The 57,671-nt window shown below is 54.4% G+C and carries 50 protein-coding genes, 2 tRNA genes and 1 riboswitch (2 of these 53 cut by a window edge); of the genes, 8 read left to right on the forward strand and 44 right to left on the reverse strand.

What is annotated here, in order from left to right:
• From HMPREF2756_RS00290 to rpsB, 29 genes are all read right to left on the reverse strand, one after another.
• A protein-coding gene (locus HMPREF2756_RS00290) for a M16 family metallopeptidase (protein WP_048778701.1) crosses the window boundary here: on the reverse strand, positions 1-878 show its 5' portion. The gene continues 454 nt to the left of window position 1, outside the view; the window shows 878 of its 1,332 coding nt (coding positions 1-878); its start codon is at positions 876-878; its stop codon lies beyond the left edge, outside the window.
• Positions 879-1,052: 174 nt separating this feature from the next.
• The gene (locus HMPREF2756_RS00295) at positions 1,053-3,272 is read right to left on the reverse strand and encodes a polyribonucleotide nucleotidyltransferase (RefSeq protein WP_048778700.1); all 2,220 of its coding nucleotides are present in this window, start codon (positions 3,270-3,272) and stop codon (positions 1,053-1,055) included.
• Positions 3,273-3,552: 280 nt separating this feature from the next.
• A complete protein-coding gene (rpsO, locus tag HMPREF2756_RS00300; protein WP_004006251.1) occupies positions 3,553-3,822 on the reverse strand; it encodes a 30S ribosomal protein S15 in 270 nt (89 codons plus the stop codon).
• A 203-nt stretch (positions 3,823-4,025) separates the two neighbouring features.
• The gene (locus tag HMPREF2756_RS00305; RefSeq protein ID WP_070617130.1) at positions 4,026-5,468 is read right to left on the reverse strand and encodes an amino acid permease; all 1,443 of its coding nucleotides are present in this window, start codon (positions 5,466-5,468) and stop codon (positions 4,026-4,028) included.
• Between the two features lie 229 nt (positions 5,469-5,697).
• On the reverse strand, positions 5,698-6,003 hold the full coding sequence (locus tag HMPREF2756_RS00310; protein ID WP_013398741.1) for a hypothetical protein: 306 nt from the start codon (positions 6,001-6,003) through the stop codon (positions 5,698-5,700).
• Between the two features lie 166 nt (positions 6,004-6,169).
• Positions 6,170-7,087 (reverse strand): 5'-methylthioadenosine/S-adenosylhomocysteine nucleosidase, encoded by a 918-nt coding sequence (gene mtnN, locus HMPREF2756_RS00315; RefSeq protein WP_210393474.1) that lies wholly within the window; start codon positions 7,085-7,087, stop codon positions 6,170-6,172.
• Positions 7,084-7,545, reverse strand: a complete 462-nt coding sequence (locus HMPREF2756_RS00320) for an S-ribosylhomocysteine lyase (RefSeq protein ID WP_070553654.1) — start codon at positions 7,543-7,545, stop codon at positions 7,084-7,086. The genes mtnN and HMPREF2756_RS00320 overlap by 4 nt, the downstream gene beginning before the upstream one ends.
• Positions 7,546-7,785: 240 nt before the next feature.
• Entirely contained in the window at positions 7,786-8,727 is a 942-nt protein-coding gene (locus HMPREF2756_RS00325; protein ID WP_246825761.1) for a hypothetical protein, read from the reverse strand.
• A 386-nt stretch (positions 8,728-9,113) separates the two neighbouring features.
• Positions 9,114-10,079, reverse strand: coding sequence for a bifunctional riboflavin kinase/FAD synthetase (locus HMPREF2756_RS00330; RefSeq protein ID WP_070617132.1), 966 nt, complete (start codon positions 10,077-10,079; stop codon positions 9,114-9,116).
• 105 nt (positions 10,080-10,184) lie between these two features.
• Positions 10,185-10,880, reverse strand: coding sequence for a DUF4345 domain-containing protein (locus tag HMPREF2756_RS00335; protein ID WP_048778693.1), 696 nt, complete (start codon positions 10,878-10,880; stop codon positions 10,185-10,187).
• A gap of 28 nt (positions 10,881-10,908) precedes the next feature.
• Positions 10,909-11,394, reverse strand: coding sequence for a hypothetical protein (locus tag HMPREF2756_RS00340; RefSeq protein WP_095343012.1), 486 nt, complete (start codon positions 11,392-11,394; stop codon positions 10,909-10,911).
• Positions 11,395-11,500: 106 nt separating this feature from the next.
• Entirely contained in the window at positions 11,501-11,872 is a 372-nt protein-coding gene (locus tag HMPREF2756_RS00345) for a hypothetical protein (protein ID WP_070617137.1), read from the reverse strand.
• Entirely contained in the window at positions 11,869-12,951 is a 1,083-nt protein-coding gene (truB, locus tag HMPREF2756_RS00350) for a tRNA pseudouridine(55) synthase TruB (RefSeq protein ID WP_070617140.1), read from the reverse strand. Before truB ends, HMPREF2756_RS00345 begins: the two co-directional genes overlap by 4 nt.
• 4 nt (positions 12,952-12,955) lie before the next feature.
• Positions 12,956-13,396, reverse strand: a complete 441-nt coding sequence (gene rbfA, locus HMPREF2756_RS00355) for a 30S ribosome-binding factor RbfA (RefSeq protein WP_210393477.1) — start codon at positions 13,394-13,396, stop codon at positions 12,956-12,958.
• Between the two features lie 116 nt (positions 13,397-13,512).
• Positions 13,513-16,311: a translation initiation factor IF-2 gene (infB, locus tag HMPREF2756_RS00360; RefSeq protein ID WP_070617145.1), complete on the reverse strand. Its 2,799-nt coding sequence runs from the start codon at positions 16,309-16,311 to the stop codon at positions 13,513-13,515.
• A gap of 230 nt (positions 16,312-16,541) precedes the next feature.
• Entirely contained in the window at positions 16,542-16,835 is a 294-nt protein-coding gene (locus tag HMPREF2756_RS00365; protein WP_080556871.1) for a YlxR family protein, read from the reverse strand.
• A gap of 176 nt (positions 16,836-17,011) precedes the next feature.
• Entirely contained in the window at positions 17,012-18,049 is a 1,038-nt protein-coding gene (nusA, locus tag HMPREF2756_RS00370; protein WP_004006237.1) for a transcription termination factor NusA, read from the reverse strand.
• Between the two features lie 130 nt (positions 18,050-18,179).
• Positions 18,180-18,845 carry a ribosome maturation factor RimP gene (gene rimP / locus HMPREF2756_RS00375; protein WP_070617147.1) on the reverse strand — a complete coding sequence of 222 codons (666 nt, stop codon included), beginning with the start codon at positions 18,843-18,845 and terminating at the stop codon, positions 18,180-18,182.
• Between the two features lie 65 nt (positions 18,846-18,910).
• On the reverse strand, positions 18,911-20,728 hold the full coding sequence (locus HMPREF2756_RS00380; RefSeq protein ID WP_070617149.1) for a proline--tRNA ligase: 1,818 nt from the start codon (positions 20,726-20,728) through the stop codon (positions 18,911-18,913).
• 163 nt (positions 20,729-20,891) lie between these two features.
• Positions 20,892-21,878: a GNAT family N-acetyltransferase gene (locus HMPREF2756_RS00385; protein ID WP_070617151.1), complete on the reverse strand. Its 987-nt coding sequence runs from the start codon at positions 21,876-21,878 to the stop codon at positions 20,892-20,894.
• A gap of 143 nt (positions 21,879-22,021) precedes the next feature.
• Positions 22,022-23,164 carry a flavodoxin-dependent (E)-4-hydroxy-3-methylbut-2-enyl-diphosphate synthase gene (ispG, locus tag HMPREF2756_RS00390; protein ID WP_080972543.1) on the reverse strand — a complete coding sequence of 381 codons (1,143 nt, stop codon included), beginning with the start codon at positions 23,162-23,164 and terminating at the stop codon, positions 22,022-22,024.
• Positions 23,165-23,389: 225 nt separating this feature from the next.
• The gene (locus tag HMPREF2756_RS00395; protein WP_070617153.1) at positions 23,390-24,823 is read right to left on the reverse strand and encodes a M50 family metallopeptidase; all 1,434 of its coding nucleotides are present in this window, start codon (positions 24,821-24,823) and stop codon (positions 23,390-23,392) included.
• 136 nt (positions 24,824-24,959) lie between these two features.
• Positions 24,960-26,288 carry a 1-deoxy-D-xylulose-5-phosphate reductoisomerase gene (gene dxr / locus HMPREF2756_RS00400; RefSeq protein ID WP_070617155.1) on the reverse strand — a complete coding sequence of 443 codons (1,329 nt, stop codon included), beginning with the start codon at positions 26,286-26,288 and terminating at the stop codon, positions 24,960-24,962.
• Between the two features lie 62 nt (positions 26,289-26,350).
• Complete coding sequence (locus HMPREF2756_RS00405; protein ID WP_004006230.1) at positions 26,351-26,944, reverse strand: DivIVA domain-containing protein; 594 nt, start codon at positions 26,942-26,944, stop codon at positions 26,351-26,353.
• Between the two features lie 90 nt (positions 26,945-27,034).
• Positions 27,035-27,913 (reverse strand): phosphatidate cytidylyltransferase, encoded by an 879-nt coding sequence (locus HMPREF2756_RS00410; protein WP_070617156.1) that lies wholly within the window; start codon positions 27,911-27,913, stop codon positions 27,035-27,037.
• Between the two features lie 9 nt (positions 27,914-27,922).
• A complete protein-coding gene (gene frr / locus HMPREF2756_RS00415) occupies positions 27,923-28,480 on the reverse strand; it encodes a ribosome recycling factor (RefSeq protein ID WP_070617158.1) in 558 nt (185 codons plus the stop codon).
• 201 nt (positions 28,481-28,681) lie between these two features.
• Positions 28,682-29,425: a UMP kinase gene (pyrH, locus tag HMPREF2756_RS00420; RefSeq protein WP_004006227.1), complete on the reverse strand. Its 744-nt coding sequence runs from the start codon at positions 29,423-29,425 to the stop codon at positions 28,682-28,684.
• Between the two features lie 377 nt (positions 29,426-29,802).
• Positions 29,803-30,633, reverse strand: coding sequence for a translation elongation factor Ts (tsf, locus tag HMPREF2756_RS00425; protein WP_004006226.1), 831 nt, complete (start codon positions 30,631-30,633; stop codon positions 29,803-29,805).
• A 131-nt stretch (positions 30,634-30,764) separates the two neighbouring features.
• Positions 30,765-31,559, reverse strand: a complete 795-nt coding sequence (gene rpsB / locus HMPREF2756_RS00430) for a 30S ribosomal protein S2 (protein WP_004006225.1) — start codon at positions 31,557-31,559, stop codon at positions 30,765-30,767.
• Positions 31,560-32,376: 817 nt separating this feature from the next.
• On the opposite strand from rpsB, the gene HMPREF2756_RS11375 reads away from it, so the two are divergent.
• On the forward strand, positions 32,377-32,853 hold the full coding sequence (locus HMPREF2756_RS11375; protein ID WP_238382269.1) for a M23 family metallopeptidase: 477 nt from the start codon (positions 32,377-32,379) through the stop codon (positions 32,851-32,853).
• Between the two features lie 102 nt (positions 32,854-32,955).
• On the opposite strand, the gene HMPREF2756_RS00440 is transcribed toward HMPREF2756_RS11375, so the two are convergent.
• The 12 genes from HMPREF2756_RS00440 to HMPREF2756_RS00495 form a co-directional block, all read right to left on the reverse strand.
• A complete protein-coding gene (locus HMPREF2756_RS00440) occupies positions 32,956-35,028 on the reverse strand; it encodes a hypothetical protein (protein WP_070617160.1) in 2,073 nt (690 codons plus the stop codon).
• 12 nt (positions 35,029-35,040) lie between these two features.
• The gene (locus HMPREF2756_RS00445) at positions 35,041-36,039 is read right to left on the reverse strand and encodes a Yip1 family protein (protein ID WP_246825763.1); all 999 of its coding nucleotides are present in this window, start codon (positions 36,037-36,039) and stop codon (positions 35,041-35,043) included.
• Between the two features lie 247 nt (positions 36,040-36,286).
• Positions 36,287-37,642, reverse strand: a complete 1,356-nt coding sequence (locus tag HMPREF2756_RS00450; RefSeq protein WP_004006221.1) for a hypothetical protein — start codon at positions 37,640-37,642, stop codon at positions 36,287-36,289.
• Positions 37,643-37,859: 217 nt separating this feature from the next.
• Positions 37,860-37,933: transfer RNA gene (locus HMPREF2756_RS00455), tRNA-Ile, on the reverse strand.
• 72 nt (positions 37,934-38,005) lie between these two features.
• Positions 38,006-39,217 carry a glycosyltransferase gene (locus tag HMPREF2756_RS00460; protein ID WP_004006220.1) on the reverse strand — a complete coding sequence of 404 codons (1,212 nt, stop codon included), beginning with the start codon at positions 39,215-39,217 and terminating at the stop codon, positions 38,006-38,008.
• 191 nt (positions 39,218-39,408) lie between these two features.
• Complete coding sequence (locus tag HMPREF2756_RS00465; RefSeq protein ID WP_070617162.1) at positions 39,409-40,272, reverse strand: phage holin family protein; 864 nt, start codon at positions 40,270-40,272, stop codon at positions 39,409-39,411.
• A gap of 545 nt (positions 40,273-40,817) precedes the next feature.
• Positions 40,818-40,890, reverse strand: a tRNA-Asn gene (locus tag HMPREF2756_RS00470).
• A gap of 89 nt (positions 40,891-40,979) precedes the next feature.
• Entirely contained in the window at positions 40,980-43,010 is a 2,031-nt protein-coding gene (gene dnaG, locus HMPREF2756_RS00475; RefSeq protein WP_070617164.1) for a DNA primase, read from the reverse strand.
• A 106-nt stretch (positions 43,011-43,116) separates the two neighbouring features.
• Positions 43,117-44,478, reverse strand: a complete 1,362-nt coding sequence (locus tag HMPREF2756_RS00480; protein ID WP_070617166.1) for a deoxyguanosinetriphosphate triphosphohydrolase — start codon at positions 44,476-44,478, stop codon at positions 43,117-43,119.
• A gap of 109 nt (positions 44,479-44,587) precedes the next feature.
• Positions 44,588-45,799, reverse strand: coding sequence for a tRNA dihydrouridine synthase DusB (gene dusB / locus HMPREF2756_RS00485; RefSeq protein ID WP_246825769.1), 1,212 nt, complete (start codon positions 45,797-45,799; stop codon positions 44,588-44,590).
• Positions 45,800-45,894: 95 nt separating this feature from the next.
• Complete coding sequence (locus HMPREF2756_RS00490) at positions 45,895-46,875, reverse strand: GNAT family N-acetyltransferase (RefSeq protein WP_210393479.1); 981 nt, start codon at positions 46,873-46,875, stop codon at positions 45,895-45,897.
• Positions 46,876-47,074: 199 nt separating this feature from the next.
• Positions 47,075-48,454 carry a glycine--tRNA ligase gene (locus HMPREF2756_RS00495; protein ID WP_070617173.1) on the reverse strand — a complete coding sequence of 460 codons (1,380 nt, stop codon included), beginning with the start codon at positions 48,452-48,454 and terminating at the stop codon, positions 47,075-47,077.
• Between the two features lie 213 nt (positions 48,455-48,667).
• Here HMPREF2756_RS00495 and HMPREF2756_RS00500 point away from each other — a divergent pair, with 213 nt between their 5' ends.
• Positions 48,668-48,910, forward strand: coding sequence for an RNA-binding S4 domain-containing protein (locus tag HMPREF2756_RS00500; RefSeq protein ID WP_246825764.1), 243 nt, complete (start codon positions 48,668-48,670; stop codon positions 48,908-48,910).
• A 98-nt stretch (positions 48,911-49,008) separates the two neighbouring features.
• Here the strand turns inward: HMPREF2756_RS00500 and HMPREF2756_RS00505 are convergent, their stop codons facing one another.
• Positions 49,009-49,773, reverse strand: a complete 765-nt coding sequence (locus tag HMPREF2756_RS00505) for an alpha/beta hydrolase (RefSeq protein ID WP_070617175.1) — start codon at positions 49,771-49,773, stop codon at positions 49,009-49,011.
• 95 nt (positions 49,774-49,868) lie between these two features.
• Here HMPREF2756_RS00505 and HMPREF2756_RS00510 point away from each other — a divergent pair, with 95 nt between their 5' ends.
• Complete coding sequence (locus HMPREF2756_RS00510; RefSeq protein WP_070617177.1) at positions 49,869-50,684, forward strand: MerR family transcriptional regulator; 816 nt, start codon at positions 49,869-49,871, stop codon at positions 50,682-50,684.
• 125 nt (positions 50,685-50,809) lie between these two features.
• Here HMPREF2756_RS00510 and HMPREF2756_RS00515 read toward each other — a convergent pair whose 3' ends face one another.
• Positions 50,810-52,093 (reverse strand): homoserine O-acetyltransferase MetX, encoded by a 1,284-nt coding sequence (locus tag HMPREF2756_RS00515; protein ID WP_070617179.1) that lies wholly within the window; start codon positions 52,091-52,093, stop codon positions 50,810-50,812.
• Positions 52,094-52,188: 95 nt separating this feature from the next.
• Positions 52,189-53,535: a bifunctional o-acetylhomoserine/o-acetylserine sulfhydrylase gene (locus tag HMPREF2756_RS00520; protein ID WP_070617181.1), complete on the reverse strand. Its 1,347-nt coding sequence runs from the start codon at positions 53,533-53,535 to the stop codon at positions 52,189-52,191.
• A 109-nt stretch (positions 53,536-53,644) separates the two neighbouring features.
• A riboswitch (SAM riboswitch) is annotated at positions 53,645-53,758 on the reverse strand.
• A gap of 580 nt (positions 53,759-54,338) precedes the next feature.
• Between HMPREF2756_RS00520 and HMPREF2756_RS00525 the strand changes: the two genes are divergently transcribed.
• The 5 genes from HMPREF2756_RS00525 to HMPREF2756_RS00545 form a co-directional block, all read left to right on the forward strand.
• On the forward strand, positions 54,339-55,340 hold the full coding sequence (locus tag HMPREF2756_RS00525; protein WP_070617183.1) for an ABC transporter ATP-binding protein: 1,002 nt from the start codon (positions 54,339-54,341) through the stop codon (positions 55,338-55,340).
• Positions 55,337-56,107, forward strand: a complete 771-nt coding sequence (locus HMPREF2756_RS00530) for a hypothetical protein (RefSeq protein WP_070617185.1) — start codon at positions 55,337-55,339, stop codon at positions 56,105-56,107. Before HMPREF2756_RS00525 ends, HMPREF2756_RS00530 begins: the two co-directional genes overlap by 4 nt.
• 9 nt (positions 56,108-56,116) lie before the next feature.
• Positions 56,117-56,911, forward strand: a complete 795-nt coding sequence (locus tag HMPREF2756_RS00535) for an ABC transporter (protein ID WP_070617187.1) — start codon at positions 56,117-56,119, stop codon at positions 56,909-56,911.
• Positions 56,912-57,052: 141 nt separating this feature from the next.
• Entirely contained in the window at positions 57,053-57,373 is a 321-nt protein-coding gene (locus HMPREF2756_RS00540) for an ArsR/SmtB family transcription factor (RefSeq protein WP_006888256.1), read from the forward strand.
• Positions 57,370-57,671, forward strand: the 5' portion of a protein-coding gene (locus HMPREF2756_RS00545) for an SRPBCC domain-containing protein (RefSeq protein ID WP_070617189.1). The gene runs 169 nt beyond the window's last position; only the first 302 of its 471 coding nucleotides appear in the window; it begins with the start codon at positions 57,370-57,372; the stop codon falls past the right edge of the window. The genes HMPREF2756_RS00540 and HMPREF2756_RS00545 overlap by 4 nt, the downstream gene beginning before the upstream one ends.

A 57,671-nucleotide genomic window follows, 5' to 3' on the forward strand; every position in this document is an offset into this window, starting at 1 on the left:
TAGCGACGCTCATCCCCAGCGATAATACTCGGGCACCCCATCACAATATTGGTCTGTTCAAAGCCCTTCTGCACCTCGTGCAGTTTGGAAAACGGGACAATACCGCTCTCCGTGCGCACACGGCGCGGTACCGGAGCCACTCCCTCAAGAAGGTTCCAGCCGAAGCGGGTGAGCGCATCCAACACAAGGTTTACGATGTGCGAATGCTCCAGCGACCCAGCCGCCGAGATAACAAGACGATCCGGCGTGTAATACTGCTTGTAATGTTCCCACACAGCATCCCGCGAAACCTGCATAATCTCCTGCGGAGTACCACCGATCGGGCGACCCAGCGGGTTCTGGCCCATAAGCTGTTCTACAAAATTCTCGAAGGCAACGTCCGTAGGATCATCCTGGTCCATGGCAATCTCTTCCAGAATCACCCCGCGCTCCTGCTCCAGATGTTCTGGATCGAGCAAAGCGTTACTCACCATATCAGCCAGAACATCAACCGCCATCGGGGTATCATCGTCAAGTACACGCGCATAATAGCAGGTATGTTCCTTCGCAGTGAGGGCGTTTGATTCGCCTCCCACCGCATCGAATGCCTGGGCAATATCAAAAGCAGTTCGAGACGGAGTTCCTTTAAAGAGCAGATGCTCCAAAAAGTGGGTAGACCCCAACATACCGGGTGCTTCATCCCGGGAACCGACCCCCACCCAGAATCCGAGGGAAACGCCGCGGGTGCCAGGCATCCGCTCCGTTATCACCCGAACACCACCGGGCAAAATCGATCGGCGAACCTCATTACCATTTACGCCCTCGTAAACCAGGCGACCGCGTTCATAGTCGAGCTCAGCGGTAATCTCATCGCGCGCAACGGGAAGAGAAATAGGCATTAGTGAATAATCCTTAGCAAACCAAATGTATATAGCGAGCCGTACAAGTCAGAGTAAACGCCAGCCCATCATGAGAACAACCCTCAGGAGTCTCAGGACGAGCTGGCGCTGCTTATCCGACAGAAAAACCAGCAAGTTCCTTAGTCAAGGTGCGGTTTATATCGGGGAGAGTTTCTACTCGGCATCCTCAGCATCAATCACCGGGGAGAGCGAAAGCTTGCCGCGATCGTCAATCTTAGTGATCTCAACCTGCACCTTCTGCCCCACCGAAACAACGTCTTCGGCATCCACCACACGCTTACCACCGTTGAGCTTGCGCATCTCAGAAATATGAAGCAGACCGTCCTTACCGGGGGTAAGCGAAATGAACGCACCGAAATCGGTCACCTTCACAACGGTACCCAGGTAGCGCTCGCCGACCTCGGGAACCTGCGGGTTCGCGATCGCGTTGATAGCGGTGCGTGCAGCCTCAGCCGAAGGACCGTCGGTTGCACCGATAAAGACAGTACCATCGTCTTCAATCGAAATATCGGCACCGGTATCTTCCTGAATCTGGTTAATCATCTTGCCCTTCGGGCCGATCACCTCGCCGATCTTAGCGACCGGAACCTTCACCGAGATGATGCGCGGCGCAAATTCGCTCATCTCATCAGGGGCATCGATGGCTGCGGTGAGCACATCCAGAATGTGCAGGCGAGCCTCACGTGCCTGGGTCAGTGCGCCCGCCAGCACAGATGCAGGAATACCGTCGAGCTTAGTGTCCAGCTGAATAGCAGTCACAAATTCGCTGGTACCGGCAACCTTGAAGTCCATATCGCCTAGGGCATCTTCGGCACCCAGAATATCGGTCAGGGCGGCGTAACGGGTTTCGCCGTCAACCTCGTCAGAGACAAGACCCATTGCGATACCTGCAACGGGCGCGCGCAGAGGCACACCGGCATTGAGCAGCGACAGGGTCGAAGCGCAGACCGAGCCCATCGACGTGGAGCCGTTCGAGCCCAGAGCCTCAGAGACCTGGCGGATTGCGTAGGGGAACTCCTCGCGTGAGGGCAGCACCGGGGTAAGTGCACGTTCCGCAAGTGCACCGTGGCCGATTTCGCGGCGCTTGGGCGAGCCAACACGGCCGGTCTCGCCGGTAGAGTACGGCGGGAAGTTGTAGTGGTGAATGTAACGCTTGGACGTGACCGGATACAGCGAATCGAGCTGCTGTTCCAGCTTTAGCATATTCAAGGTGGTCACGCCCATAATCTGGGTTTCGCCACGCTCAAAAATCGCCGAACCGTGCACGCGCGGCAGTACTTCAACCTCGGCGGTCAACTGACGAATATCAGTGAGCCCGCGACCATCAATGCGCACCTGTTCAGTGAGGATGCGCTGGCGCACGGTGTGCTTGGTAAGAGCCGCAAACGCCACTGAAACTTCATTAGCGCGCTCCTCGAATTCTTTGCCTTCGCCAGTGAGAGCTTCCATCAGCTCGGCTTCAAGCTCTGCGGCAGCAGCTTCACGGTCCTGTTTACCCGCGATGGAGTAAACTTCCACGAGGCGCTCGCCCGCGAAGTCCTTCACGGCGGCGTCAACATCTTCACCATGCCCGCCGAAGTAGGGAAGCTCCAGATCGGGTTTACCGGCACGCTCAACAAGATCAGTCTGCGCCTTGCACAGAGCAGCAATAAAGGGCTTCGCAGCCTCCAAACCTTCGGCTACGATCTCTTCGGTGGGGGCAGTATGGCCGTCTTCCTTAATAAGCTTCCAGGAGTTATCGGTTGCCTCTGCCTCTACCATCATGATCGCAACGTCTTCGCTGCCGTCAGCCTTAGTCACGATGCGACCGGCCACAGCCATATCGAATACGGCGTTTTCCAGCTGAGAGTATTTGGGGAAGCACACCCACTGCCCATCAATAAGGGCCATACGCACACCACCGATAGGCCCGCTAAAGGGCGCACCTGATAACGCGGTTGATGCGGATGCTGCGTTAATCGCAAAGGTATTGTAAATTTCGTCTGGCTCGATGGTCAGAACGGTTACGACAACCTGCACTTCGTTACGAATACCCTTGGTAAAAGCGGGGCGCAGCGGACGGTCGATTAGACGTGCCGCAAGAATCGCCTCGGTCGGGGGTCGCCCCTCGCGGCGGAAGAACGAACCGGGAATTTTACCGGCGGCGTACATGCGCTCTTCAACGTCTACGGTCAGCGGGAAGAAGTCAAAGCCCTCGCGGGGAGATTTACCAATTGCGGTTGCTGAAAGCAGCGTTGTTTCGTCATCAATCGTGACGAGCACGGATCCTGCCGCTTGTTTGGCGAGACGGCCAGTTTCAAAACGTACATGGCGTTTGCCATGAATACCATTGTCAATTTCTACTTCAGAGAATTGGATTTCGGGACCTTCCACGATTCCTTCTTTCTGTGTTCGTGTGCCCGTCGCCGTTTCCACCCAATCTATCGGCCTTCGATAGGAAACCACGGACGTCGTACCCTGAACCTCTGTTGTGCACAGGAGTATTCCGTAATTCGCTACCGAGGACCGCACCGGGGCGTGCCTGGAACGAGCACTTTTTATAAACTGTTTATCTGAAAAATGGACGGGTTTCCGTACATGATAACGCGGGCGCATCCCCCGCCGTGCGACGGAGGATGCGCCCGCTTAGCGTTACCTGCAAGGTACGAAAACCTTAGCGACGCAGACCAAGACGCTCAATGAGCGAACGGTAGCGTTCAATATCAATATCCTTGAGGTAGCCTAGCATATTGCGACGACGACCCACGAGGATCATCAGACCACGACGGGAGTGGTGATCGTGCTTGTGGAACTTCAAATGCTCAGTCAGATCGGAGATTCGACGAGACAGAACTGCAATCTGCACCTCGGGAGAACCAGTGTCACCCTCGTGAGTTGCGTATTCCTTGATGATTTCCTGCTTGATAGCGGGATCCAATGCCACTGTATAACTCCTAGAGTTAGTGCCGCGTAGCTGCCCGTACGACCGTATGTCGCCGGGGTTTTGGGCGTATGCCCCTCACGTCTTCTGCCGCGGACCGCAGACACGCGTTTAACGTATTCTACGCTACTTTTACGGATTTTGAAAGATTATCGCCGCAGCACATTCCGTATTTAGGCCTAGCATTTCCGCCCGCAATACCGCATTTATCCATCCTGAGCATCAGACGTGATCGTCAGTTTTGCGTTCTTTGCCAAACGTGGCGCTACCGCTAGGCGATAGTACGCGAGAAGGAAAACACACCATATAGCGCCAACAACAAGAGCCAAACGAGTGTCATCGAAGAATCCGAATAGCACGACGATGAATGCCATAAACGCAAGCGTTATATAGCTGACGACCAGAGGAAGCCGCACGGGCTGCACTTCGTCTTCGTATCCCCCACGTTTATAGGCGATGTGCGCTAGCAGAATCATAACCCACACGAAAACGGTCGCGAATGTTGCCAGCGAAGCGACTACTTCAAAAGCATTCTCAAACGTGATATTCACGATCACGCCCACCGCCATAACCACGATCATCAGAAGAGTCGTCATCCAGGGCGCACCGTTTTTTGCAACCTTGCCGAATGATTTCGGGGCCAGCCCCTGCTTTGCCAGCCCGTACATCATACGCCCGGCACCGTAAACATCGGCATTCATCGCAGACACGGCGGCGGTAATAATAACCACGTTGAGGATTGATCCTGCCGCCGGAATTCCCAGGTTCTCGAAGATCTGCACAAAAGGCGAGTTCTCTTTAGTGACAGAGTACCAAGGGTAGAGCGACATAATGACGGAGAGAGTCAGCACATAGAAGATCAGAATGCGGAACGGCACAGTACGAATAGCCTTAGGAATCGATGTGCGTGGGTTTTCCGCCTCCCCCGCCGCAATACCGATATTCTCAATACCGCCAAAGGCAAACATTACCACGGTAAAACATGCCAGGAAACCAGTAAACCCTTCGGGCATAAAACCACCATCAAGCGCCCACAGATTCGTAACGGACGGCTTCGCCGAGGTGTGTGCCTGCACACCAACGAAAAGCAGAATAATTCCGCCCACAATCATGGCGATAATAGCGCTTACCTTGACAATAGTGAACCAAAATTCTGTCTCGCCAAAGGCTTTCACCTTGGCAAGGTTAATGGCGAGCAAAATGAGCAGCACCGATACGATCCAGATCCACGAGGGCGACTGGGGGAACCAGAATTTCATATATACTGCAAATGCTGTCACATCCGCGATGGCAACGAGCGCCATCTCCAGCGCATAACTCCAGCCGGTGACGAACCCGGCCCAAGGCCCCAGATACCGAGTTGCGTATTCCGAGAATGCGCCAGATACGGGGTGTGCCAGCGCGAGCTCCCCCATAGCGCGCATCACCATGAAAACGGCAGCTCCGCCAATCACATAGGCGAGTAGCACAGCGGGGCCCGCCAGTTGAATAGCGGAGGCGGAGCCGTAAAAGAGTCCGGTGCCAATTGCCGAGCCAAGCGCAATGAACATGATGTGACGCAGGGAGAGTCCGCGCGATAGCTGGGGCGCATCCTCGGTGGAGATAGCGCCATTTGCGGTGGTTGCCGCAGAGTTAGCGTTATTCTTCATTTTTCCTCACCTCGCGGGTTAGCGGTGTAACCTCTCGAAAATCTTGTGTTCTGGTTGGTTCTGCGGTGTGGCTTTTGTTGCCGCATGCCGTGCACCTCCCCTATCGAGGTTGTGGGATGCGCCCAGCGTACTCCCCCGTGCATCCTTGCGATTTCTTAGTTGCAGTGAACCGTAACGCAAAAAGACGGCGGGTTTGGCAACGATAGCCAACCCGCCGTCTTGTTGAAGACTATTTCTGTTTACGCTTACGTCCTACGATGAGCGACAACAGAGCGGTTACGCCAGTCACGGTATAGACTGCCGGCCACGCGCCAATTTTCTTGGCGAGTGGATGGGAGTAACCAAAGGCAGAAAGGTAAACGCCGGTGAGGAACGTAGCACGCCCAACTCCAGCTTTACGCTTCCAGTTCTTGAAAGCAATAAAACCCGCAAGACCCAGCACGGCACCACCAAGAGGCCGGTTGCCGGTTGTAGATGCGACCTTGTAACCGCCAAGAAGACCAGCCGCAGAGGCTAAGGTCGGGCAGATTTTCATGGTGCTCTCCTGAGTCACGAGTACGTTATTGCTGTGTTAACCATACGCTATGACGGCTTAAATGTGAATTCTCTCGGAATTTTTCTTGTAATGAGTGTTTCTGTGCAACCGTCTGAACGCTTGGGACCTGAAAAGCATCATGGTCTTCTTGAGAAGATCCGTCCACTTAGTCTTCAAGGTTCAACTCAAGAGCGGGTAATTCCTGCTGCGTCCAGAGCTCAGCGGCGATCTGCAGCGCATATCGTGCCGAGCGGGGAGCCACCACATCGACCGAGAGATGGAATTCCTGATCTGCTGCTGGGCCGCATAAATCAGAGATGCAGCGTACCGCCATAAAAGACACATCATAGTTACTGCAGATCTGCGCGATCGCTGTGGTCTCCATATCGGTACTGAGCGCCGTATCGAAGGCCTCTCGGGTGTCCTTCACGTTGTGCTCGGTCACGAATGAGTTACCCGCAAGCATCCGCCCTTGGTGCACCGCCCAGGAACCTTCCTCCTGTGCCGATTTAAGAGCTGAAAGCGCCGCTTCAATCGCCTCTTCCCATTCCGGGTCAGGATCGCCATAGGATACAGGCATCCCGGGAATCTGCCCACGTTCGTACCCGAAAATGGTTGCGTCGGCATCGGTGTACAAGTAATTTGACCCCAGTACTATATCTCCAACATTGATGTGCTGCGCAAGACCGCCGGCGGTTCCTGCGCTGATCACCCCTAAACAGTTAGTCGCGTAATTGATAGCTTCCGTGACGGCGGATGCGGCATTGACTAACCCAATTTTGGAACGCACCAGCAGAAGCGGAACCTGGTCTTCTTCAAGCATGAGATAACGTGGGTAGAATTTTGCTACGCCTTCGGTGAAGGAGGGCTGTGCCTGTTCGGTTGCTGCGAGGAACGGGGCTAGCTCTTCATCCATCGCAACCTGAATGACGATCGCGTTTGAGAAGCTCATCATGAGATCGTTCAGGTTCTCCAGGTCGGCATACATTTCGTTAAAAATATCCGCCGGCGTAAAGTCTGTGGGGAACGTCTGCGCAGCTTCTTCGGAATGCCCCTGTTCGTCAGAGTGATGCTGTTCGCTCACGCCGCCATCACCTGCTCCCAGTCAGCACGTGCGGCGAGGAATTCACGTGCAGCATTCTGCGCCCCTTCAAGGGTGTGGTTAGCGCCCCAACCGCACTGTATTTCATTCGCGGCGGGTACCTCGGTAGCCGTGAGAATATCGCGTAAAGTCGCTTCCAGGATGGGCAAGAACTCCTGCGGCTCTAGCCCCAGGGTGAGGGCGTAAAACCCAGTCTGGCATCCCATCGGTGAAAAATCGATGAGCTTATCGGTGTGGTTGCGCATGTGCTCGGCGCTCATATGCTCGATCGAATGTACGACGGGCATTTCAAGATGGCTCTTGTTAGGCTGAGTGAAGCGGACATCGTATTTGATGAGGGTATCTCCACCGGGCAATTCCTTGCGGTCTGCAATCCGCACATAGGGGGCCACAACGGCACGATGATCAAGGTTGAAAGACTCAACGTTCATTTTTTTCATGCTTATATTCTCTCTTAAGCACCCGCTTCGTCGGAACCCTTCATAATATGCTCTCCCTAAGAGAATTCCTGTATTCTCATTGCATAAAATGCCGCTGCGCTCGGTCTCATGACGCAAGAATACGGCGGCATCGCGTTATTGCAATACCGCCGTATTCCATGTACAGAATGCACTGCTGTACTAGCCCTCTTTTATATAAGTGCCAAACAGCTTGATGGTGCATAGCTTTGCTGGAGGATATTATTCTCGGGTCCAGTTACCGCCGAAAGCCCAGTATCCGCTGATCGGCACCGCATGTTTATTGGCAGAACTGCTGCACTCTGCAACACGGGGGTCTTTGAGTGCGTACGAGTATGCGCCCACCACGCCAACCTGGTCGTTATCTCCAGCCCAACGTTTGGGTCCACCGTTATAGGTTGAATCACAGTTGTTGTTGTAGTAGCGCTGGTTAATGTACGAGGCGGACATTTCTTGAAGCGAGTACACACGAATAGTTACCGTAATAACCGTTCCTGCACTTACCGGTCCGAAGTCAAGGTACACCTGTCCGCGCCAGCGGCTACCCTCTACTACGGAACGTGCCTGAGAGCGGGAGAAAGGGTAAAACTTGCGGTCCTCATAGCAGCCGTAAGACCCTGTAGTTTTTGACGGCATACCATCAATATTTCTGTAGTTGAAACTTCCCCACCCAAAGGTTCCCTGCTTGATAGGTTCGGCGCCAGTAACTTTATACCCAACACCGTTAAATTGGGTATCGAGTACTGCATTATTCTTTGCATTTTGTTCGCCCACTGGAGTTGCCTGATTAACCCAGGGGGTCGCCTTAAAGCTCCGCAAATCTTCTGTAATGCGGTACGTAAAGGTGAAATCGTGGTAAGGGTTTCTTTCGATAGGTGTATTAACAGCATAAGGATTACGACCGTTGTCATATGTATCGGCAAACTTATAAGATACACCAGAGCCCCCTTGGTTCCCCCAGTCCGCGACAGTAATATTCGGATTACCATTGTCCGAGAATTCATTAGAAACGCTCGTTTCCACAACATTCTGAGTCGCAAGCCATGAACAATCCGGCACGCTGGACGCATATGCGGGTATAGCGGAGGAGGCCAGTACAACAGGGGCAGCCCAGGCGGTGCCTTTTGCCAAGGTACGCCGGGACAGTGTTTTCGAGGTATTCACAATATTCCTTTGTGTTGAGTAGGTGATTGCCATCCCTGATTTACGCAATAAGTCAGGGATATATTCTCCAGGTAGATTACTCTCTAATATATCTCATGTCATCAAAGACCCAAGATATATTGCATGCATCAATAAGCTATCGGGAATTTGTAATTTTTAGTGTATCTCATACACACATCAGCAAGAGACGAAATTAGATATTTCTCGCGAAGTAAACAAAAATATTACAATTAAATCCTCAGGGTGCGGTTTATCTATACACTTATACAATTAATGTAAAAAATATTTTAAACCTTCACGATAAACATGAAAGTTGCAGAATCAGTTATGTTTTATTTTGGTCTTCATAAGATTACAGACGACAGAAAACGCCAGAGTCTTATTACCTAAGCGTAAGGCCCTTCGGCAAGCACATCGCGCGCCTGCGCAACGTCCTGATTAATCTGTTCGATCAAAGCATCAATGCCACGGTACGCAACCATAGGGCGCAGGTGCTTCACAAATTCCACGACCACATGCTGCCCATAAAGGTCAAAGTCCTCAACACGTTCTTGAGGACGGTTAATAACATGCGCCTCAACCTGACGGTTTTCAATACCGTCGAAGGTTGGGTTTGTACCCACGGATATAGCCGCCGGATGCTTTTCACCAGATTCATCGGTCAACCATCCGGCATACACACCATCAACCGGGATAAAACCGCGCGCCTCCAGCTCCAAATTTGCTGTAGGGAACCCCAGTTCACGCCCACGCGCCAAGCCGTGCACGACTTCCCCGTACATCAGGTGCGGACGACCAAGCAGCCGAGCCGCACCTTCCATGTCCCCCGCGTTCAAATATTCGCGGATGCGGGTTGAAGAGCATCGAGTTTTTTCATCGGCCATCAAATCATCAACCACGATGACCTCAAACCCGTATTTCTTCCCCAGTTCGCGCATTGTGTTTAAATCGCCCGAATTCTTGTGCCCAAAACGCACATCATCGCCGATCACAACATAACGTGCACGCAGGGCATCAACAAAGACGGACTTCACAAATTCCTCGGGGCTCTGCTTCGCAAACTCTAGGTCGTAATGCAGCAGTAGGTAGTTCTGCAGGCCAAGCTGGCACATGAAATAACGTCTTGACCCCTGACCCATAATTTCCTGATGCTTCAGTTCAGGATGATGCACCTGCATAGGGTGCGGATCAAACGAAACAGCAACCGAAACGAGCCCGTGCTCATTCGCTACCTCGACAACACGTGAAATAACACGAGCATGACCAATATGCACGCCATCAAAATTGCCGATAGTCACTACGGACGGGCCGAAATCCGCTGGAATATCGCTCAACTCGGTATAGAGGGTCACGGGCTCTCCTGGTAAGAAATAATGTACCTATACATCCTAAACCAGTCTGAAGACGTATGTAGAATTACCACCCCGATAAACCTGAAGGATTTTCGAGATCCGACGTTAACGAGAGGATTTACCCTGTTGCGAAGCCTGAAGCATATCCTGCCGAATCTTATTGGACTTATTAATCCAGGCGTACCAAATCAACAGGCATGGAGGAATGACTAACTCAGTTACCATCAGCACGATCAGCGACCAATGCGGGGTACCGTGGGTAGCCCACGATATAATACGTCCCACGCCGCCTAAGAAAACCACCAAACAGGATATCACCAGCATATTGACCCACTTGAACTTCACTGCGATAACGAGGAATGAGAGCCCCAAACCGAAGTATATTGCGGCGAAAAACGCATAATTTGATTCCAGAGAAGCATTTGCCGCCAGAGCATCATTCTCTGGCACAGCACGGGCGCCAGAGAAGATCTGCCACCCCGCATAGAGCATAACCAAAGCACCATAAAGTGCGGTCACAGCGCGAAAAACCCCTTGGTTCTGAGGCTTGGCGACGTCCTCCACCGTACGCACGGCCGTCGTTTTCTGCGATGCTGCAGGGGCAGTATTTTTTGATCCGCGAGCAGATTTCTGAGCACTGGATTCAGATCCGATTTTCTGTGCAGGCTGTTGAGCCGACGCAGTGCGCGCTTTCTGCGGATACTCCGACTGCGCTGAAATCACCGGCTGCGGCTGAGTTACCGGTTCAGAGGTTGAAAGTGGTTTTTTCTCGGCCTTCTGCGAGTTCTTATCACGAGTCATAGTTCTCTCCTTTTAGTTTTCGCTATCCTCACCGAGAATTCTGCGACCTGTTCGTAGTGCGATGCGCTGCCCGGTACAGCCACCACAACCCCACCACCGGCAGTACCAAGGGGATATACCCATATCCCTGCCCGAAATGCGACCACACGGATGCTAAAGGGAAAAACTGCGGAGCGGCATACGAGAAAACTCCTATGCCAAGGACGCCAAGAAGCTCCACTACGATGGTGATAACCGCAAGCTGCCTAGCACGTTCTCCACGCTTTGCTAAAGAAACAGCAGCAATAGCATAAATAATTGCGGAAAGAAGCGAAAGCAGAATCGCCAAAGGCGCCTCATCAAATTTACGAATCAGCTGATAACACGCGCGAGCGCCCGCCGACAATGTAAAAATCCCGTACACCACAGCGATAACTTTACCCGGACCGGAGGCATGGCCAGCTGAGGAAACAGCATCGGATTTAGAATTGCCTTTTGTGGTGCGGGAACCCCAAGGGTTCAAAGTATTATGCACATCGTGTCCTTCCCAAGGTGTGTGCGCAGAAGGTGTCTCTAGATGCTTGCGTACTTGCTCTATAATTCAGGCTCTGTGCCCCAGCTATGTGGAGTAAAACCTGTGTCTAATAGTAATACCACAGCATATTCATTCGGTAAACCATCACGATAAGCACGGGCCCTGGAACCGCCAGTAGCAGAGTCGCCCATCGCGTACGCTCGCTGAGAGAATAGAAGAACGCGCCGGCGGGAATAAGCATGGCAGTCACGAGGTACCCGTAATACTCCAGCCAGTCACCACGAGGTCCCGGTCCCACAGCCTGCATGATGATCGACCCTACCAGGTACACCACTAAAAACGCTTCAAGAACAAGCATCGGACCTTGTGAATAGTCATCGGGTTCATAACCACGGAAATACTGTACCAAAGAAGCCAGACACGATAACGTACCGAGTACCACAGTAATCCAGAACCACCAGTCCAAACCAGCGATCATAGCCGCTCCCCCGCTTCCCGCGAGAAGTCAATTCCTGCTTCAAATACGAGCACGGGTGCCGCGCATCGGGTTCCCCGAAACTTCACATTCTCTATAAGAGCCACTAGTGTTCCGTCCGGCGCAAATGCGGCAGTTATCCCCTCGGTATTGGCATGCTGAGATTCCGGGCTTTGTGTGCCTAAGACAAGAGCATCTGAGCCTTCCTCACTGACTGTAATGCGCCGACCAAATGAAATATCGGTCGCCTCTTGCGTCGTAAGCTGCCGAACGTTGAACAGACGACGTGCCGCCTCCTCAAGAGAAAGTACAGGTAAGTCTAGCGGCCCATCAGCGTTCTCGTGTTCCTTCATGAGTTCAGCTAAATCAAACGCCTCACGCTGATACACATTCCCTACACGTATACGGTTCAAAGCACTCAGATGGCCCCCAACGCCCAGGGCTTTACCCACATCACGAGCAAAAGCACGAATATAGGTTCCAGAAGAGCAGGAAACCGTAATATCTACCTCAACAACTGGTACACACGCGGGAGCATCAAGCCCCTCGGCAACAGTATATAGTCGAGTATCAAGTTCGCTATCGCGCACCTCATGAATAGCGACCTCATGAATCGTGACCTTTCGGGCGGGAAGTTCAATATCCTCGCCGTCACGAACCCGAGCATAAGAACGCACGCCCTTAACCTTAATCGCCGAAACGGCGGAGGGAACCTGCATAATATCGCCCGTCAAAGATCGTACGGCGTTTTCAATCTTCTCCCGAGTCAGAGCCCTCACAGCCTCCGCGCGAGCAATCCCGGTGAGCTCTCCCTCAGCGTCCTCTGTCAGAGTTGTGGCCCCTAACACCAGGCGAGCCTCATAAGTTTTATCCTGACCAACTAAATACGTCAAAAGCTTTGTCGCTTTATTCAAGCCTAAAACCAACACGCCGGTCGCCGCCGGATCAAGAGTACCTGCATGACCAACACGCCGCGTACCGGCAATCCAGCGGATCTTCGAGACTACATCATGGCTCGTCATGCCAGCAGGTTTATTCACCATCAGTAGGCCTGACGGTCCGCGCCCCCGAGCTTTCGCCACTGTGTTAGTCTTCCGCTGCTTCGGTCTGTTCAGGTTTCTTGTAAGGGTCAGCGTCACCCGCGTACTGGGCCCCTGCGGATGCGGCAGCAAGTTCAGCATCGCGCTCACGGGTTTTCTTTAAGAGGTCTTCGAGGTGGTAAGCGTTAACCGGTACTTCGTCTGGTACGAAGGTGAGGGTTGGCGTCAGACGCGCGGTAATATTTTTTCCCACCTCAGAGCGCAAAATGCCCTTAGCGGATTCCAACGCCCTTTTTGTGTTTTCTTGTTCTTCTTCAGAACCGTATACGGTGTAGTACAGGGTTGCGTGCTGCAGGTCATTCGTGACCCGGGCATCGGTAACCGTCACAAAACCGAGGCGGGGGTCTTTGACTCGGCGTTCAAGCGCCTGCGCCACAATCACCTTAATACGGTCGGCGAGACGGGCTGCACGTGCTGCATCAGCCATAGTTTTCTCCTTGTGGTCATGTACAGATAGGGGAAGCGCCCGCCCCGTATCCCGCATCTTCCGGTACAAAACCGGAACGAAGCGAGATACGGTGAGCGGGCGCGTTTCTGTGGGTCTTAGACGCGCGGCTTCTCGCGCATCTCCCAGGTTTCGATGACGTCGCCTTCCTTGATGTCGTTGAAGGAACCGAGTCCAATACCGCACTCGAACCCTTCACGTACTTCGGTAGCATCGTCCTTGAAACGACGCAGCGACTCGATGGTGAGGTCTTCTGACACCACAACACCGTCACGTACCAGGCGTGCCTTGGAATTACGCTTGATAATGCCGTTCTTGACCATCGAACCTGCGATGTTACCCCACTTGGAGGAACGGAACACTTCGCGGATCTCCGCCGAGCCGAGTTCGACCTCTTCGTATTCGGGTTTGAGCATGCCCTTGACAGCCTGCTCGATTTCCTCAATCGCGCGGTAGATGACCGAGTAGAACTTCATCTCGACGCCCTCGCGGTCTGCAAGCTCAGAGACACGCTCTGCAGGACGAACGTTGAAGCCAATGATCACCGCGTTGTCCACGGTTGCCAGGTTCACATCGTTCTGAGTAATAGCACCTACACCGCGGTGGATGACGCGCAGCTGAACTTCGTCGCCGCCCACATCAATCTTCATGAGCGACTCTTCCAGAGCTTCAACAGCACCGGAGACGTCACCCTTAATAATCAGGTTGAGGGTATCCATCTTACCCTCAGCCACAGCGGCATCGAAGGATTCAAGGGTTACGCGCTTACGACGCTTCGCGAGCTGTGCGTTACGGTCTGCGGCCTCACGCTTCTCAGCAATCTGGCGTGCGGTGCGCTCTTCTTCGGTCGAGAGGAAGGTATCTCCCGCACGGGGCACGGTCGAAAGACCCAGAACCTGAACGGGACGGGACGGACCGGCTTCTTTCACTGCATGACCGTTCTCGTCGAACATGGCGCGCACGCGACCGTGTGCCACACCGGCGACAATCGCATCGCCCACATGCAGAGTACCGGACTGCACCAAGACGGTGGAGACCGCACCGCGGCCCTTATCCAGGTTCGCTTCAATGGCAACGCCACGAGCTTCCTTATTCGGGTTAGCGCGCAGTTCCAGAACGTCGGCAGTCAAGGTTACGGCTTCAAGCAGTTCGGTAATGTTCGTGCCATTCCGAGCCGAAACGTTCACGAACATGGTGTCTCCACCGTAATCTTCAGGTACCAGACCATACTCGGTCAGCTGGCCCTTGACCTTATCGGGCGATGCGCCCTCCTTATCGATCTTGTTGATAGCCACGACGATCGGCACATCGGCCGCCTGAGCGTGGTTCAGGGCCTCAACGGTCTGCGGCATCACGCCGTCATCCGCAGCGACCACAAGAATGGCAACGTCGGTAACCTTCGCGCCGCGGGCACGCATAGCGGTAAACGCCTCGTGACCGGGGGTATCGATAAAGGTAATCGCACGGTCTTCACCTTCGACGGTGGTGTGTACCTGATACGCACCAATATGCTGGGTAATGCCGCCAGCTTCACCCTCAATGACGTTGGTATTCCGAATAGCGTCCAGCAGTCGAGTTTTACCATGGTCAACGTGACCCATCACAGTCACAACCGGAGGACGCACTTCAAGAACGTCATCGCCTTCCGCCTCTGCTTCGGCTTCAAGGTCGATGTCAAAGGATTCCAAGAGCTCGCGTTCTTCATCCTCAGGAGACACGATCTTTACGACGTACCCCAACTCGGCGCCCAATAGCTCGAAGGTTTCTTCATCGAGCGACTGGGTTTGAGTAGCCATTTCGCCCAAGTGGAAGAGCACGGTAATCAGCGAGGCCGGGTTAGCGCCAATCTTCTCGGCAAAATCCATAATGGACGCGCCGCGACGCAGGCGAACCTCAGTCGAGCCATCACCGCGAGGTACTACCACACCACCGGGTGCGGGTGCATTCATCTGCTCGACTTCATTGCGGCGGGCTGCCTTCGACTTACGGTTCTTACGCTTAGAACCGCCACGGCCGAAAGCACCCTGTGCATTTCCACGGCCACCGGGACCCGGACGCGAAGGACCGCGGTTATAGCCGCCTCCGCCACGACGGTTACCGCCTCCGCCACCACCACCGGGTGCGCCGGGACCGGAACCGACGTTCGAGACCTTGGAGGGCATAATGGACGGGCTAGGACGGTTGCCGCCGCCGGAACGAGGCGCGTGCGAGCGCGACCCCGATGCGGAACGGGGACCGTTGCCCCCACCGCCGGGACGAGGGGCATTATTGCCTGAACGCTGACCGCGGGGTGGACGAGGACCGCCAGAACGTTGTTCTCCGCGTTCGGGTCGTTTCATTCCCTGCTGTGAGGAGAAGGGGTTGTTGCCCGGACGAGGACCAGGCTTCGGGCCCGGTTTTGGAGCCGATGCACCAGGTTTCGGTGCGGGCTTTGGAGCAGCAGGTTTCGGAGCCTCTGGACGGGCCATTCCCTGCTGTGAGGAGAAGGGGTTGTTACCCGGACGAGGGCCCGAAGAAGATTTAGCGGCGCCCTTTGCACCGGGCTTAGGAGCCGCAGATTTAGCTGCAGGTTTTGCACCCGGTTTAGGGGCAGGTTTCGGTGCCGCAGGTTTAACGGCAGATTTCGCGTCCGCCGACTTCTTTGGAGCAGCGGGCTTAGCACTAGCAGTTTTAGCTGTGGAAGCTGCAGATTTACCTGACGCTTTAGTTGGTTTTTCAGCTTTTTCAGGTGCCTGAGCGGGGGCGGGGAACGCTTCACGCAGTTTCTTAACCACGAGCGGGTTAAGGGTCGAGGATGCGCCCTTTACGAATTCGCCTTGTTCGGCTAGTTTTGCAATAACTTCTTTTGACGTTACACCAAGTTCTTTAGCAATCTCGTGTACGCGAGGCTTAGCCAAATTTTCTCCTGTCCTGGCTCGCACCAGGACGGTGCGAACACTAATGATGTGTGTATGCGCGCACTAGGCTCTCGGTTACGCCTAACACACGCGTGGGCATAAATTTGCCGGGGTGTGAGCACAGATGGGTACTCATGTCGCGGCACTCATTAGATATCCATCAGTTTTCTGACTCGCTTTCGTAATCTGCAAGAAGTCGTCAAACTCGTTGACTTATAGGGATGTGAGTTTCACTCATAGCCCGTAGTTTCGGGCTTGCGCTGAGCGAAGTATTCGGTCAAAACCATAAGGTCTGCGCGAGCAATTGAAACTTTAAAGGCGCGGGCGAAAGCATTTTTACGAAAAGCCTGTTGCTGGCAGGATTCACGCATATGCAGCCACGCACCGCGACCGGGCAAGGTGCGGTGCACATCCGGAAGGATGCGCATCCGTTCTCCGTCGCCGCCGAAACGGACGATACGGAGCATATTCCGCGGACTATCGCGGAGGCGACAGCCAATACAGGTACGGAGAGGTTCACTCATTGCTCTCCCCTCTTCCCCATCAAAACTGTCACAGTCGTTTAGGCACACCACTGGGGCGCACGCACCAAACGCACATCTTAAGTGTAGCCCCTCATCTGGGTCACGTCCGTATTCGGTTTCACGAATGCGGAAGACCCTTCAGGGGCTACAGGGTACTCCTACTAGAATACCGGTTACTACTCGTTTTCGTCTAAATCAAGGCTGCGGGCTACTCGCTCGGCTACCTCTTCTTCAGCACGAATCTGAGCATATTTTGACTCTGCCAAAATGTCGATACGCCAGCCGGTTAGTTTCGCGGCAAGGCGCGCGTTCTGGCCTTCCCGCCCGATTGCCAACGAAAGCTGCTCATCGGGGACAATCGCACGAGCAGAATATTCGCGGGGGTCCGCAATAATAACTTCGGTCACCTTAGCGGGCGAGAGCGCAGCCGTAATAAACTCCGCAGGATCCGTCGAGTAATCAACAATGTCGATCTTCTCGTCGTTAAGTTCAGCGGCAACAGCACGCACGCGAGCGCCCATATCACCGATGCAGGCACCCTTAGCGTTGATACTGGGGTTCGTTGCGCTTACCGCTATCTTCGAGCGATGTCCTGCCTCGCGAGCAATGGAGTTAATCTTGACCGATCCGTCGGCGATCTCTGGAACCTCATGCTCAAATAGGCGAAGCACCAAGTTCGGATGCGACCGCGAGAGCACAATCGAAGGACCCTTCTGACCACGGCGCGCCTCTAAGAGATATGCACGAATACGGGTTCCGTGGGGATATTGTTCTCCGGGAACCTGCTCATTCGCGGGGAGTACGGCCTCAATAGTTCCCAAATCGACTTGAACCATGCGGGGATTATTCCCCTGCTGAATAACGCCGGATGCTAAGGTTCCTTCTCGGTCTTTAAATTCACCGAGTACGGATGCATCTTCGGCATCGCGCAGACGCTGCGATAAAACCTGACGCACCGTTGCCGCAGCAATGCGCCCAAAGTTATTGGGCGTATCATCGAACTCATCGATTTTCTGGTTGTCATCGTCAAGTTCCGGCGCAAGAATAGCGAAGTCGCCGGTAGTTCGGTCGATGACGGCTCGGGAGCCTTTAATGGCGCCGGGCTGCTTCATATAGGCAAGCACCAGAGCATTTTCAACCAGCGAGAACAGTTCCTCCAAAACGAGACCTCGTTGCTTTGCAAGTGCATGCAGAACGCCTAAGTCGATCGTCATATTGTTGTCCACGCTCTTCAGCCTTTCCCTGTAGCACGGCGCCGGGACGCTTTTTCTGCGCCCCGGCTCCCGAACGGTTTGCTTTATGTTTGTTGAGTGTGAAAAAACAAACAGAAAGCCTATTTTGTACCTATTCTACAGTCTCTTGAGTAGAATTGAAATCAATTTCAACATTAGCGTGCCCAATATTTTCCCAGGGCACAATCACAGCGTCATGGTACGTCTGCTTCTGCCCTTTCTTAGTCTGTTTCTTACGCCGAAGCACAGGACCCTCGTCCGTAATCTCGTCAAGACGAGCCACGTATTCCGTGCCGTCTGTCTGTGTCACCGCCACAAGTCGGGTGCAAGCACGTTTCCAATGACGGCGCTCGGTGAGTTCTCTGGTAGCTCCGGGAGAGGAAACTTCCAACATGTAGGGGAAGAACTCATCGTGCTCATCAGCTTTATCCAGAGCCTGTGAGATAGCCCCCGAGATTTCCGCAAGGCTGTCCAGAGAAAGGGAATCTGTCCGATCTTCCGTATAGTCCACGGTAATTTCTACCGTTCGGTTAGCTGCCGGACCACTGATCTTAATCCTTTCAAGCACTAACGAAAACTCGCTGAGCACAGGTTTGATAGCTTCGTTTACCTCGTCCTCATGTAGAGAGCGTGTCCCAATTTTTGCCGGTGCCGATTTTTCTGCCCCTGCGGATTCGAAGGGACGAGTCACACCCCTGGCGGTTCGTGATGCGGCACGCCGGGAGCGAGCGTTGGGGGCGCCGTCTTTCTTACCGGACCGTTTAGGTTTATACGCCATATCTTCCTTCTCTTCTCGATTATCTTTTCGAGGATGATGAACGCGTCTATGCCTGGGAATAGGACCTAAGAGCGGATCTCGGCGAGGATTTCGCGCACCGCATCCGATACGGCAATATCGCGAGCCTCTTCTCTTCGCCGGTCTTTGAGCTCCAGAGTACCGTCTTTGAACCCGCGGCCAATCACTAAGATGGTGGGTACGCCCAGAAGCTCTGCATCGCCGAATTTCACGCCCGGGCTGGTTTTCAGACGGTCGTCCAAAAGTACCTGCACCCCGACGCCTTCAAGCTCCGCGCTCAAGGTTTCTGCGTACTCGTGGGATTGAGTGTCTTTATTCGTGATGACGATGTGCACATCGGCGGGTGCCAAGTTACGCGGCCAAATCAGACCCTTCTCGTCATGATTGCCCTCAGCAATTGCGGCAAGCGCGCGGGTTACGCCAATGCCGTAAGATCCCATCGTCACGGTCTGGAGTTTACCGTTCTGATCGAGTACTTTCAGGCCCAGTGCCTCGGCGTATTTACGACCAAGCTGGAAGATATGTCCCATCTCAATGCCGCGTGCGGCAATAAGCGGTCCGGAGCCATCCGGTGCTGGGTCGCCTTCGCGTACTTCACACGCTTCCAAAGTACCGTCTGCGCTAAAGTCCCGCCCGTAAACGAGATTTGCCACGTGTTTGCCGTGCTCGTTAGCGCCGGTCACCCATGAGGTTCCGCGAACCACGCGCGGATCAACGAAAAACGGAATACCGGTAGCAGTTTGACGCTCTTCGGTATTCTCGCCCAGCATAGGCTGATCGAGAGTAAGACCCGGGCCAATATAGCCCTTGACGAGCTGCGGGAATTTCTTTAGATCCTCCTCAGAAGCAGCCTCAACCTCGATCTCGCCACCGATACCCATGAGCGCACCAATGTTAACCTCGACGCGTCCCAGATCGACTTCGCGGTCACCGGGTACACCCACGGCAAAGAGCTTACGTTCCCCAGCGGGGGTAATGACTGCGCCCACAAAACATTTGAGTGTCTGTTCAGCGGTGAGTTCACCGCCGGTCGTCTGAGGGTGCAAGTCATTCATCTGAGCCACGAGGGTTTCAATCGTGGGAGATTCGGGGGTATCGAGCACGATAGCTGCGGGTGTATCCGTGAAATCAATATCTGCAGGCACAACGGTGGTGACTGCCTCCACATTTGCGGCGTAGCCACCGGCGGAACGCACAAAGGTGTCTTCACCTACAGGGGTCGGATGCAGGAATTCTTCACTGCGTGAACCACCCATAGCACCCGATTGCGCGGTCACTATGACGGTGTCTAATCCCAAGCGGTTAAAAATACGCTGGTAAGCGGCGCGGTGGGCCTCGTAAGCCTCATTCAAGCCTTCGTCGTCCACAGTAAAAGAGTAGGAATCCTTCATGACAAATTCGCGCCCACGCAACAAACCGGCGCGGGGTCGCGCCTCGTCACGGTACTTATTCTGGATCTGGTAAATATACAGCGGCAGATCCTTGTAGGAGGAATAAAGGTCTTTCACCAACAGAGTGAACATTTCCTCATGGGTGGGCGCCAGAAGCATATCGGCGCCCTTGCGGTCCTGCAGGCGAAAGAGATTATCACCGTATTCTTCCCACCGGTTAGTTGCCTCATAGGGTTCTCGCGGCAACAATGCCGGGAAGAGAACTTCTTGGGCTCCAATTGCGTTCATTTCTTCACGCACGATATTTTCTACCTTGCGCAGAACTTTCAAACCCAAGGGCAGCCAGGTATACACGCCAGGAGCGGCACGACGAATATAACCTGCGCGCACTAAAAGCTTATGGCTTGCTACCTCAGCGTCTACAGGATCTTCACGCAGGGTCCGCACGAAGAGGTTGGACAAGCGAAGTACCATGTGTGTTCTCCTTGGATTTGATACTAGACCTTCACCGCATCCCACATTCCTTAAACCGAAAGCGGCGGCGAACGGCGATGAATAATATAACAAGTCTATAGGTTTCCGCGCTCACAGGCGAAGCATAGTTGGTATAAAAGACCAACGTGTATATTTTCAGACGCTAACGAGTAAGGATAATGGTCGAATATTGCCCAATATCTTCCCATCCGGTGCGCTGATAGAGAGAAAGTGCCCGATCGTTGTAGTTATTAACGTAGAGGCTCAGATGCGGGTGCCTCTCTCGGAAAAGCTCACAGGCCGCAGCAAGAAACGGAGCCGCAAGTCCCAGACCGCGATAGTCGGGGTGCACCCAAACGCCCTGTATCTGCGCAGCGTCCAGATGCGATATACCCAGATCAGCTTTGAAAACCACCACGCCGAGATCGTTAGTGACAATCACGTTTTTGCCTTCAGATACCATCGACCGTACACGGTTTCTGTAGTTGCTGCCGTACCGTGCGATGGGTTCAATACCGACTTCCTCATGGAACATAGCGGCTGCGGCAGGCAGAACATCATCGTAATCTGACAGAACAGTACAACGCACATATCCTCCAGGGCTCTCCGGAACCGACTGTAACGAGGGTAGATAGCCGGGCAGTTCAGGCAGAGAGGCCAAATAGAGTGAGAATAGATTTTTTTCTGGGGGCAGGTACAGTAGCGGCTGTACCGTCCGAACAGAGAAAGGACTCGCGAGGCGTTTCCTCAAGTGCTCCCAGATTGGAAGTACACATTCACTGGGTCCAAAAAGAGACTCAATTCTGCCCCGAGAACGGTAAATGAGGTGAGCAAGAACCTCGGCATGTGAGCGCATTCGATCGTCGTCGGGTAACCAGATGGGAACGGTATTGCTGCCCAGTAACAGCGCGCTCAGCAAGATGCCATCTTCGTAAATCCCCACGAACCCGCGATACTGTGCTGGCAGCTTATTCCCCGTCACGCGTGCTCCGGATACCGATGCTGGCGGCAGCCCGTAAATATCGTAATGCTCAATAGCGTAGAGGTTCCCCAGCGTATCCGCATAGAGAAGCTCTTCGAGGGCATCTGCATCGCGCCGATCGAGAGCCACCACCTGGGGGGCGGATGAGGAGAAAAACTTTTTGAGCACGCTTTCGATTCTATCTAACGAGAGAGCTATCGCGGTTTTGAATGTGTCACAGCTAAGCGCCCCGCGTCCGTTGAAGGCGAGGCGCTTAGAGATTTCAGACTCGTCGCGTTTATACTCAACGCTACGGACGAGGTACAGCCGTACTATTTGACGGTAACAGCGGGGGCGCCTTCGGGCACGTACTCCCCCGAGGCTTCCATCTCGGCAGCAATACGGGTTGCCTCTTCAAGAAGGGTTTCCACGATCTGATCTTCGGGAACGGTTTTAATAACTTCCCCTTTCACAAAGATCTGTCCCTTACCGTTACCGGATGCCACTCCTAAGTCTGCTTCACGTGCCTCGCCTGGACCGTTCACCACGCATCCCATCACGGCGACGCGAAGCGGAACCTTCATATGCTCCAAGCCCTTGGTCACGTTTTCGGCGAGCTCCCACACATTCACCTGGGCGCGACCGCATGAGGGGCACGAAACAATGTCGAGCTTGCGCGGGCGCAGGTTAAGGGATTCCAGAATCTTGGTTCCTACCTTGACTTCTTCCACCGGAGGGGCCGAAAGCGAAACACGGATTGTATCGCCAATCCCCTGAGAGAGGAGGGTGCCGAATGCTACCGAACTCTTGATGGTTCCCTGGAACGCGGGACCTGCTTCGGTTACGCCTAAGTGCAAAGGCCAATCGCCGCGTGCGGCAAGCTGCCGGTATGCCTCAACCATAACCACCGGGTCGTTGTGTTTAACGGAAATCTTGAAATCGCGGAACCCATGCTCCTCAAAGAGAGAGGCTTCCCACACAGCGGACTCAACCAGCGCCTCCGGGGTAGCGTGGCCATATTTTTCGAGCAGACGTTTATCAAGCGAACCAGCATTCACACCGATGCGGATAGAGGTACCATGCTCGGAAGCCATCTCGGCGATCTCTTTTACCTGGTCATCGAATTTACGAATGTTACCGGGATTCACACGCACCGCGCCGCATCCGGCTTTAATAGCCGCATACACGTACTTGGGCTGAAAGTGAATATCCGCGATCACCGGAATATTAGACTGCTTTGCGATGATGGGTAGTGCCTCAGCGTCTTTATCGGTCGGGCATGCCACGCGCACAATATCGCATCCGGCGGCGGTTAGCTCGGCAATCTGCTGCAGGGTTGAACCGATATCGTGGGTCTTGGTGGTTGTCATAGACTGTACCGAAATGGGAGATTCGGAACCGATGCCCACGGTACCTACCTTGAATTGACGGGTCTTGCGACGGGGCGCAAGAACCGCAGGGGCAGGCTTCGGCATACCAAGGCTAACCGACAAGGCAATCCTCCAAATGTCATAAAATTGGGGCGCGGGATGCGCCGCTCAGCTTCCTATTGTGCCACCGTCGCGTGCAGAACCACTAATACGGATACCCTAACCGCGAGCAATATCACGATGAGATGAAAAAGCGGTAGTCCCGCTCACAATTCGTTTGCGTACACGATTCTCACTAGACGCTATGCGGTGCATAGCTTGCTCCGCCATTTAGAACAGCCGCAGGGGTTTAATGAAGTCGGCGGCAATAATCACAATGGACATCAGAATGAAAGCACCCGCTACAACATAGGTAAGCGGCAGAAGCTTGACCGGGTCAAACGGACCGGGATCGGCACGGCGGGTAAGCTTGGCGAAACCACGTCGAATTGCCTCCCACAGGGCACCAAAAACATGCCCTCCGTCTAGGGGAAGAAGCGGAAGCAGGTTGAAGGCGAAAAGCATCAGGTTCATTCCGGCTACCAGCGAGACTAAGGTCGCAGTTTTTGCTTTCAGATCGATACGGTCTGTCGAGGCCACTTCACCGGCAATCCGGCTTACCCCCACTACGGATACCGGGGAGTTCGCATCGCGTTCCTGATTAGAGAAGAGATTTACCCCCAGCTCCCATACGCGCTGCGGCAGCGACCACATGGAATGTGCAATACGTCCCAGCGTGTCGCCCACATTGGGCATAACATCGCCCAACGAGCCTGGAACCATCTCCGAAGTTGGTGAGATACCGATAAAGCCTCCGGTCATCATCTTGAACGACCCATCGTCGTTACGCACATATTCTCGGGTCTTTTCATCCACGACTGGACGCTCCAAAAGCGCTGGGGTCATGGTGAGCTGCTGCTCAGAACCATCGCGTTCAATGGTGACGGTTACGGTATTATTCCCTGCCTGACGAATGTTAGAAGAAACCTGCTCCCAGGTGCTCGTGCGGTTGCCGTTGATAGCAACTATACGGTCATCTTTACGCAGTCCTGCCGCTTTCGCGGGAGACGGTGCCGAAGAGTCAGTACATTCGGAATATGAGATACGGTCTTCGGTGATCGTTGCTTTTGGCACGCAATCGGAAACCGATGCCACTTTATTAGTTGCAGACAGGGTTCCAAAACCGCAGATGAGAATGGCGGTGCATACGATCCCGATGAGCAAGTTCATGCTAGGCCCGCCCAGCATGATAATCATGCGTTTATACACGGGAAGTTTATAAAACAGACGATTTTCATCTCCGGGTTTCAGGCGCTCTAAGTCAGCCTCACGGGCCGCATTCGCCAAAGACCCAAAAGGGCTGGTAGTTCCGGCGCGAAGAGTTTCGATCTCGGGTTCATGTTCTTCCTCCACGCCAGTGGTACCCTCGGCGTTCCCCTCTGTGGGATGCTCCATTGCCCGTTTCGCACGCTCCTCGTGTTCGGGCGCAGGCGGATACATGCCGATCATCGAAATATATCCGCCTAAAGGAATAGCTTTAAACCCGTACTCAGTTTCACCGCGGCGGAACGAAAAAATAGTTTTGCCGAAACCAATCATATATTGCGGTACACGAACCTTAAAGAGTTTCGCAGGTACCAGGTGTCCCACCTCATGCAGAGCAATAGACAGTGCAATAGCTATCGCCATAATGATGACGCCTGCGGCGTAGAGCAGAATCTCCACGTTTCTCCTTCGCAACAAAAGGTACGGGTTCTCAAGCGGTTTCCCGCGAAGTTTCTAGGGTACTCCCCTAAGCTGTGAAATTATAGGGTACGTGGCGCTCAGGTTATGCGCCGCGTAGGGAAAACCTTCGTGATGGTTATGACGACATCTTCGTGGCGCAGAGCTCACGAGCGTATGCGCGTGCCCAAGCTTCGGCGTTCAGAACAGCATCTAAGCTCATGTCGGCTTCTGCCGTAACCTCGCTACTGTCGGCGTGCGCCTCCAAAACACGCGCCACGGAATCCACAATATCGGTAAACCGAATTTTACCGGCGTGGAAAGCACTAACCGCTTCCTCATTAGCGGCGTTAAAAACGGTGGGAAAAGTTCCGCCCCGCTTGCCCGCCTCTTTAATCATCTGCACAGCAGGGAAAGCCGTCGCATCAAGCGGTTCAAAAGTCCATGTTTGCGCCTGAGTCCAATCACAGGGAGCCGCTACCTGCGGAATGCGATGCGGCCACGTCAGTCCCAGAGCAATAGGCAGAAGCATGGTCGGCGGGGACGCCTGGGCGATAGTCGCGCCGTCTACGAACTGAACCATCGAATGCACAATCGACTGCGGGTGCACCGCAACATCAATGCGGTCAAGATCAACCCCAAAAAGATGGTGTGCCTCTAATACCTCAAGGGCCTTATTCACCATCGTTGCCGAATTGGTTGTGACCACCAGCCCCATATCCCAGGTAGGATGTGCCAGCGCCTGCCGTCGGGTAACGTCGTGAAGCATCTCACGCGTGTACCCGCGAAAGGGCCCGCCTGAGGCCGTGAGAATCAGCCGGTCTATCTCGGCGTCGGTGCCACTGGCTAATGCTTGGGCAAGAGCCGAATGCTCCGAATCCACGGGAACCATCGGGGTTTCCAACGGTGAGGCATCGACGGCAGCACGCACAAGCGGTCCACCCGCGATCAGAGATTCTTTATTTGCAAGGGCAACCCGGTGCCCCGCTTTGAGGGCGGTCAGTGTGGGTTCTAAACCGATAGATCCGGTAATGCCATTGAGCACCACATCCGCCGGATGCGCCGCCGCCTCAACGCTGGCACGTTCTCCCCAGACGATGCGCGGGCTGTACCCGCTAATGCCCACACTGCGGGCAGCCGAATCGAGGTATTCTCGCAACCGTTGTGCATCTTGCGCCGTGCCGCTGGTGGCAACAAGCTCGGCGCGTACCTGAACCGCCTGCTGTGCTAATAATTCCAGGGAGCGTGAACCGGCGCTGAGAGCTGCAACCTTCAGCGGTGCATCCTCAGCATCGACGGTAGTGCCCGCAAGACGCGCAAGATGCTCGATAACCTGTATTGCTTGGGTGCCGATAGACCCGGTGGAACCGAGTAAAGTAGCCCTTCGAGCATCACAAAGTCCGTGTTTAAGAGCTTCGGTGAGGCTTTCGCGGGAGCCCCCAACCCGGGTAGAGGAACCAAACTTCATGTTTACTAGTATCGCATGCTGTCGGTACGGTCTCAGAAAGCTCTACGGCTGCCAGCAACGTCTTAGGTCAGATCTTGGATAAGCTCGATACAGCGATCCATAAAGGCATCGACCTGGGTTTCTTCATAGCTCACCGAGCCGGTCGCAGACCTAAAGACGGCGTTACGAATAACGGATGTATCAAGCGGTTCTTCGCTATTGAGTTGAGCATAGATATGATGGCATACCTTATCAACATCACCCACAAAATACCCGGCGTGTTTGCGTTTAGAGGGGCGGCGAAAACGTTCACCATCCGGCCGCTCTAGTCGCTGTGCCAGAAGCTCACCCGCGTCTACGAGGGACAGCTCCCAATTGCTTAAACCGTACTGTTCGATATAACGGCTGCGTTCCAGCTTGGCAAAACGTTCTTCTATACGCTCTAGGGCGCGATCGACGTCCCCTACCGCATAGCCGCCGGGCTCGGTACGAAAAACAACCTGGCGAATAAGCCGCGACGTGTAGATATTAGCGTGCTGCTGTACGGCGCCGCTTAGCTGTTCGTAATCCTCGGCTAGTCGAGCAAAGAGACGATCGACCTCGGTTCGTTTATAACCAGGTTCGAGTTCTGCCGCACGGCCGAAGCCGTTATCTGTACGACTAGTATTCGTTGCCAAGGATTCTCCTTATCATCAGGCAGGGCACACGACGTGAGCAGCTCGTGTGCGTACCCTACGCATAAAGTTTTCGCTATCCTGTGTTCCGCTCTAGAGAGGAAGCACAAAGGTAAAAATCAAACACCCAACCGCGGCCGCAAAAAGTACCGAGTCCAGACGATCCATCATGCCGCCGTGCCCAGGCAGGATATTTGACATATCCTTGATGCCTATTCGACGTTTAAAAACAGATTCTACAAGATCACCCGCCGTAGAGGCGATAACCATGACCGCAGCGAGCGGTATTCCCCAGTACCATTTCTGCCCCAAAATACTTAGAGCAATACACGCTACCACAGCAGACCCAAGATAGGAACCGGCAAAGCCCTCCCAGCTCTTCTTTGGCGAAATGGTAGGTGCTATAGGATGTTTACCCCATATAACACCGGCAATATACCCGAAAGTATCGTTGCTTACGGCCATAAGAAGGATCATCAGGATGCCTGCCCAACCGCGCTCGGTGCTAAAGTACACCATCGAAATTCCGAGGGTCAAGGGTACCCATCCCAAAATTAGAATGAGACCCCTCAAAACTTTATACCGTGAGGCTGTACGTTTCCTGGGTACCACCAAGGTGACACAAGCAAGTACAAGGGCGACAGCAACACAGGAGATCCCCAAACCAGTGAACCCCCAAATATACGCTGAGACTGTGGGGATCGGAGCCAGCACCGTCACCAGGGTTAGGGGTAAATTGTAGTCGCGTTTTTTGTTGAGTGCGGAGGCAAGCTCCCAGTTTCCCAGCCCGGTAGAGATCGCGCAGAGAAGCACAAGAAACGGAGGAAAGAAAAGCCCTGTAGTCAGCACCGCGCCGAATGCTACGCCTACGCCGATAGCGGCGGGTAAGTTGCGCCCCGCTCGGGATGCTGTTTTCCCTGGGGCGGGGGCTGTTTCGCTCTTCTTATCCCCCGTATCTTCTCGTGTGTTCATCTCTGAGCCTTAAACCTCAAGCAGCTCAGATTCCTTGTGCTTGTAGAGCTCATCGATAGTATCTACATGTTTCTTAGTGAGGGCATCAAGCTCTTTTTCGGCACGGGCACCGTCGTCCTCACCGATCTCGCCGTCTTTCACAAGCTTATCAATGACGGTTTTAGCATGGCGGCGCACATTACGTACCGAAACGCGAGCTTCCTCGGCTTTGTGGTTGACCAATTTTATGTATTCTTTACGACGCTCAGAGGTCATCTCAGGCATAACCGCGCGGATAGCGGCACCGTCGTTGCTGGGATTTACACCCAAGTCAGAGTCACGCACTGCTTTTTCGATAGCAGCTAAAGCGCTCACATCAAATGGAACAATCTTAACCGTACGGGCATCTTCAACGTTGAACGATACCAGCTGCTGCAATGGAGTCGGCGCGCCGTAGTAGTCTGCGGTAATAGAGCTAAAAATCGCAGGGTTCACACGTCCGGTGCGGACCTTGGCGAATTCTGTTTTGACAGCTTCAATGGTCTTATCCATCTTCTCGCCGGCTTCGGCAAGGGTTTCTTCGATCACGACGGAATCTCCTTTATAGGGGAAGTCGGCTCATGCCGATTTTGGTAGCTACGGCTACGGGAAACACCAAACGGTGCAAACCGCGACCTAGTTATAGTTTAGTCGCCCGAGACTATCTCGGGCGACTTCTCACCGTTTTTTCCTTATGGCTAAGCCGTTGAACGACTTCTAATGCGAGGAGTATAACGGCATAACGTTTCTTTAGCGGGTTACAAGAGTACCCATCTTCTCCCCCAGAATAGCGCGGGTTACGTTACCTTCGCCCTGCATGCCGAAGACGCGCATCGTCACGTTATTATCGCGACATAGGGAGAATGCGGTCTGATCCAACACGCGAATATTGCGTTGCATAGCTTCATCGTAGGTGAGGTTATACAGGCGCTCAGCCTGAGGGTCTTTATTCGGATCGGCAGTGTAGATACCGTCCACACCATTTTTTGCTACCAAAACTTCGTCAGCGTGAATTTCCAAGGCTCGCTGGGCAGCTACGGTATCGGTCGAAAAATAGGGCAGACCAGCACCGGCGCCGAAAATAACCACACGGTCTTTCTGCATATGGCGAATAGCGCGGCGAGGAATATAGGTTTCTGCAACCTGCGGCATAGTAATAGCAGACTGTACGCGGGTGTCAATACCTTCTTGCTCCAAGAAATCCTGAAGAGCCAGAGAGTTCATCACGGTACCGAGCATGCCCATATAGTCTGCGCGGGAACGATCCATACCTGCCTGTGAAAGCTCGGCGCCACGGAAGAAGTTACCGCCGCCAATCACGATGGAGGTCTCTACCTTACCCACAGTTGCTGCAATCTGCTGTGCAATATTACGCACAACCCCGGTCGAAATACCAACTTCTCCCCCACCGAAAACTTCGCCTGAGAGCTTGAGTAGAACACGGCGACGACCGGTGTCGTCTCGATGGATTGGGTGCGTGTGCGAGTCGGTCATAAATACCCTCCAACGGATAAAACTTATGCTGATAACGGGGTGAACACTCAATAGTCCTTATCAAGGATACGCTACGGGAACACTGTCTGTGGTACACCCTTCGATATTTTTCTCCCTCATTCGGCATACCAGAAGGCGTAGAGATTGAGAGACTCAATGCTCCGGGCATATAAAACCCTATAAAACCTCAGGTCAACACTGTATCTGCAAGATGATCTATACAGAAAATAGGCTCTGGAACTTTCTTTTCGCTAGGTGCGCGACCTGCACAATATTTATGCAAAAAAAGTCGGATGCTCACCCTTCATAGGGCAAGCATCCGACTTTAGCGTATAGCCTCAGATAAAGGCTGGCTGCTTGAGGAAAGCTCCTAGAAACTAGGCACCAACACGGAAACGTGCGAAACCGGTAGCAGTTGCGCCAGCCTCAGAGAGAGCCTGTGCCACAGACTTCTTGGTGTCTTTTGCGAAGTCCTGGTCAAGCAGGGTGTTCTCTTTGAAGAAGCCCTTGAGACGACCCTCAACAATCTTATCCAGAATCTTCTCGGGCTTGCCCTCAGCAATTGCGGTCTCACGTGCAACACGCTTCTCAGCTTCAACCTGGTCAGCCGGGATAGACTCAGAATCCAGGTACTTGGGGCTCATCGCTGCGATGTGGACTGCTACGTCGTGCGCAATTTCATCAACGTTATTGCCGGAAACAGCAAGCAGAACACCAACCTGTGCGGGCAGGTCCTTAGAGGTCTTGTGCAGGTAAACTGCCACATTCTCGCCTTCAACGCGTGCTACGCGGCGTACCACGACCTTCTCACCCAGCAGGGCGGCAGCATCGGTGGTGAGCTCTTCAACGGTCTTACCCTCGAAGGATGCAGCCTGTAGCTCTTCCAGAGTGGATGCGTTAGCCGCGATAGCAGCCTCCAACACGTTACGCCCGAAGGTAATGAAGGGTTCGGACTTAGCCACGAAGTCGGTTTCAGAGTTGACCTCAACCATGTAGCCAACACCGTTTTCTACGCGAGCGGCAACCAGACCTTCAGCGGTTGCACGACCTTCACGCTTGGTGACGCCCTTCAGACCCTTCACACGGATAATCTCCATTGCCTTCTGCTGGTCGCCGTTAGCCTCATCGAGAGCCTTCTTGACGTCGAGCATACCTGCGCCGGTCTTCTCACGCAGTGCCTTGATGTCTGCTGCAGTATAGTTCGCCATGTGAACTCCTCTTTTTCCTTAATTTAAGATGTGAACGTGATAACGCCCATGAGCTATGAGCGGACGGCACCTTACCCGCCACAGGGTAGGTACCGTCCGTACTGCTTTTCCCATCGTGGAAAAGCTAAAGCCTACTTAGCTTCAGCCGCCTGAGCTGCCTCGTGCTGCTCTAGCAGTTCGCGCTCCCACGCAGCCATAGGCTCTTCAGCAGCCTCTGCCTTACCGGTCTTCTTAGCATTACGCTCAATGAGACCTGCAGCGACAGCGTCTGCCACCACACGGGTGAGCAGGTTGACGGAACGGATCGCATCGTCGTTACCAGGGATGGGGAATGCGACTTCGTCAGGGTCACAGTTGGTGTCAAGAATAGCTACCACGGGGATGCCCAGCTTCTGAGCCTCGTTAACCGCCAGGTGCTCCTTCTTGGTATCAACAACCCATACGAGGGAGGGAACCTTGCTCAGGTTACGGATACCACCCAAAGTCTTTTCGAGCTTCTCAAACTCGCGGCGCATCAAGAGCAGTTCCTTCTTGGTGTAACGTGAACCCGCGACATCGTCAAAGTCGATCTGCTCAAGTTCCTTCATACGCTCAATGCTCTTAGCAATGGTGGAGAAGTTGGTGAGCATACCACCAAGCCAGCGGTGGTTAACGTAAGGCATATTCACGCGGGTAGCCTGCTCAGCAATAACTTCCTGTGCCTGCTTCTTGGTACCCACAAACAGAATGTTGCCGCCGTGTGCAACGGTGGATTTAACAGCCTCAAAAGCCTTATCGATGAATTCGAGGGACTGCTGCAGGTCGATGATGTAAATGCCGTTGCGTTCGGTGAGGATGAAACGCTTCATCTTGGGGTTCCAACGGCGGGTCTGGTGACCGAAGTGAACGCCGGAATCCAGCATCTCACGCATAGTTACGACGGGCATGTCGTCTCCTTTATATCAGGGTGCCGCGCTGACCTCCCATCTCGGGCTAGCCACACGCGCGCATAGTAGTTATCGGTTTATCCTAGTGGCGATTAGACATTCGGGTTGCCCCGTGTCTCAAGCCCTGACCGCTTGTTCTAAGCGGACCGAAGGTCTTTTATCACCTGGTATTTAGGTTCCAGGTGCTCACGCCACGCGTCGTCAGCGGGCCTTTCCGTTACCAGGCTAGGCACACTCCAATAGAAGATTGTACCTGATATTTGGGTCTTAAGTCTTTAGTACCGTGAGCTTTTCGCCCGGATAAGCGTGGTTTTTTTATAAAAATTTTTGCTACTACCTCACTTGAATCCGTAGAATCACGAGTCTTCATATTTTGGAGGTTTGTGAAAAACGCTGAGCCGTCTCACCTGTTTTTTCACGAAAACGCTAAATACCGTCTGTGGATATCGAATAAAAATGTCCCGAAAGGGTAAGTTTTCCACAGTACAGCCTTGTACATATCTTCATGCGTCTTCGACTGTGGTGTGCTCGAAGAATGATATGTGATTGGTTAGGGGCGTGGATGCACCGCGCGGGTCTGGCGGCACAGGCACGTATTTTTACGATGTCCAGACAACACTTTGTATCTGCGCTGCGGCGTACTCCGCTGTTTCTTCAAGCATGCTGGCGCTCAGGGCGTCCTATAAAAGTCCGGGTACATTCTCCAATATTCTTGCGGGTTTTAACGATCCAGATCATAGTCCTTACCGCGGCATTATCTTTAGGCCTCGGGCCACACGTCAGCGGTATAAAGTACCGACACGGTCCCCTCCAGATCATGCACACTTCTGCGCGTTCATGGATTTCACCTATATCTGGAAAACCTCATGTCATTCATGCCTTTATCAAGCCCAGTCAGCGGTGGTCGGCAGGGCATCGCGGAGTCGATCTTGAGGTAACAGAACAGGACCAAGTGCGCGCTCCAGCGCCTGGAACCATAGTTTTCTCGGGAACTGTCGTCGATCGACAGGTAGTAGTCATTGAGCATCCGAACGGGTACAGGTCGAGTTTCGAGCCCGTCACCGATCCTCTGCCAGTCGGTACTCACGTTCAGGCGGGACAGGTTATCGCTCGGGTGGATGCGCATCCCGCAAAACCTCGGTGCTCTACCATATGCCTTTACTGGAGCGTTCGGCGCGGCGGCGACCACAAGAACGGAAGTGGCAAAAACGCAGAATATATTAACCCTATGCTTCTGTTAGGACCAGCAGAACCGACTATACTGCTTCCCGTTGACGAGAGTTTCAAAGCCTGAAATATTACCTATATAGTCGTGAGCCCCGCATCGTGCACGATGCGGGGCTCACTGTGTGCCTGACCAACCGGTCTCTGCTTTGCTATACGTTATGGCACGGCACTACTGCAAAAAGTCCTGATCACTATCACCCGAAATGGGTTTCTGCTGTGACTTTGCAGCATGCTTCGGGATAGGAGCCTGTTGGGCGGGCAGCGGAATAGTACCGTCCGTTTCAGCCGCATAGGAGCTTCCAGACGAGAACGCAACGGTCGGCGAATCGTCGCCGTAATTGAGAACATCCGAGTCTGAAGCTGTGTAGACTGCTGTCGGCTGAACCGCTTGCTGTGCAGCTCGGCGTTCGCGTGCCTTCTGGCTTGCGCGACAAATGCGCTTGCGGAAGATGAAGAACGCCAACAGAATCAGCAGAAGCAGACCGAGCAAAATAGCATCCACCACAAAGTCCGTCATGGTAAACCCATGCGCTGGAATGGTGAGGGATGAGGTATTGACATAACCCTCCGAGCTATTAACCGTAACGTTACGCCCGTCGCCAGAGAGACGTGAATCTTGGTGACCAAACATAGAGTTGCTTCCCTGCAGAGCATCGGTTTTAACCGAGCTCATGATGGGGAGCTCAAACTTGAAATCGTAGTTTTTGGGCTGTAGCTGACCAAAACGCTCCTGCAGGTTAAACTTGGGCGAAACCGTATAGTCTGCCCCGAAAAGATTAACCCCGCCAGGATGATGAATCGTCATTTCAGAACCGGGTAGGTAAGCACCAATACGGGTATTGAATTCCGCAGAATCTTTGCCTCGTATCTTTGCTGAATATATCGTATTATCGCCGTCAGTACGTTCCTCGAATGTCGCTTGAGCCTCATCAGACCCTTGAACGAAAGATTTAAGGGCATCCCCAGCCTGCGCGACATCAGAACTCTTAAAAGCAAGTTCAAACTTCGCTTCAACAGAACCGTCCATACCCAGCGCAGAATTCACGTTTAGGCTTTCAGGCTGAATCGTGCGCGAATTCTTTAGGTTGACTTTTATTACCCTATCCGACGCGGATGCGCTTGAGCTTGAGCTATTCGACGAGCCGTAGTCCTGGTCAAAATTTTTACCGTCGTCAGAGAAGCTAAACTTCACCCCGTAGTTGGTTCCCGGTGAACACACACGGCTGCAATCAACTGAACCTGTTACATGCTCAATGATCTTCGCCCCAGAAGAATCAGTTTTAACTTCTTGGGAACTTTCTAACGCGGTCTCTTGAGTACCCAGAATTTTTTGAAGTTTAGTATTGAGATCCTCGAAAGAATCGGCAGTAAATTTTAGGTTGCGACCGCTTTCATCTTTACCAGATTGCGTGGACGGTAAGCTCCGGTAAGACTTTTTGGCGATTTCTTCGTCAATACCCTTGGTAAGCTCAGCTCCCTCAGGTTTCACCGAGTTAAGATAAGCGTCTACAGCACTTACCCGGTCAGGTACCATGATCTCTTTTGCGAGAAAGACAATCTTGGCGTTATATTTACCGTCCTTCTTATCGACCGCAATCACAACTTCAGCAAACCCATTATCTTTGAGGTCTTTAGCTTGAACCTCGTTAGAGGACTCTGTTGTTTTAATTTCGCGACCTTCAAAGGTAACACTGTTTTTCCCACTTGACTGCAGGACGTTGTCTTTGCGTTTTGCTTCGACCAAGCCGTCTGTTACAAGTGCTTCGGGAAGCCACTTGATAAGGTCCTGCGAGGTGAAGTTTTCGGAAACTTCAACGCCCTGAACCAAGCCGTCTTTGCTGTTGCTAATCAGAATCTGAGGTTCTTTGTCAAAACTCGAAGCTCTCAAAATAGCGGAGACTTTAGTGCGGTACTCATCTACGCTATTAAAATTCACTTTGAAGGTGGCCTGAGCGTTATCACCTTCGGTTCGAATGCCCTCGTAATCAAGTTCTTGAGGTTTGTGTTTCTTAATCGAAGCGTCAAGAGCGTTAACGTCACCCTTGAGGTAATCTTTATTATCTTTCAAGCTGAAAGACACTGTAATGGTGCGGGAACCCTTCTCGGAATTTTCAAGCCCGAGATTTGTCTCAACTTTTGCACCACAGGCAGACATAATGAGCGCTAGAACCGCCAGAAAGACGGCAAGGAACCCAAGTCTTCCTTGCCGTCTTGACGAGCGCTGCTGTAGTAGCTGGCTCATCTTACAATGCTCCTAGAGGCTTGATGCCATGGGGTTAGGCATCATCTGGAACGCAATGTTGTATACAATGAGGGCCACAAGAACCCATGCAGTTGTAAGAAGAGCGTGCATTAACACAGGAGATTTCTCAAAACGACCCAGGCGATTCAGCCCTAGGTAGATAAGAGACTCACCGATCACAATCGAGAACGCAAAGATTGCTACCAGAAGATATATCGTCAGGATGGGGTTCTCTGCAAAGTTCTTCCCATTTGTACCCATCGTGAGAAGAACAAAGAGGTAGAGCAGAAGATAGGAGCCAGCCAAGGGAAGAGCCGCAACACCTGCCGCGCTCATGCAGTCGTTGAAACTCGACTGAACTTTTCCGATACGAGCGGTCAGCATGAGCTGCAAGCCGCGCAGAACGTGAATCGCAAAAATTGCGACAAAGAAAATTAGGAAAATCATGACGGTCTGCCCGAAGTTTCCTCCCTGAGAGGAGCTCCCCCGGCTACCGTAGAATGATCCGCGGAACATGTAGAAAAGCCCAAGAAGACCGCTGACCAGCTGCGTAATGACCAAAGAGCCTGCGAAGGACTGTGCTGCTACAGCGATAATCCATCCCCAAGGTTGGCTGTCCTGCAGTCTTTTATGTGCGTCGCCCGGTTGGCTCTTAAAGACATCAAGGAAGCTGCCCCAAACATTCTTGAGAGCTTCAGCGAAAGGGTTTGGCGCTGCCGGTGCTGCTGGCTGGGCGAAACCAGCATGTGGGTCTCCCTGAGGCTGTGCAGGGTTTTGCGGGTTAAACCCGTTCGGCTGGGGAATCTGCTGGTTCGGAGCACCCGGAACCGGGTTTCCAAACTGATTAGGATCCTGCTGGTATTGTCCGCCCTGCTCCTGGGGAGGTAGAGACTGGTGCATATTAGGGTTCCCATACGGTTGAGCGGGGTTGGGGTTCTGGTACCCGTCATTGCCATAACCTTGAGGATGTTGTGGCTGACCTTGACCGGACTGCGGAATATTCTCACTCATCATCTGATCCTTATCTCGGATTTTCCTATGCAACAAGCCGATATACGCTCGGGACGTTGCTTCAAGAAACCAGATAAGTCTGAAGATCTCGTGGCTAAGCCTTATTCCAGGAAGAAGGCGCTGGAGCAACAGTACTCCGTGTGTTTATCGGCGATGTCTCGCGTGTGCATGCGAGGTTACTTTTTACCCTACCTTAAATCTCGCCTCTACTCACGATAATTCGTCATATCTTCAGAAAATAAGGTATTTATTCTTCTTCTAATTTCTTCACGCGACGAGTCACCACAATGGGGATAGAGATCAGCACTACGATGAGCAGGGATGCTACGACAATCCCAGCAATCATAATTGGCCTATAGTTGCGGGGGGCCTTCTGCATATGAATCTCCATTGTGGCAGTGTTAATACCCTTGGCGCGCACATGAATTGCCCCATCGGACTGATCTACAACAGTATTAGCAGGAGGATTTACAACCGCCATACCGTCCGGCGCCACCACAATATATTCACTGTCGCCACTGAATCTATCGGTGACTTTAGCATCCGCAACGAGCTTGGCACGCAACGTCAGCTGGTCGTTCTCACCTTTCTCAAGACTTACCTCGCTGCCGGGCATATAGTTGTTGAGCAAACGTTGGAAATCTTGAACTTTGATATTGCTGATCCGGGTAGTAAAGGTACGCCCTATGCCCTGCTCATTACGCTCCATATTCTGCTCGCCGGTCTTTGTATTAGAGGCACCAAAGATCTCATTAATACTCCGGCTAAAAAGCATTGCGTCGAGCGGGCTAAAGGTATATTGGAAGCTCGCACTCAAAGAAGACTCGGAGCTGATGTAAAAAGTGCTTGAAAATTTCTCAGGAACCACTCGGCGACTCATCGTATAGCTAACAACCGAAGATGTACCAGAATCGTATTTTGCTGCCTCGTTGACGCTGTACAGAGCTTCGTCGCCGCTCTTACCCCAGGATGCGGGCGCTGCCACAAGCCCCAATGGCGGGGATGACATGCTCGCATCACAAATACCGGCACAATCAATATGCACATTCGCGGTTGATAAAAGCTCTTGATTTTCTCCTGTGGACTCACTGAAAGAGATGGAATTATTCTTGGTTCCGAGAAGCTGTTCGAGGTCTCTATTAACCTGGTCGATGCTATTCGCAGTAAATGCTACGTGCCGACCCTGCGCTTCTTTCGGGATAAGAGCATCTTTACCCACAAAATACGGCTGATACGAATGAATATCGGACTCTACCTTTTGGTTATCAACTTTGACGGCCTCCAGATAGGTATCTAGGTCTTGAAGCTCGCTTTGCCCAATCTCACCTTTAAAATCTCCGAGAAGCAAGTGCCCCTCAAAGGTGCCGTCTTCCTTGAGCTGAAGCACAAAAATAAGATTGCGAACATGGGGCGAAGGAACATCCTGCTGATCTGCGCGAGCCGCTGTCAGGAAGGCCGAGCCGTGATCGTATGTAGGCACCGGCGCAAGAACGGGTGCCGCCACGCCAAGAACAGAGGCGAGGGTAAACGCGGTGGCAAAACGCAGAAAGCGGCGCTCATATAAACCGTGTAGCGCTCTCATGCAGGATTTATCGGTGGTCATTATTCCTCTTTTGAGTGAGCCGGAGTCTCTAACAGGGTTCCGAGAGAAAATGGTGCTTTTCAAAAGTAGCTGGCAAACACTTTATCTCTCAAATGTTCGTATCTAATGTAGCGTGTTTATGCTCTCTGTTCTAACTCGCGTAACTCGAACCCCGATATAAAGCGAAAAGACCCCGCTCGGCGACATGTAATAAATAAGTCATACCGAGCGGGGTCTGTAGGGAGTGTGGGACTTGAACCCACGACCAAAGGATTATGAGTCCTCTGCTCTAACCGGCTGAGCTAACTCCCCTAGAGGCTTAGCGCGTAAGCCACGTCTCTAGAGTACCTGAGGGGTACAGTTTTGGCGAATCTTAGACACACCTTATTTTTCAGAACGTTGAGCAAGAAAACGCTCATAGGGGGCATCCGATACATATAATTCCTCAAAAGTGCGCCAGGTGTTCTCCGCACTATGGAATTCCACAATACGGCGGCTCTCACGCCCCATCTGCTCGCGTTCAGCGGCAGGTAGACGAAGAATTGCTGTAAGTTTATCCGCCAAATCCTGCGGATTATTAGGCTCAAAGAGGTATCCGTTAACGCCTTCTTCCACGAGATGTGGAAGCGCTAGAGCGTTTGCCAAGACTACGGGGGTGGATGCGCTCATAGCCTCCAAGGAGACAAGCGACTGCAGCTCTGCGGTCCCAGGCTGACAGAAAATATCCGCCCTCTGGTAAACACCCGGCAGTTCTTCGTCCGGAACAAACCCACGGAACGTTACTCGGTTTTCAACACCGCATTCGCGTGCCTTCTGTTCGAGGGTTTCACGAAGCTCGCCGCCTCCGGCGATATCAAGGCGAACGTGGTCAAGGTCTTCGGGGAGAAGAGAGAGCGCCTCAATAAGCACATCCACGTGCTTCTCTTCAGCAAGACGACCCACGAAGGTTACACGCAGTTCGCCGGGTGCTTTGCCCAAATCTGCACCCTCAGCAAGTTCGTAGTCGCTGATTTCAATGCCGTTAGAAACGGGCATGACGGGGCGAGTAAATCTTCCAAGATCTCGCATCGCATCGGCGCCGATCTGAGTCGGAGTTGTCACCACCGCCGCATATTTGAAAAGACGGCGCATATCCGCCCAGGTAATGTGCGCATACACCTTTTTGATGGGTTCCGGGAACGGCAGGAATGGATCTAAATTTGCGGGCATAAAGTGGTTGGTGGCGATAACTCGAATTCCACGCTTATGTGCCTGCTTCAGTAATGCGCGCCCGATAATGTAGTGGCACTGCACATGAATAACATCCGGCTTAACTTCGTCAAGGATACGACCCACCTCGGCGTGAATTTCCCAGGGAATACAGATGCGGTTGGTTTCATGAGTGGGGGGCAAATGCGAACGCAGACGGTGCTCGACGATGCCGCCCTCTACTACGGTTCGGTAGCTAGGTCCACGGCTGGGATTTGCGGCAACCACATGTACTTCGTGCCCGCGCTTGAGCATAGAGGTCGCTAGGCGGTGCCCAAATTGTGCCGCGCCGTTCACATCGGGGGGATAGGTCTCAGCACCAATCAGGATCTTCTTTGCCTGCTGCATCGCCTGTTCTCCTTGGTCTGACTTCTCAGGTGTATGGGGTGTTCTTCATTATTTTATCGGGTGTTATCGCGTTCCTCAGCATAAATAGGCCTTGGAGTTCTCTGAGAGTCGCCTCTATACGTCCTCAAAAATGGCCCGCCACTGCGGAGGTGACGGGCCAATATACGGAGTTTGTGGTGCAGGTACTTGCGTTAGCGTCGCACAATCTTTCGGAGGAAGAGTACGACTGCGGAGAGCGATGCGCCCAGAGTTGCGAAGGACTTCCACCGAGCCTTAACAACCTCAGGCTTGGATGCGTTGCTGACCATGTTGCGCCCAACGGTAGCCGCGCTGCTGGGCGCGTTCTGCACACTGGTCTTTGCGGAGTCTACGGTTGATTGGGTGAAGGATTGAGCATTCTTTGCGTACTTCTGCATATCATCGCGCAAAGCTGCAAGGTGTGCGCGACGTTCTTTAGTGCGCTGCTGAATCTGCTCAATGGTGAGCGGCTTGGGTTCTTCTTCGCCGCGTGCCTTACGTTCTTCAGCTTCTTGGCGTGCCTTCTCTGCAGCGGCCTCACGCTCTGCCTGCTTGCGCGCTGCACGTTCAGCCTGCTCTTGTTTCAAACGGGAGGCTGTCATTGCGCTGCCCTCACGAAGCACGCCGAGATCGAAGAGAACGCCGAAGATTGCCGATTCGGGAGCAAAGGGCAGCTGGGCTTTAACTTTTTTATATCCGATAAGCCCTAAAATGGCGAGAATAATGAGGAAGACGCCTGCCCAAATCAGCGCTGAGGCCCATAAAGGTACAAGCTGTCCAAGGAGGAAGATAAGCAGACCGATAACAGCGATGACCATGAAGCACGCAAAAACAGCTGCGACGGCGAGGAACGCTGCACCTTTGCCAAGAGCGACGCCTTTGGTCTTAAGCTCGTGCTTTGCAATCTGGACTTCGTCTTTGACCTGGTTAATACCTAGGGTTTTAAGTACCTTAGCGGCATCAAAGAGACCCGCGATACTTGACTTAATCCCTGCAATGCCTGCTCGTATGCCTTGGGGATTAGTGTTTGTGGTCATGCCCACCTCTCCGTGATTGTTCTGTGTGGAGCTTCTGTTTAGCACCCCACGGTTATTATTCTAGCTCTATTCTTACCGCAGGTGTGTTGTTACACAGCCGCCCCAGCGATCACACCAACCAAACCGTATGGTTTTTCTGCTCCCATCAAATCTTCAGAAGGCGGCAGTACACGGTTTTATGGTGCATAGGGTATCTTTCGCATTCTACCGTGTGCTGTGTAATTTCTCGAAAACTTTTATGCGTATGCATTCATATAGTGTTCGAGACAGAGATGTTTGATGCGCGAGAGGGTTCTTGTGCGAGGGTATTTAGAGCCCTCCAGCGTTGAGAAAACATGGAGCGGGTTACTGGCAAAATCCAGTCACCATACAAAAAAGCCTCGGAGCTTTGCTCTGAGGCTTTTAAATGCTCCCCCGACTGGACTCGAAATAGACGAAGCCCGATAGGAGGTGCCCCAGCGCCTCTGCAGGGCGAAGTGGGTTACTGGTTCAATCCAGTCACCATACAAAAAAGCCTCGGAGCTTTGCTCTGAGGCTTTTAAATGCTCCCCCGACTGGACTCGAACCAGTAACCCTTCGATTAACAGTCGAATGCTCTGCCAATTGAGCTACGGGGGATTATCCCGTTACGGCGTTTATCCGCAACGAGTAATAACTATACCGGCTGTTTGTTGCCTCCGCAACTTAGGGTATAGTGATGTACCTTACTAGTTTTTTGTGAGTGTTCTGCGGCGCATTTCAAGCTCTAAAAGCTCTCGTTGCACGTGCGCATACTCTTCACCGTCGGAGGCCGAGCTGAGCTGCTCCAGGCGCATCATGAGGTCGGATTTCTGTCGGGTGATCTGGTGGATAAAGAGGCTGTTGAGAGTACCCTCAATAAACCTGGGGAGGTGCTCTTCGTGGGCTATGGGCAGCGCCGCCACACTCAGTTCGGCGATCGCGGGGTGTACCTCGGCGATAGTACCGGAACGCACTACGTTGAGCCATTCAACCCCGGCGGCAGGCGCTACCGTGGAGGCCGCGTGTATGATGCCTCGAGAAATTTCACGGTGCATACGGTAGCGGAATTCTACGCGGGCGAATTCCTGCCACTGGGATACGCTCATCAAATGAGGATGCTGCAGGGCGATTTCAAGTGCGGCCTTTTCCAAACGCGCCACGGGATCGGCAGGGTCGGGGGCGAGTATTGGCTCTCCCCCGCCGGTATTTGCCACGCTAGTATCGCTGTGAGTGTCTGGCATAGTATTTCCGGGGTTCGAGGACCTTTCTGTCTGAGGCGCAGGGTTTCCGGCAGATGCGTTCCACGGTTGAGCTGAGTAGTTCTGCAGATCCTGCTGACCATATCCAGGTACCTGCTCGTACCGGGGCGTTTGGGACTGCTGAGCCACCGGTTCGTACCGTTTTTTCTGCTGCGGGTGGCGCTGGGCGTAGGCAACCGCACGCTGTATTTCCTCAAGTTCCATACCGAGCTGTCCGGAGACTTTACGCATATAGGCCGGGCGCAGGTCGCGGTCCCTGATTCCGGCGATAATGGGCGCGATGGCGCGCATCGCCAGCACACGCCCCTCTAGGGTCGTCAGGTCGAAGCGTTTGAGGGTTGTGTCAATGACGAATTCAAAGAGCGGGCGGCGAGAGGCGATGAGGGATCGTACCGCCGCATCGCCCCTGTGCAGGCGAAGGTCGCACGGGTCCATACCTTCTTGGGCGACCGCCACGTATGTTTGTGCCACGAAACGCTGATCCTCTTCAAACGCTGCGAGCGCGGCTTTCTGCCCCGCGGCGTCGCCATCGAAGGTAAAGATAATTTCTCCGCCGGAGCCGTCATCGGTGATCATGCGGCGTACCACTTTGATGTGCCCCGCGCCGAAGGCGGTGCCGCAGGTTGCTACGGCGGTTTTGATGCCTGCTAGGTGTGCCGCCATAACATCGGTATAGCCCTCGACGATGACGACCTGTTTGGTTTTGGTCATCTCACGTTTGGCGAGGTCGATTCCGTAGAGCACTTGCGATTTTTTGTATAGCGGTGTTTCGGGGGTGTTGAGGTATTTGGGTCCTTGGTCGTCGTCGAAGAGACGGCGTGCTCCGAATCCGATGGTTTCGCCTGCTACGGTGCGGATGGGCCAGATGATGCGCCCACGAAAACGGTCGTAGAGGCCGCGGTTTCCCTCAGAGAACATACCGGTAGCGCGCAGTTCCTCGTCGGTAAATCCTTGGGAACGCAGATGTTTGAGAAGGTTGTCCCAGCCACGGGGGGCGTATCCGACCCCGAAGGTTTTGGTGGCGGCTGGGTCGAACCCGCGAGCTCCGAGAAAGCGTTGTGCTTCCCCTGCGTTCGCTGAGTAGAGGCTGCGTTCAAAGAATTCTGCGGCGATTTTGTGTGCGTCGAGAAGTCGACGGCGCAAGCTTGCTTCGTACCTGTCTCGCGGGTTTCCACCTTCATAGTGTAGGGTGTATCCGATACGCGCCGCTAAGCGTTCAACGGTTTCGGTAAACCCGGTGTGTTCCATCGCCATGACGAAGGAGTAGACGTCACCGGATTCTCCGCATCCGAAGCAGTGGTAGGTGCCCATTTGCGGGCGCACATTGAAGGAGGGCGTGCGTTCGTCGTGGAACGGGCACAGCCCTTTGTACGCACCGATACCTGCACCTTTGAGGGTTACGTATCCCTCAACGATTTCGCGGATATCGGTACGGGCGCGTACTTCATCAATGTCTTCTTTGCGGATTAGTCCAGCCATCGTCTCATTTCTGCTGCACCGTGCTGTAATAGCAGTTTTAGAAGGTATTTCATGCCCGTCTATGCACGGGGTCTCTGTCTTGTCTTTGCCGCGTGGAAGGCTGCGGCTACCACAAGGGCTTCTCTCCCAGCATCCAGGGGGTTCCGTTGATGCGGGTGTAAAGCGCAACCGCCGACCTGTCGGTTAGGGATGCCACTTGATCAATGACGAGGCGCAGGCGTGCGTCGTCGTCATGAACCCCCAGCTGCGCGTAGTCCGTTCTGAAGATGCTGTCGATGTATTGCGGGTTTGCGCGCTGGGAATCTTCGTAGAGCGCTTCGACGAGGATGCCCAGTATTTCGTGCTGGTGTTCGTAGTGGGGTTGGGCGTCACGAACCGTCATAACGAATGCGGTTGCGATCCCCTTCATGACGGCGATTTCGTCTCGGGTATCCTCCGGTACGATCAGTTCGGCGCTATAGCGGGTTAGCGGGGTGTTTCGCCCATAACGTTCGCGGGTCGCCTCCACGGCGCTCCAGGCGAAGCGACCGATAAGTTTACTGGTGAGCCCCTTGAATTGTGCCAGGGAAGCTCGCGAACCGGTCATGCACGGAACCCACCGGTTCAGGGTCTCTAGGCGGCAAAGCGCTGAGTCCAGCTGTTCGTCGGTGGCATCTGGAAGATACCATTGGCGGGTCATGTCAAAGACGGCCTGCCGGTGCTTTGCTTCGCGCAGCTGTTCTAACTGCACATGCCCGCCGAAGACCGCATCTTCAACGTCGTGCACCGAGTAGGAGATGTCGTCGGCTAGGTCCATAACCTGCGCTTCCAGGCATTTGCGCTGGGACTCTACCCCGGCGTCGTGTGCGCCCTCACGGAACCATTCGAAGACCGGCAGGTCATCCTCGTAAACACCGAATTTGTGGGTTTGGGTGCCGTCTGCGCGGCGTGGTGCGTCTGTGCGTGTCCACGGATATTTGCAGGTGGCGTCCAGGGATGCTCGGGTCAGGTTCAGACCCGCAGATACGTCATGTTCGGCGATCACTTTCGGTTCAAGGCGGCTGAGCAGCCTCAGGGTTTGGGCGTTGCCCTCGAACCCGCCCATATGGGCGGCGATCTTGTTTAGGGCACGTTCGCCGTTATGTCCAAAGGGCGGATGCCCCAGGTCATGAGAGAGGCAGGCAGTATCAACTACGTCTGGGTCGCAGCCGAGCATCCGGCCCACTTCGCGCCCGACCTGGGCGACTTCAAGGGAGTGTGTGAGCCGGGTACGCACGAAATCGTCCGTATCCGGGTTCATGACCTGGGTTTTAGCGCCTAGCCGCCGCAGCGCGGAGGAATGAAGCACACGGGCACGATCGCGTTCAAAGGGGGTGCGGTCCTGGAAGGGATGTATTTCGGGCACCCAGCGTTCTGAGTCGTCGGGGGTGTACCCTGCGGGCAGGTTCCATTCCCAGCGTTCCTGTCCCTCCTCGGCAAGGCGAGTCATCACTCCTCCGTTCCTGCTTCCGGTGCGGTTGGTGTCTTTCTACTACCTATATAAGCACTATTTTGCCCAGACGCAATGTTTTTATCAGACTACGATAAACTCCGACCGATTATCCGCCCGAGATATCGAGTTCCGCCTCCACGAGTCCAAGCCGCTCAGCGTCCCCCAAAATACGGGAGTTAAGCCACCCATCAGGCAAATGAGGCTTCTTCGGACTCCCAGCCCGGCCGCGGGAACCTTCAACCGCAGCCCCCGGATACCCAATACTGTGATCAAGCTGCCCCAGCAGTTCACGGAAAGTCTCTAAATCAGGTACGGTCGCCATCTTGGCACGCAGCTCACCGCCCACCGGGTAACCCTTGAAATACCAGGCAACATGTTTACGGATCTCACGCAGTCCCTTGTACTCATCCGCAAAGGTCTCAACAAGCAGCTCGGCATGCCGGTAAATCATCGCAGCAACCTCACTCAGAGTAGGTCGGATACGCTCGGTACTACCCTCAAAAGCGTTCTGCAGATCGCCAAAAAGCCACGGGCGCCCTTGGCAGCCGCGCCCAATCACCACGCCGTCCACACCGGTCTGCTCGACCATGCGCACGGCATCTTCGGCGGCGAAAATATCGCCGTTACCTAAGATGGGCACGTCCGGAATCGCCTCGCGAAGCTGCGCGATGGAGTCCCAGTCCGCTGTTCCCGAATAGTGTTGGGCAGCGGTACGCCCGTGCAGGGCTATGGCGGCGACACCCGCATCCCGGGCGATCTTAGCGGATTCAAGGAACGTGATGTGGTCATCATCAATGCCTTTACGCATCTTGATGGTCAGGGGAATATCGTTACGCGAAGCCTCCGTGACGGCAGTGTTTACGATCGCGGTAAAGAGATCGGTTTTCCACGGAAGCGCCGCGCCGCCGCCGCGTTTTGTGACTTTCGGCGCCGGGCACCCAAAGTTCAGGTCGATATGATCCGCACGGTCTTCCTCTACGACCAGCCGAATAGCCTTACCCACGTTAACCGCGTCTACCCCGTAGATCTGGATGGAGCGGATCTGCTCGTCCGCGTCGTGTTCGATAATGCGCATCGACTCGGGTTTGCGTTCCACGAGGGCGCGCGCCGTCACCATCTCGGTCACATATAATCCACCACCGTACTCGCGGCACAGACGACGGAACGCCTTATTCGTCACACCCGCCATCGGGGCGAGCACCACGGGCGTTTCAACGGTCAGTTTACCGAGTTTCAGCGGCGGTAATTTCAGGTGGGAGGCTTCAGAATTCACCTCTATATTGTGGCATACACACGCAAATCGGCACCGGATGCGCATACCCCGGTTCACGACAGGCGCACCGGACAGGGTGCCATACGACTATCGTGCTCTCATAGTGTGGTCTTCCTGAGGCATAGTCGGTGCCCTAATCTTTAGGAAGCGGAACCCGGATAATCGCTTGCGTAAATATAGGTTGGGTCGCCTTCCACGCTCGCGGTTCCGGCACGCAGAAGAGCATCGGTTACCTCTACGAGAGCGGTCATCGAGTCGTCTACCTCAACCAACACCGGGTACTGCGCCGTCAATAGCGAAAGAAGCTGCATAATAGCCTCGACCGCGCCTTCGTTCTGCATGTCATATCCGAGCAAAATCTCAGTTGCGGTATTCTCATCGACCAGCGCGGCGGCAGGGTCAGTCTCAAAGGGGTGATAACTCACCGCAAAGGCAATGATTTCGCCTTTCTTCCCCTCTTTCTCAGCCTGCTGAATGTTATCGCGCAGTACCAATGCCCCGAAGGCGCGTGCCTCATCTGAGAGGAAATACCGGTTTACGGTCCCTAACCCGACCTCGGCGGGAGCATCCCAATCATGCGAATCGCGGTAGAACTCCCAAAGTTTCGAGGTCAGTTCAACCGAGCCAGTCGCCAAATCCTCAATCGCCTGAGTGGGTTTGCCGTTCTCGTCCTCACGCAGGGGCACTGGCGGAATCGCGCCCGCATCAATATGAACCAGACGCGAGCGCTGAATCATTTTCATGCCCTTTGCCTGGGCAAATTCCTCGCCGGTGCTAAATGGTGCCAGCTTCACGCGGACGTTCGGAACCTGCCCGTTTTCGGCGGCGATCTCACGCAGCCGGTCTAAAAGCTCGGTACCTAACCCGGCGCGGCGGTGCCCTTCGGCCACTTCGATATACGCCCACAGCCGCTGGGGGTGCAGCAGCGATGCGGTCACGACGCCGGCGGCGATTGGCACGCCCGCATCGGTGACTACGAGGGTTCGACTAAAAGGAGCATCCGAGGCCTCTCCGAACGATGCGCGCTGCAGCGCCTCCTGCTCGCTGCGCGGATCTCCCCACACCTGCAGAAGCTCCAGGTCGTCGCCTTCCTGCCATGGACGAAATTCGTAGTTGTTCATGGGGTGCCTTTCTTCCGCAGAATGCGCGGGTTTTACCGCGAGGATAGGGTTCTCACTATTGTACGGATCGGGTGGGCGCTGCACCAAGGCACACACCCACGGCGAAATACTAGGATGCGCGGCACAGCATTCGGGCGGGGCTCTCCACTCGTGAAGAGCCCCGCCCGAACAAACTATGCGCGTGTGCGCCTCTGATTTTCTAGATCGCCAGGCGTGCCGCCAGGTATGGCTTCACCTGATCCAAGGCTACGCGCTCTTGATTCATGGTGTCGCGTTCACGGATGGTCACCGCCTGATCTTCCAAAGTATCGAAGTCTACGGTGATGCAGAACGGGGTTCCAATCTCATCCTGACGGCGGTAACGGCGACCAATGGCACCGGCCTCATCGTAGTCAATATTCCAAAGTCCGCGCAGCTCATCCGCCAGTCGATGCGCGGGCTCAGAAAGCTCGGGCTTCTTCGACAGCGGCAGCACGGCGGCTTTGACCGGTGCCAGGCGCGGATCGAGTTTAAGAACCACGCGCTTATCGACGCCGCCCTTAGTGTTCGGGGCTTCATCCTCCACGTAGGCATCCACCAGGAAAGCCATCATGGAGCGTGTCAGGCCAAAGGAAGGCTCAATGACATAGGGTACGTAACGCTCGCCGCTGCCCTGGTCGAAGTATTCGAGCTTCGCGTTCGAGTGCTCATTGTGCACGCCCAGGTCGTAGTCGGTGCGGTTTGCCACACCCATGAGCTCGCCCCATTCGCCGCCTTGGAAACCAAAACGGTACTCAATATCGATGGTGCCCGCCGAGTAGTGCGCGCGTTCGTCCTCAGGAACATCGAACCGGCGCATGTTCTCGGGGTTAATACCCAAGTCAACAAACCAGTTCCAGCAGTCTTCAACCCATGCGTCAAAGTGTTTATCTGCTTCGTCGGGGTGAACGAAATATTCGATCTCCATCTGCTCGAATTCGCGGGTGCGGAAGATGAAGTTGCCGGGGGTGATCTCGTTACGGAACGCCTTACCGATCTGCCCGATACCGAAGGGCGGACGTTTACGGGCCGCCGTCACCACATTGTTGAAGTTTACGAAGATACCCTGCGCAGTTTCGGGGCGCAGAAAGTGCAGCCCTTCCTCGTTATCGACAGGACCCAGGTAGGTTTTCAACAGGCCCGAGAAGTTCTGCGGTTCGGTCCATTCGCCGCGGGTGCCGCAGTTCGGGCAGACAACCTCACCCATATTTTCGGGTGCACGCCCCTTTTTAGCTTCGAAAGCCTCAATCAGGTGATCTTGGCGCTGACGCCTGTGGCACGAGAGGCATTCCACCAGCGGGTCCATAAAGGTTGCCACGTGCCCGGATGCTTCCCACACCGGGCGAGGCAGAATTACCGAAGAGTCCAGCCCGACCATATCCGCGCGTGAACGCACGAAACGCTGCCACCACTGCTGACGAATATTCTCTTTGAGCTCCACGCCCAGGGGACCGTAATCCCATGCGGAACGCGAACCACCGTAGATTTCACCCGCCTGGAAGACGAAGCCGCGGCGCTTAGCGAGCGCAATAACGTTATCGAGAGTGGACTTTTCTGCCATGTTTACTCCTTTATGCCCCGCCACCGGCTGTGGCGTGCGTGAGTTCAGTGTTCTTCCGCGCGCGGTAAGCGCCGGGATATACGGTCACAAGTACAAGATACTAGGGTATCATTGCGTACCCGTCTTGCCGTGTAGTTTCTGGGCAACGGTAGACAGTGTTTAGTTAGAGCGTGTAGATGAGGAACACGTGGCGGGTTAGTATGACTGCCGCACATGGCATCCTCCCGCCGATACACTGGTGACATGGAGAAAATCTATATTCGTGACGAAATGATTCGTCTGGGACAGTTTTTGAAGCTGGCTAATCTGGTCGAAGACGGTGCACAGGCACGCGAAGTAATCCAGCATGGGCTGGTAAAAGTCAATGGGCAGATTGAGGAGGCGCGGGGCAAACAGCTGCATCCGGGCGATACGGTGAGCTTCAACGGGGTAAGTGCGCAGGTGGCTCAGGACTAGGTTTTCTATCCTTCCCCCTCCCACAAACGCATCTTGGGTTGTATAACGCACCTTTCGGTGGTGCGTTATACAACCCAAGATGCGTTATTCAGGTCCTTTTAGTCGGCAAGCTCTTGCTCTGACGCCCCAGCGTTACCTGCGGCATCCGCAACCTTCTCGGCGCGGATGCGCGGCGCGTTTCCCAGCACCTTCACGTCGATAAACTCGCCCACATGGCGAATTTCTAGGGCGCTTACCCCGTGCCCGGCACCCGCATACAGAACTTTGATGCCATCGGTATATGCGCGAATCCACTCGTAGGTGTAATCCACAAAGGGCTGCGGAATAATAGGGTCTTCCTGGTCCCTGCCGAAGAAAACGGGCAACTCGGTGGCTTTGAGCTCGTCGTCCTTGAAATAAGGAGAGTCCGATTCGACCGCGTATCCGGAGAGTCCCACCAGTGCAGCAAATTTTCCTGGGCGATGCCGCACCATAGAAGTCGCCACCGCCATGCCTTGCGAGAACCCCACCAGCGCGACTGAAGCATAGTGTGATTCGTGCTGCTCGACCCACTCCAGGACGTAGTCGCTGGCCTGTTCTATGGTCCGCACATCCGCGTTGAGCTGCTGATCCAGCGGATACCACTGGTAACCTATGGCCTCGGCGGGAATGTGGGCACCGGTTGCGTCCGCCGAAAACTGGGTGCCTACCGGCTGCGGGGCGCGCATTCCCGCATAAGTGATATCCTCCTGCGGCAGATGTTCAGCCAGTGACAGCAGGTCTTTCTCATGCGAACCGTACCCGTGCAGCAGAAGCACCAGGTGGGTTCCGGCGCGTTCATTCTCGGGCCGGGAATATTCGACAATGTACGTATTTTCACTCATATCTTCATCTTACCGAGGAGCCTGCCATAAACAACCGAAATAGATTTCCGCTCAAGGCTTGACCCTCACCCAACGTCAGGATCTACAGTAAAAACATGGACGCGAACACTACACCAGATGGCGGGCAGCACGAGTACACCGTAGGAGAGGCTGCATCCCTGCACGGGCTGACCGTGCGCACGCTTCACCACTGGGAACAGCGGGGTCTGATCAGCCCCGCGCACGATGAGCTCAACGGATACCGCTACTACAGTGATGCCGATCTTGAGCGCATCACCGTCATTATGGGGTATCGCGCCATTGGCATGAGCCTTGAAGCCATTCGCAGCGTACTGCAGGACGAAGCGAACAGCACCGAGCATCTACTCGCCCAGCGAGATATGCTCCAGCGCAAAATGGCCGCCTATGAGCGCATGCTAACAACACTAGATCAACTTTTGGAGGATGCAATGGCTCCTAAGAACGAACAGCTCACCGCTGCAGAAAAAGCAGAAATTATGGGAGACGGGTTCAGCCCCGCACGTGAGCAAGAAGCGCAGGAGCGTTACGGGCACACCGACGATTGGGCTGAATACCAACGCCGTACTGCGGCCATGAGCCGCACCGACTGGGTGAAGGGCAAGCAGGAGCTTGACACGGTTGAGCAAGCCCTCGTCGAGGCTTTCACTCGTGGCGTGCAGCCGGGCAGTGAGGAAGCGAATGCGCTTGCCGAGCGGCACCGCGCCTCACTTTTCTTCTTCGAGGTAACCCCCGCCAAACACGTAATTCTGGCACGCGGTTATGTTGAGGACGCCCGTTTCAACGAGCACTACGAGAAGCTCGCTGCGGGACTGGCTGTCTGGCTGCGGGACATCATCTACGAGAATGCCCGCGCCCACGGCCTTGACCCCGAGAATGTGACCTGGTGCTAACCTCGTCCATTCACAAATATTGGTACCGTACACAAAGCCTTGTGGGGACTTATTTCACGCCGAAATATAGTCTTCACAAGGCTTTTATGTGCGGTTTCTGTGTTCAGATGTATCAAAAACGAAAACTAGCTCTGTTTTTGTGTTTCAAGAGGCGAACCGAAAAGAGCGGATATATCATGAAGAGATTTTTCTTCATCGACAGCACGCTCTCGCTCGGGAACCGGGACTCCGAGAGCCTTAGCGAGAATCGCCTCCAACTGGCGGGATTCGACTAAGAAACCGTCATGACCGTGGTCAGATTCGATAATATCGACCTTTACGGGAACTGGCAGCGCCTCCGCCAGACGGTACGATTCGTGCGGAAAAAACAGGCGATCGGTGCTTACGGCGGCGATAGTCCACTTACAATCGCTGAGCGCAAGCGCATGCGAGAGACTACCGCGCCCGCGTGCAACATCGTGCGAAATTAGCGCCTCGTTCACGGCAAGGTAGCTATTGGCGTCAAAACGCTCAACGAGCTTATCGCCATGGTGGTCCAGGTAGCTTTCGACCGCATATCGTCCGCGGTTCTCACCAATGGACCCGCCGTCGGTGGATTCGCCGCGGTTTGCCTGCCGCCCAAAGCGATGCTCCAACTCGGCTGGGCTGCGGTAGGTGGTGTGGGCTATGCGCCGCGCCAGCGCGAGCCCGGCTGTGGGTGCCGCTCCCCCGTAATAGTCGCCGGAAGCAAAATTGGCATCAGCACGGATGGCAAGGTTCTGGGTGTGCGCCCAGGAAATCTGTTCGGCAGTGGCGGCGGGGCCGGCGGCGATGACCGCGCATCCGCGTACCATCTCGGGGAAGGTTGCCGCCCATTCGATAGCGCGTGCCCCGCCGAGCGATCCGCCGATGACATGGTGAAAACTCTTAATCCCCAACCGGGCGATAAGTTCGGCTTCGGCTCGTACCGAGTCGCGAATAGTGACGTGAGGAAAGCGTGACCCCCAGGGTTTTCCGGCACCCGGGTACCCCTCGGGTACGATACTTGCCGGACCGGTCGAGCCGTAGCATCCCCCCAAGATATTGGGGGCGATCACAAAATATTTGGTGGTATCGACCACCGCGCCCGGCCCCACAATACCTTCCCACCAACCATCACTTTCGACTGCGCGAATACTGGGTGCAGGCATATCCGATGTGGGAATCCCGCGCGAAACATGGGTGTCGCCGGTGAGGGCGTGCAGAATAAGAATCGCGTTGTCCCCAGCTTCGTTAAGAGTCCCCCACGTCTCGTAGCTAATGTTCACCTGTGGAAGCACGGTACCGTTTTCGAGGGTGAAATCACCGATCGCCATCTGCCGCAGGTACCCCTGAGCGCTGGGATACTGCAGCTGCGACAGATAGGTGGCGTGTACGGTATTTTCCGTCATGTTTTCTCCTGGGTAACCGGTAGTTGGTAATGGCAGGCGAGAAACCAATACCGCGACCGGACACTTACTGTGCAGCCCGGTCGCGGCGGTGCAGGTTAGGCGTTCAGAGTCGCAAAGCCCAGTTCAAGATCTGCAATAATATCGTCAATATTTTCGATACCTACAGAGAGGCGCACGAAGTTTTTGCTCACACCGATTGCCTCTAGCTCTTCTTCAGAAAGCTGCGAGTGAGTGGTGGATGCGGGATGAATCACGAGCGAGCGTACATCGCCGATATTCGCCACATTGGAATGCAGCTGCAGAGCATCCACAAAGGTGCGAGTCTGTTCCAGGTCGGCGTCTTTGAGAGTGAATCCCACGACGGCGCCCGGCCCCTTCGGCAGGTACTTCTGGGCTCGCTCGTACCAGGGCGAGGAAGGCAGACCGGCCCAGATCACCTGATCGACCAGCGGATGCTCCTCCAACCAGTTTGCGACCTTGGTCGCGTTCTCGATATGGCGTTCGATGCGCAGGGAAAGAGTCTCCAGACCGATACCAATGTTGAAGGCGTTGGTTGGAGAGATCGCCGCCCCGGTGTCGCGCAGAAGCGAAACTCGCGCCTTGAGAATATAGGAAAGGTTCGCACCAAAAGCGGAGTCTTTGCCCAAGTCACGGGCATAAACTAGACCGTGGTAACCGGGGGCAGGTTCGTTGAACTTGGGGAATTTTTCGGGGTCGGCACCATAGTCGAAATTGCCGGAGTCCACGATAACGCCGCCGATTGAGGTGCCGTGCCCACCTAGATATTTTGTGGCGGAATGGATTACCACATCCGCACCAAATTCGATGGGGCGCACCAAATATGGGGTGGAAACAGTGTTATCGACGATTAGGGGAACACCATTGTCGTGGGCGATCTGGGCGATAGGCTCGATGTCGAGCACATCGTTCCGGGGGTTAGGTACGGTTTCTCCGTAGAAGAGTTTCGTGTTGGGGCGAACCGCATCGCGCCATTGCTGCAGGTCGTCCGGGTTTTCAACAAACGTAGTTTCAACGCCGAGGTCGGCAAGCGTGTATTTAAGTAGGTTGTAGGTTCCCCCATAAATCGATGGGGAAGCCACGATATGGTCGCCCGCACCCGCAATGTTGAGAATCGCATAGGTAATAGCCGCTTGGCCTGAGGCCAGCAAAAGCGCCCCTACTCCCCCTTCGAGGGATGCGATGCGGTTTTCGATAACCTCTTGGGTGGGGTTGTTCAGACGGGTATAGATAGGCCCAAGCTCAGCTAGAGCAAAACGGTTAGCGGCCTGTTCTGCGTTCTCGAAAACGAACGAGGTGGTCTGGTAGATAGGTAACGCCCGAGCTCCCGTTGCAGCATCCGGTGCCTGCCCCGCGTGAATCTGGCGGGTTTCAAATTTCCAACCGGCGGGGTTGGCGGGAGTCGGGACTGTAGTGTTGCTCATGCGAAGCTCCTTGTGATAGTTCAGGGGGCCGCATGCCGATTTCGGTACAGAGTTCTTGGGTTTTCTTCTCTGCAAACGAAAAAACGATGTACCAGAATCGGGCACATCGGTCCCGCGCTTGCGTTGTACTTTGTGTTCAACGCCTGGTCCTCACCCAGGGCACCCCACCGCGGAGGAGGGTTGCCGGCCAGCTAGCTGGGGCTTATCACTGGCTCTCATGACCTGCATCTAGAGTTTCATAGGAAGCGCACATGGTCAAGCGGGATGCGTGTTTTCGGCGCATTGTTGCAAAGATGACGTTTTATGAACTGTTTTCGCGACAGCCTATTGTTTGGGAGAAACACCAATACTTATGCGCTTGTGACCGTGCCTATGTTGTACCCGAACCGCTAAAGCCATGTGATCTGCCGTTAGCCGTCGCTAAATTACCATCAGTGTAGGCAATCGTGAGCCATGCTACACTGATTGAAACCTTGAATCTAGGAGTGATGAGGTATGACCTCCCGCTAAAGTCGCACCGGCTCGCGGAATGCCCGCCCCGATGGTGGGCTCTAAAAATTTTAGAAATAACCCTGCTTTGGTTCGATACATTTCAGAAGCGCATAGTGAGCGCTTGGGACACCAAAGTTCTGAGGGTTTTATTGTTATACCTTCCGCATCTGCAGTCGGTGACTTGGGATTATTCAGGCACTAAGAAGTGCCTCTCTCACGACTATTCATCTCACCCGTCCCACGTATTGCGGGCGTGCGAACACCATGCTCAAGAGGCTTCGGGTGACTAAGCACCGCAAGGTTTTATCACAATGTCTACAATCCTTGACGCGGCACAGCTATGCCGCACCTTTGGCAAGGGTGAACGCGCTTTCACCGCTGTCGATAATGTTTCGCTCAGTATAAGCTCCGGCGAAATCCATGCTCTGCTCGGTCCCAACGGAGCTGGGAAAACAACAATTGTACAGATGTGCGCAACACTGTTGACTCCCACAAGCGGTACCGTTCGCATCGACGGGGTGGATGCGCTTGCGCACCCCCAGCGTGCGCGCGCGTCCCTGGGACTTGTACTCGGCGGGGATACCGGGTTCTATCCGCGAGCATCCGCCCGCGATAATCTTCTCTTCTTTGCCGACCTTGCCGGAGTTAGCGCGCGCAAACGCCGTACCCAGGTGGCGAGCGCTTTGGAACGGGTCGATCTTGCAGATGTCGCCGCGAAGAAGGTACAAGAGTTTTCCCGCGGTATGAAACAACGTCTGCACATCGCACGGGCACTGCTGGGCGAGCCGAAACTGCTGCTTTTGGATGAGCCGACGAATGGGCTTGACCCAGATATTTCGCTGACAATTCGCCAGTTGATTCGTTCCCTCGCTGATGACGGCACCGCCATTTTACTCACGAGCCATCTGCTGGGCGAGATTGAGGAGTTAGCGCATCGGGTCACGGTCATCGGTGCCGGTCGCATGGCGGTTTCGGGCACAGTGGCGGATATTACCGCGCACGCCGGGATCTCCGCTACCACCGTGGGGCGTGTGTGTGCGAATGCCGGGGCGGTACTTCAAGGACTTGCCCGGTCTTTGGGCGATGCGGGAACACTGTTGCTGACCCCGCGCGGCAGCGAGTGGGAGATCACCGTGTACTGGAATGAACGTTCTGTTTCGGAAAAGCCGCACCCCTTCAGTACCGGACACGCAGAGGCTCTCCTGGCCCGTATTCTCGCCGAGCGTGAGGTTCAGATGCTCACACCGCTGTATACTCGCCCAGCCACCCTTGAAGAGGCATACCTGGCGATGGCGGAAGGACTGAAACGATGAACCGGCAACTTCGCCTAATGTCCTTTTCCCTGCGCCAATTTCTCACAGTTCCCTACTTCCTACAGTTACTGCTGCTGAGCACCTTTGGAGCAACGGCCCTGCAAGCACTCGCCGCCGGTGCCTGGCCAGTAGATGCGACCCTCGCCTGGACTCGCGCGGGCATTATCGGCACCTGGAACATGTGCATTGTTGCTGCCGGAATCCTCAACTTTGAGCGCTATCGGGGAACGTTTGTGTATCTGCTCAATGGTGCCGTGAACCCGCTGCGGGCGCTCGCAGCGGTGGTCTCAACTGCCTCCATTTTTGGGCTTGCCGCCCTGCCATTGGCCTGGGCTTTCTGGGCGCTGTGCACCTTCTCGGTAGATTTTACGGACTTTGCTCAGGTGGGTGCACGCTATCTGGTGGGTCTTCCACTGCTGTGGATCTCGTGTCTGGCGGTGACCTTCGTGATTGCAGGGTTCTTTGTGGCGACCCCTAACGCTATCGCCTATGAGGAGCTGCTGCTCGTGCCGGTTTTCGTGGCTTCCGGGGTTCTTTTTACCGAGAGCTCCGTGCCTGCATGGCTTGATGCGCTCGGCACGCTGATTCCGATTCAGGTACCCGTGAAGGTTCTGCTTGGGCAGATGCCTATGAACTCATTCGGTGACTTTCTGGGCGTGATAGTGCAAACCAGTGCGGTCACAGCCCTCTGGATGCTCGCGGCATATCTGTTGGGTAGGCGAGCACTGCGCGCTGCAACGGTGCATGGCACTTTGGGCGCAATCTAGGAGGCTGCGATGTTTAAACGAACGAACTTTCTCTATCGTCTGAACAGTACCGCCAAAGTTGGATGGTCTTCATCTATCACCTTCGCCACAGTTGGTACGGCGCTCAGCACCCTCGTGGTCGTACCGGGGATGAGCGTGCTGTTCAGCGTTCTACTAGGACGCGATCTTTCCGCACCTGATCCTGTGCGGATTGCATGTGCCTCTGCCCTGGCAAGCGTGGTACTCGGAGTGGCGGCCGGTGTTGTGGCACGCGCGGCGACCGACCGCTGGCTGGGAGTGTTCGAGCAGGTGTGCACCGCTCGACGGTTTGATGCGGCTTATTGGCTGGGAGTCTCTGCAATGCCCGTGCTTTTGGCTCTGATCACTGGCATCACGAACCTGGGTGTTGCAGCTGCCTATGCCGGTTTCGGTGGTTCCCTTGAAGGCAGCCTGTCCATGCTTGTGCGTTCTGTGACGCTCTTACCCCTGGCTCTCATGGCGGGCGTATGTCTGGGTGTTTTCGCCGCTGGACTGGGACTGTATCTCTCGGACCCATATCTGGGAGGAACTATCTTAGGAGCGCTTCTGCCTATCAGCGCGGGCGTGATTGTGCCGATAGATGCATACCCGGCGTGGCTGGCGGCATTGTGTACGTTGGTTCCCGGCGGACGAACGATTGCTTTGGTGAGCGGCTCTTCTGAAATGGTGGATTCAACAGTTGTGACTGAGGTGCTAGTCTGCGTACTTTGGGCACTTGCGAGGCTTGTCCTAGTGCATGCCGCTGCGCGACGCATCCGCTCCGGTGCACGCACGAACCTGCTCTGAAAGTCTTATATCTCCCGCGAGCCGGATTTTGGCCGGGAAGGTGATTTTCTCACCTTCTTGGCCAAAAATCTGCTGCTTGTGTGTACCCAAAATAACCTCCCACCCTTGACATGTGACTATATAGTCACATATTCTCGTGTTATGGATGATGATGCAGTTTTCAAAGCTCTCGCAGACCCCACCCGCAGAAAACTGCTCGATAAGCTCTACACCACCGGCGGCCTCACCCAGGGACAGCTTGAAGAAGGTCTGGGAATGACTCGCTTCGGAGTGGCCAAGCATCTGCGCATCCTCGAAGAAGCAAACCTTGTGATCACACAGCGCTCAGGCCGCCAAAAGCTCCACTACCTCAACGCTGTGCCGATTCGCCGCATCCACGACCGTTGGATCGATAAATACACCGCCCACCAAAGTTCAGCACTTCTTGACCTGCAGAAGAATTTAGAGGAGGAAGAATCATGAGCACCGCCGATAACCCAAACACTCCCCCACGTCCCCAGAGGATCATCAGCTCGGTAATTATTCAAAACACCCCGCCGCAGCGCGTGTGGGAGGCGATCACCCAGCCCGAATTCACCTCCCAGTATTTCTTTGGCTCACGAGTTGAAATCACCGAGGACGAGCCGGGTCGCCTGCGCTACCTTTCCCCAGATGGGAAGGAAGTTTGGGGAGACGGCGCGATTCTGGAATCTGACCCACCGCGACTTCTCGTCGTAGAGTGGCGCTCGCTTTATCTTCCCGATGCGGCACACGAACCGGC

The organism is Rothia sp. HMSC067H10, from assembly GCF_001810635.1.
Classification (GTDB): Bacteria; Actinomycetota; Actinomycetes; order Actinomycetales; family Micrococcaceae; genus Rothia; species Rothia dentocariosa.

Coding starts and splice junctions, on each gene's coding strand:
- HMPREF2756_RS00305 (WP_070617130.1), bottom strand. CDS start 5,468: ATGAAGAATAACGCTAACTCTGCGGCAACCACCGCAAATGGCGCTATC.
- HMPREF2756_RS00310 (WP_013398741.1), bottom strand. CDS start 6,003: ATGAAAATCTGCCCGACCTTAGCCTCTGCGGCTGGTCTTCTTGGCGGT.
- HMPREF2756_RS00320 (WP_070553654.1), bottom strand. CDS start 7,545: ATGAAAAAAATGAACGTTGAGTCTTTCAACCTTGATCATCGTGCCGTT.
- HMPREF2756_RS00335 (WP_048778693.1), bottom strand. CDS start 10,880: ATGACTCGTGATAAGAACTCGCAGAAGGCCGAGAAAAAACCACTTTCA.
- HMPREF2756_RS00345 (WP_070617137.1), bottom strand. CDS start 11,872: ATGATCGCTGGTTTGGACTGGTGGTTCTGGATTACTGTGGTACTCGGT.
- rbfA (WP_210393477.1), bottom strand. CDS start 13,396: ATGGCTGATGCAGCACGTGCAGCCCGTCTCGCCGACCGTATTAAGGTG.
- HMPREF2756_RS00365 (WP_080556871.1), bottom strand. CDS start 16,835: ATGAGTGAACCTCTCCGTACCTGTATTGGCTGTCGCCTCCGCGATAGT.
- nusA (WP_004006237.1), bottom strand. CDS start 18,049: ATGACGATCGACTTAGGCGTTCTGCATGCACTTGCAAAGCAACGAGGT.
- rimP (WP_070617147.1), bottom strand. CDS start 18,845: ATGGCGTATAAACCTAAACGGTCCGGTAAGAAAGACGGCGCCCCCAAC.
- HMPREF2756_RS00380 (WP_070617149.1), bottom strand. CDS start 20,728: ATGGTACTTCGCTTGTCCAACCTCTTCGTGCGGACCCTGCGTGAAGAT.
- ispG (WP_080972543.1), bottom strand. CDS start 23,164: ATGCCGAAGCCTGCCCCTGCGGTTCTTGCGCCCCGTCGCAAGACCCGT.
- dxr (WP_070617155.1), bottom strand. CDS start 26,288: ATGAAGTTTGGTTCCTCTACCCGGGTTGGGGGCTCCCGCGAAAGCCTC.
- HMPREF2756_RS00410 (WP_070617156.1), bottom strand. CDS start 27,913: ATGAACACACGAGAAGATACGGGGGATAAGAAGAGCGAAACAGCCCCC.
- pyrH (WP_004006227.1), bottom strand. CDS start 29,425: ATGACCGACTCGCACACGCACCCAATCCATCGAGACGACACCGGTCGT.
- tsf (WP_004006226.1), bottom strand. CDS start 30,633: ATGGCGAACTATACTGCAGCAGACATCAAGGCACTGCGTGAGAAGACC.
- rpsB (WP_004006225.1), bottom strand. CDS start 31,559: ATGCCCGTCGTAACTATGCGTGAGATGCTGGATTCCGGCGTTCACTTC.
- HMPREF2756_RS11375 (WP_238382269.1), top strand. CDS start 32,377: ATGCACACTTCTGCGCGTTCATGGATTTCACCTATATCTGGAAAACCT.
- HMPREF2756_RS00440 (WP_070617160.1), bottom strand. CDS start 35,028: ATGAGCCAGCTACTACAGCAGCGCTCGTCAAGACGGCAAGGAAGACTT.
- HMPREF2756_RS00445 (WP_246825763.1), bottom strand. CDS start 36,039: ATGAGTGAGAATATTCCGCAGTCCGGTCAAGGTCAGCCACAACATCCT.
- HMPREF2756_RS00450 (WP_004006221.1), bottom strand. CDS start 37,642: ATGACCACCGATAAATCCTGCATGAGAGCGCTACACGGTTTATATGAG.
- HMPREF2756_RS00460 (WP_004006220.1), bottom strand. CDS start 39,217: ATGCAGCAGGCAAAGAAGATCCTGATTGGTGCTGAGACCTATCCCCCC.
- HMPREF2756_RS00465 (WP_070617162.1), bottom strand. CDS start 40,272: ATGACCACAAACACTAATCCCCAAGGCATACGAGCAGGCATTGCAGGG.
- dnaG (WP_070617164.1), bottom strand. CDS start 43,010: ATGGCTGGACTAATCCGCAAAGAAGACATTGATGAAGTACGCGCCCGT.
- HMPREF2756_RS00480 (WP_070617166.1), bottom strand. CDS start 44,478: ATGACTCGCCTTGCCGAGGAGGGACAGGAACGCTGGGAATGGAACCTG.
- dusB (WP_246825769.1), bottom strand. CDS start 45,799: ATGCGCATCCGGTGCCGATTTGCGTGTGTATGCCACAATATAGAGGTG.
- HMPREF2756_RS00490 (WP_210393479.1), bottom strand. CDS start 46,875: ATGAACAACTACGAATTTCGTCCATGGCAGGAAGGCGACGACCTGGAG.
- HMPREF2756_RS00495 (WP_070617173.1), bottom strand. CDS start 48,454: ATGGCAGAAAAGTCCACTCTCGATAACGTTATTGCGCTCGCTAAGCGC.
- HMPREF2756_RS00500 (WP_246825764.1), top strand. CDS start 48,668: ATGGCATCCTCCCGCCGATACACTGGTGACATGGAGAAAATCTATATT.
- HMPREF2756_RS00505 (WP_070617175.1), bottom strand. CDS start 49,773: ATGAGTGAAAATACGTACATTGTCGAATATTCCCGGCCCGAGAATGAA.
- HMPREF2756_RS00510 (WP_070617177.1), top strand. CDS start 49,869: ATGGACGCGAACACTACACCAGATGGCGGGCAGCACGAGTACACCGTA.
- HMPREF2756_RS00515 (WP_070617179.1), bottom strand. CDS start 52,093: ATGACGGAAAATACCGTACACGCCACCTATCTGTCGCAGCTGCAGTAT.
- HMPREF2756_RS00520 (WP_070617181.1), bottom strand. CDS start 53,535: ATGAGCAACACTACAGTCCCGACTCCCGCCAACCCCGCCGGTTGGAAA.
- HMPREF2756_RS00525 (WP_070617183.1), top strand. CDS start 54,339: ATGTCTACAATCCTTGACGCGGCACAGCTATGCCGCACCTTTGGCAAG.
- HMPREF2756_RS00530 (WP_070617185.1), top strand. CDS start 55,337: ATGAACCGGCAACTTCGCCTAATGTCCTTTTCCCTGCGCCAATTTCTC.
- HMPREF2756_RS00535 (WP_070617187.1), top strand. CDS start 56,117: ATGTTTAAACGAACGAACTTTCTCTATCGTCTGAACAGTACCGCCAAA.
- HMPREF2756_RS00540 (WP_006888256.1), top strand. CDS start 57,053: ATGGATGATGATGCAGTTTTCAAAGCTCTCGCAGACCCCACCCGCAGA.